This is a genomic window from Phormidesmis priestleyi ULC007, assembly GCF_003003695.1.
GTDB lineage: Bacteria > Cyanobacteriota > Cyanobacteriia > Leptolyngbyales > Leptolyngbyaceae > Phormidesmis_A > Phormidesmis_A priestleyi_A.
Genome location: NZ_PVWG01000021.1, coordinates 1 through 57,671, shown reverse-complemented (window position 1 = coordinate 57,671; position 57,671 = coordinate 1). Strand labels below are relative to the sequence as shown.

52 protein-coding genes are annotated in these 57,671 nt (G+C 47.7%); 23 read left to right on the top strand and 29 right to left on the bottom strand.

The annotated features are described in order from the left end of the window. The first annotated feature begins 168 nt into the window (after positions 1–168). The 3 genes from C7B65_RS16900 to recG all read left to right on the top strand — a co-directional run bounded on the left by C7B65_RS16900 (position 169) and on the right by recG (position 3,755). Positions 169–597 (top strand): hypothetical protein, encoded by a 429-nt coding sequence (locus C7B65_RS16900; protein WP_073073548.1) that lies wholly within the window; start codon positions 169–171, stop codon positions 595–597. Positions 598–615: 18 nt separating this feature from the next. Then, positions 616–1,068 carry an NUDIX hydrolase gene (locus C7B65_RS16895; RefSeq protein ID WP_073073606.1) on the top strand — a complete coding sequence of 151 codons (453 nt, stop codon included), beginning with the start codon at positions 616–618 and terminating at the stop codon, positions 1,066–1,068. 200 nt (positions 1,069–1,268) lie between these two features. After that, entirely contained in the window at positions 1,269–3,755 is a 2,487-nt protein-coding gene (gene recG, locus C7B65_RS16890) for an ATP-dependent DNA helicase RecG (protein ID WP_244913226.1), read from the top strand. A gap of 151 nt (positions 3,756–3,906) precedes the next feature. Here the strand turns inward: recG and C7B65_RS16885 are convergent, their stop codons facing one another. The 5 genes from C7B65_RS16885 to C7B65_RS16865 all read right to left on the bottom strand — a co-directional run bounded on the left by C7B65_RS16885 (position 3,907) and on the right by C7B65_RS16865 (position 8,386). Beyond that, positions 3,907–5,121: an NAD(P)/FAD-dependent oxidoreductase gene (locus tag C7B65_RS16885; protein ID WP_073073545.1), complete on the bottom strand. Its 1,215-nt coding sequence runs from the start codon at positions 5,119–5,121 to the stop codon at positions 3,907–3,909. 15 nt (positions 5,122–5,136) lie between these two features. Next, entirely contained in the window at positions 5,137–5,352 is a 216-nt protein-coding gene (locus C7B65_RS16880; protein WP_073073543.1) for a DUF6887 family protein, read from the bottom strand. Then, positions 5,349–5,528, bottom strand: coding sequence for a DUF6888 family protein (locus C7B65_RS29645; RefSeq protein WP_073073542.1), 180 nt, complete (start codon positions 5,526–5,528; stop codon positions 5,349–5,351). Before C7B65_RS29645 ends, C7B65_RS16880 begins: the two co-directional genes overlap by 4 nt. A 112-nt stretch (positions 5,529–5,640) precedes the next feature. Further along, a complete protein-coding gene (locus C7B65_RS16870; protein WP_073073604.1) occupies positions 5,641–5,913 on the bottom strand; it encodes a hypothetical protein in 273 nt (90 codons plus the stop codon). Between the two features lie 76 nt (positions 5,914–5,989). After that, complete coding sequence (locus C7B65_RS16865) at positions 5,990–8,386, bottom strand: serine protease (protein WP_106254073.1); 2,397 nt, start codon at positions 8,384–8,386, stop codon at positions 5,990–5,992. Positions 8,387–8,620: 234 nt separating this feature from the next. On the opposite strand from C7B65_RS16865, the gene C7B65_RS16860 reads away from it, so the two are divergent. Together C7B65_RS16860 and C7B65_RS16855 are read left to right on the top strand one after the other, a co-directional pair. Then, positions 8,621–9,172, top strand: coding sequence for a peroxiredoxin (locus C7B65_RS16860; protein WP_073073539.1), 552 nt, complete (start codon positions 8,621–8,623; stop codon positions 9,170–9,172). 76 nt (positions 9,173–9,248) lie between these two features. Next, the gene (locus C7B65_RS16855) at positions 9,249–9,683 is read left to right on the top strand and encodes a hypothetical protein (RefSeq protein ID WP_244913225.1); all 435 of its coding nucleotides are present in this window, start codon (positions 9,249–9,251) and stop codon (positions 9,681–9,683) included. Here C7B65_RS16855 and C7B65_RS16850 read toward each other — a convergent pair. After that, positions 9,680–10,588 (bottom strand): AAA family ATPase, encoded by a 909-nt coding sequence (locus C7B65_RS16850; protein ID WP_073073536.1) that lies wholly within the window; start codon positions 10,586–10,588, stop codon positions 9,680–9,682. The genes C7B65_RS16855 and C7B65_RS16850 overlap by 4 nt on opposite strands. Positions 10,589–10,820: 232 nt before the next feature. Between C7B65_RS16850 and C7B65_RS16845 the strand changes: the two genes are divergently transcribed. Beyond that, complete coding sequence (locus C7B65_RS16845) at positions 10,821–11,528, top strand: hypothetical protein (RefSeq protein ID WP_073073534.1); 708 nt, start codon at positions 10,821–10,823, stop codon at positions 11,526–11,528. Between the two features lie 125 nt (positions 11,529–11,653). Beyond that, positions 11,654–11,872, top strand: coding sequence for a DUF6364 family protein (locus tag C7B65_RS16840; RefSeq protein ID WP_073073601.1), 219 nt, complete (start codon positions 11,654–11,656; stop codon positions 11,870–11,872). Between the two features lie 28 nt (positions 11,873–11,900). On the opposite strand, the gene C7B65_RS16835 is transcribed toward C7B65_RS16840, so the two are convergent. Next, on the bottom strand, positions 11,901–13,361 hold the full coding sequence (locus C7B65_RS16835) for an MFS transporter (protein WP_106254075.1): 1,461 nt from the start codon (positions 13,359–13,361) through the stop codon (positions 11,901–11,903). A 413-nt stretch (positions 13,362–13,774) separates the two neighbouring features. Between C7B65_RS16835 and C7B65_RS16830 the strand changes: the two genes are divergently transcribed. Then, the gene (locus C7B65_RS16830; protein WP_073073532.1) at positions 13,775–15,190 is read left to right on the top strand and encodes an amidase; all 1,416 of its coding nucleotides are present in this window, start codon (positions 13,775–13,777) and stop codon (positions 15,188–15,190) included. Here the strand turns inward: C7B65_RS16830 and C7B65_RS16825 are convergent. Next, positions 15,187–16,038, bottom strand: a complete 852-nt coding sequence (locus C7B65_RS16825) for a DUF2382 domain-containing protein (protein ID WP_181314418.1) — start codon at positions 16,036–16,038, stop codon at positions 15,187–15,189. The genes C7B65_RS16830 and C7B65_RS16825 overlap by 4 nt on opposite strands. A gap of 249 nt (positions 16,039–16,287) precedes the next feature. Further along, positions 16,288–17,238, bottom strand: coding sequence for a DUF2382 domain-containing protein (locus C7B65_RS16820; RefSeq protein ID WP_073073530.1), 951 nt, complete (start codon positions 17,236–17,238; stop codon positions 16,288–16,290). Positions 17,239–17,428: 190 nt separating this feature from the next. Between C7B65_RS16820 and C7B65_RS16815 the strand changes: the two genes are divergently transcribed. Then, the gene (locus tag C7B65_RS16815) at positions 17,429–18,085 is read left to right on the top strand and encodes a bifunctional 4-hydroxy-2-oxoglutarate aldolase/2-dehydro-3-deoxy-phosphogluconate aldolase (RefSeq protein WP_073073529.1); all 657 of its coding nucleotides are present in this window, start codon (positions 17,429–17,431) and stop codon (positions 18,083–18,085) included. Between the two features lie 185 nt (positions 18,086–18,270). After that, a complete protein-coding gene (locus tag C7B65_RS16810; RefSeq protein ID WP_223257420.1) occupies positions 18,271–18,804 on the top strand; it encodes a L,D-transpeptidase in 534 nt (177 codons plus the stop codon). Positions 18,805–18,879: 75 nt separating this feature from the next. Here the strand turns inward: C7B65_RS16810 and C7B65_RS16805 are convergent, their stop codons facing one another. Then, a complete protein-coding gene (locus C7B65_RS16805) occupies positions 18,880–21,186 on the bottom strand; it encodes a tetratricopeptide repeat protein (protein ID WP_073073527.1) in 2,307 nt (768 codons plus the stop codon). A gap of 311 nt (positions 21,187–21,497) precedes the next feature. On the opposite strand from C7B65_RS16805, the gene C7B65_RS16800 reads away from it, so the two are divergent. Genes C7B65_RS16800 through ruvA form a run of 5 tightly spaced genes read left to right on the top strand, consistent with a single transcriptional unit; the run spans position 21,498 to position 24,231 of the window. Further along, the gene (locus C7B65_RS16800) at positions 21,498–21,938 is read left to right on the top strand and encodes a hypothetical protein (RefSeq protein WP_146135833.1); all 441 of its coding nucleotides are present in this window, start codon (positions 21,498–21,500) and stop codon (positions 21,936–21,938) included. A gap of 30 nt (positions 21,939–21,968) precedes the next feature. Next, complete coding sequence (locus C7B65_RS16795) at positions 21,969–22,193, top strand: DUF167 domain-containing protein (RefSeq protein ID WP_073073524.1); 225 nt, start codon at positions 21,969–21,971, stop codon at positions 22,191–22,193. A 3-nt stretch (positions 22,194–22,196) separates the two neighbouring features. Beyond that, positions 22,197–22,802, top strand: coding sequence for a molybdenum cofactor guanylyltransferase (locus C7B65_RS16790; protein ID WP_073073522.1), 606 nt, complete (start codon positions 22,197–22,199; stop codon positions 22,800–22,802). A gap of 30 nt (positions 22,803–22,832) precedes the next feature. Then, positions 22,833–23,573 (top strand): sucrose-phosphate phosphatase, encoded by a 741-nt coding sequence (locus tag C7B65_RS16785; RefSeq protein ID WP_073073521.1) that lies wholly within the window; start codon positions 22,833–22,835, stop codon positions 23,571–23,573. A 34-nt stretch (positions 23,574–23,607) separates the two neighbouring features. Then, a complete protein-coding gene (gene ruvA / locus C7B65_RS16780) occupies positions 23,608–24,231 on the top strand; it encodes a Holliday junction branch migration protein RuvA (RefSeq protein WP_073073519.1) in 624 nt (207 codons plus the stop codon). Here ruvA and C7B65_RS16775 read toward each other — a convergent pair. The 3 genes from C7B65_RS16775 to C7B65_RS16765 form a co-directional block, all read right to left on the bottom strand. Next, positions 24,221–25,066, bottom strand: a complete 846-nt coding sequence (locus C7B65_RS16775; RefSeq protein WP_083583038.1) for a tetratricopeptide repeat protein — start codon at positions 25,064–25,066, stop codon at positions 24,221–24,223. The two genes, ruvA and C7B65_RS16775, sit on opposite strands and share 11 nt — an antisense overlap. 11 nt (positions 25,067–25,077) lie before the next feature. Further along, complete coding sequence (locus tag C7B65_RS16770; protein WP_073073517.1) at positions 25,078–25,914, bottom strand: tetratricopeptide repeat protein; 837 nt, start codon at positions 25,912–25,914, stop codon at positions 25,078–25,080. A gap of 130 nt (positions 25,915–26,044) precedes the next feature. Continuing rightward, positions 26,045–26,788: an LmeA family phospholipid-binding protein gene (locus C7B65_RS16765; protein WP_073073515.1), complete on the bottom strand. Its 744-nt coding sequence runs from the start codon at positions 26,786–26,788 to the stop codon at positions 26,045–26,047. A 283-nt stretch (positions 26,789–27,071) separates the two neighbouring features. On the opposite strand from C7B65_RS16765, the gene C7B65_RS16760 reads away from it, so the two are divergent. The 4 genes from C7B65_RS16760 (at position 27,072) to C7B65_RS16745 (ending at position 32,848) form a co-directional block, all read left to right on the top strand. After that, a complete protein-coding gene (locus tag C7B65_RS16760) occupies positions 27,072–28,466 on the top strand; it encodes a 3' terminal RNA ribose 2'-O-methyltransferase Hen1 (protein ID WP_073073514.1) in 1,395 nt (464 codons plus the stop codon). Continuing rightward, positions 28,463–31,048, top strand: a complete 2,586-nt coding sequence (locus C7B65_RS16755) for a polynucleotide kinase-phosphatase (RefSeq protein ID WP_073073512.1) — start codon at positions 28,463–28,465, stop codon at positions 31,046–31,048. The genes C7B65_RS16760 and C7B65_RS16755 overlap by 4 nt, the downstream gene beginning before the upstream one ends. Before the next feature lie 285 nt (positions 31,049–31,333). After that, positions 31,334–32,380, top strand: coding sequence for a zinc-dependent dehydrogenase (locus C7B65_RS16750; protein WP_073073510.1), 1,047 nt, complete (start codon positions 31,334–31,336; stop codon positions 32,378–32,380). Positions 32,381–32,479: 99 nt separating this feature from the next. Further along, positions 32,480–32,848, top strand: coding sequence for an EamA-like transporter family protein (locus C7B65_RS16745; protein ID WP_073073508.1), 369 nt, complete (start codon positions 32,480–32,482; stop codon positions 32,846–32,848). Positions 32,849–32,874: 26 nt separating this feature from the next. Here the strand turns inward: C7B65_RS16745 and C7B65_RS16740 are convergent, their stop codons facing one another. From C7B65_RS16740 to C7B65_RS16695, 10 genes are all read right to left on the bottom strand, one after another. Further along, the gene (locus C7B65_RS16740; RefSeq protein WP_073073507.1) at positions 32,875–33,948 is read right to left on the bottom strand and encodes a glycosyltransferase family 4 protein; all 1,074 of its coding nucleotides are present in this window, start codon (positions 33,946–33,948) and stop codon (positions 32,875–32,877) included. Positions 33,949–33,960: 12 nt separating this feature from the next. Next, entirely contained in the window at positions 33,961–35,112 is a 1,152-nt protein-coding gene (locus C7B65_RS16735; protein ID WP_073073506.1) for a glycosyltransferase family 4 protein, read from the bottom strand. A gap of 32 nt (positions 35,113–35,144) precedes the next feature. Continuing rightward, positions 35,145–36,116, bottom strand: coding sequence for a GDP-mannose 4,6-dehydratase (locus tag C7B65_RS16730; protein ID WP_073073593.1), 972 nt, complete (start codon positions 36,114–36,116; stop codon positions 35,145–35,147). A gap of 194 nt (positions 36,117–36,310) precedes the next feature. Next, the gene (locus C7B65_RS16725; protein WP_073073502.1) at positions 36,311–37,243 is read right to left on the bottom strand and encodes a glycosyltransferase family 2 protein; all 933 of its coding nucleotides are present in this window, start codon (positions 37,241–37,243) and stop codon (positions 36,311–36,313) included. Next, positions 37,230–38,477, bottom strand: coding sequence for a glycosyltransferase family 2 protein (locus C7B65_RS16720; protein ID WP_073073500.1), 1,248 nt, complete (start codon positions 38,475–38,477; stop codon positions 37,230–37,232). Before C7B65_RS16720 ends, C7B65_RS16725 begins: the two co-directional genes overlap by 14 nt. Positions 38,478–38,527: 50 nt before the next feature. Beyond that, complete coding sequence (locus C7B65_RS16715) at positions 38,528–39,736, bottom strand: glycosyltransferase family 4 protein (protein WP_223257423.1); 1,209 nt, start codon at positions 39,734–39,736, stop codon at positions 38,528–38,530. A 132-nt stretch (positions 39,737–39,868) separates the two neighbouring features. Next, the gene (locus tag C7B65_RS27880) at positions 39,869–42,457 is read right to left on the bottom strand and encodes a methyltransferase domain-containing protein (protein WP_073073495.1); all 2,589 of its coding nucleotides are present in this window, start codon (positions 42,455–42,457) and stop codon (positions 39,869–39,871) included. After that, positions 42,450–43,727 (bottom strand): ABC transporter ATP-binding protein, encoded by a 1,278-nt coding sequence (locus C7B65_RS16705; protein WP_223257419.1) that lies wholly within the window; start codon positions 43,725–43,727, stop codon positions 42,450–42,452. Before C7B65_RS16705 ends, C7B65_RS27880 begins: the two co-directional genes overlap by 8 nt. Before the next feature lie 66 nt (positions 43,728–43,793). Further along, positions 43,794–44,642: an ABC transporter permease gene (locus C7B65_RS16700; RefSeq protein WP_244913223.1), complete on the bottom strand. Its 849-nt coding sequence runs from the start codon at positions 44,640–44,642 to the stop codon at positions 43,794–43,796. A gap of 142 nt (positions 44,643–44,784) precedes the next feature. Further along, a complete protein-coding gene (locus tag C7B65_RS16695; RefSeq protein ID WP_073073491.1) occupies positions 44,785–45,336 on the bottom strand; it encodes a hypothetical protein in 552 nt (183 codons plus the stop codon). Between the two features lie 37 nt (positions 45,337–45,373). On the opposite strand from C7B65_RS16695, the gene ruvB reads away from it, so the two are divergent. Together ruvB and C7B65_RS16685 are read left to right on the top strand one after the other, a co-directional pair. Continuing rightward, positions 45,374–46,510, top strand: a complete 1,137-nt coding sequence (gene ruvB / locus C7B65_RS16690; RefSeq protein ID WP_073073489.1) for a Holliday junction branch migration DNA helicase RuvB — start codon at positions 45,374–45,376, stop codon at positions 46,508–46,510. 15 nt (positions 46,511–46,525) lie between these two features. Next, positions 46,526–47,362, top strand: coding sequence for a tetratricopeptide repeat protein (locus tag C7B65_RS16685; protein ID WP_083583036.1), 837 nt, complete (start codon positions 46,526–46,528; stop codon positions 47,360–47,362). 11 nt (positions 47,363–47,373) lie between these two features. On the opposite strand, the gene C7B65_RS16680 is transcribed toward C7B65_RS16685, so the two are convergent. Further along, complete coding sequence (locus C7B65_RS16680) at positions 47,374–48,186, bottom strand: TIGR01548 family HAD-type hydrolase (RefSeq protein ID WP_223257418.1); 813 nt, start codon at positions 48,184–48,186, stop codon at positions 47,374–47,376. Positions 48,187–48,292: 106 nt separating this feature from the next. Here C7B65_RS16680 and C7B65_RS16675 point away from each other — a divergent pair, with 106 nt between their 5' ends. Continuing rightward, positions 48,293–48,592, top strand: coding sequence for a 30S ribosomal protein PSRP-3 (locus C7B65_RS16675; RefSeq protein WP_073073487.1), 300 nt, complete (start codon positions 48,293–48,295; stop codon positions 48,590–48,592). A gap of 249 nt (positions 48,593–48,841) precedes the next feature. Then, the gene (gene glgB, locus C7B65_RS16670; protein ID WP_073073485.1) at positions 48,842–51,139 is read left to right on the top strand and encodes a 1,4-alpha-glucan branching enzyme; all 2,298 of its coding nucleotides are present in this window, start codon (positions 48,842–48,844) and stop codon (positions 51,137–51,139) included. On the opposite strand, the gene C7B65_RS16665 is transcribed toward glgB, so the two are convergent. From C7B65_RS16665 to C7B65_RS16645, 5 genes are all read right to left on the bottom strand, one after another. After that, entirely contained in the window at positions 51,136–51,663 is a 528-nt protein-coding gene (locus tag C7B65_RS16665) for a prepilin-type N-terminal cleavage/methylation domain-containing protein (RefSeq protein ID WP_073073484.1), read from the bottom strand. The two genes, glgB and C7B65_RS16665, sit on opposite strands and share 4 nt — an antisense overlap. Positions 51,664–51,923: 260 nt before the next feature. Then, a complete protein-coding gene (locus C7B65_RS16660) occupies positions 51,924–52,508 on the bottom strand; it encodes a type II secretion system protein (protein WP_073073482.1) in 585 nt (194 codons plus the stop codon). A gap of 38 nt (positions 52,509–52,546) precedes the next feature. Further along, positions 52,547–53,632 (bottom strand): PulJ/GspJ family protein, encoded by a 1,086-nt coding sequence (locus C7B65_RS16655; protein ID WP_073073479.1) that lies wholly within the window; start codon positions 53,630–53,632, stop codon positions 52,547–52,549. Between the two features lie 58 nt (positions 53,633–53,690). After that, positions 53,691–54,485 (bottom strand): type IV pilus modification PilV family protein, encoded by a 795-nt coding sequence (locus C7B65_RS16650; RefSeq protein WP_073073478.1) that lies wholly within the window; start codon positions 54,483–54,485, stop codon positions 53,691–53,693. 1 nt (position 54,486) lies between these two features. Next, positions 54,487–57,549 (bottom strand): hypothetical protein, encoded by a 3,063-nt coding sequence (locus C7B65_RS16645; protein WP_073073476.1) that lies wholly within the window; start codon positions 57,547–57,549, stop codon positions 54,487–54,489. Between the last annotated feature and the right edge of the window lie 122 nt (positions 57,550–57,671).

Below are 57,671 nucleotides of genomic sequence, written 5' to 3'. Positions count from 1 at the left end.
AGTACGATCGTTGAGCAAAAATAGGGAGATGTGTGTTAGCACATCAACAAACTTGTCCTAGTTTCGCAAATTCAGTCTACCTTGTAATGCCTTTCGGCTAGTCCTTCAACGCGGCTAAATCAAACTCTAATGGTGAAGCAGACGTTCTTTAAAGCAGTTAGGTGAGCCATGCGATCGCACTTCTCAATTCTCACACGCGGGTTTGGGCTGTCTCTTTTGGTTGGGTTATTGGGCTGTAGTCGTCCGATTTTACAGGCTGATGAGACGCAGCTTCGTCCTGAAGCGATGCTTTCGACCCTAGACCTTAGCACCACCAAAATCAGCGATTTGCAAAAGCAGAAAACAAATTTTACAGTTCACTTACAGGGCAAAGTTGGTGCTCAAGCGCCGCTAGCAGGTCTGAGTGCCTATGAGCTTCAAGACGCAACGGGCAAAGTTTGGGTGGTGGCAAAAAGTGCGCCCCTCGCCCCCGGAACTGAGGTAAAAGTCACCGGAAAAGTCCGCTATCAGAGTATTCTATTGAATGGTCAGGATCGAGGGTCAGTTTATATTGAGCAAGAAGGAGCCACCGAACCCGTTTCAGCCAATAAAGTGTAGTGTGCCGGGATGAATCGCATGGATAATGGGAGCGACGATCGGATTCAGGTGGCGATCGCCATTCTCTATCGAGAGAACCGATTTTTGATGCAGCTTAGAGACAACGATCCCCGCATTGTCCATCCAGGTTGTTGGGGCTTTTTTGGGGGACACATTGAGCCAGGAGAAAGCTCAGAAGTCGCCGTTGTGCGAGAATTGATTGAAGAAATTGGCTACACGATGCCGAGTGTGACTAGATTCAAGGACTACGCCGATGAAAAAGTGATTCGTCACGTCTTCCACGCACCGCTGACGGTTGGGCTGGAGAAGCTTGTTTTAATGGAAGGGTGGGATCTGGGATTGCTTTCGCGAGATGATATTGTGCGAGGAGAATGTTTCTCCGATCGAGCTAACCAAGTTCGACCGATGGGCGCAACTCATCAACAAATTTTGCTAGACTTCATCGAAGCAAATGGTTCAATAAATGGTTAAAAATAGTCCATAGACTCTATTTTTAATCCCTCACTAGACCTCCTGCACGAATTCGGAAACGCCCCCTAAATCCCCCATTCTGGGGGACTTTGAAACCGCAAGTCTTCTCAAAGTTCCCCAGAATGGGGGATTTAGGGGGCACAAACCGACCTGAACGGAGCGAAATCTGAGAGAGCTTATATCGAGAATTTTATTCATGCATGAGGTCTGCTCTTTTAATGATGGATCTGGTGAGATTGCAAAAAGCTTTGTCGGTTGAGGCAGAGCATGGATTTAATAACCTGGAGGGAAATCAATACCACTTCGGCGAATTTTTGCATCTCAATTTCAGTCAACCGGATGCGGCATTGCCTAGCCCCGATCGAGAACGCTGTCAAGAAATCGCCTCGCAGTTTGCCAAATATGGTGATCTGACATTTTCTCAGCGTCAGCATTTGGTTGCAGAGACGCGACGGTTCCTCTACCAGGTCAAAAAGGCAGCCGATGACACAGCAAAAAAATCGATAGAACCCTCAGTCCAGCCTGCCGCTAAAAAAGTGGTTGCTGCTCCTCGCACGAGTCCGATCGTCGAATCCAACCGCAGCATCTCGCTCGATCAAGCCCTCACCTATCTCCCCGGAGTTGGCACCAAAAGCGGTGAGAAGCTGGCAAAATTAGGGCTGCTCACTGTGCGAGATATGCTCTATTACTATCCACGCGATCACCTTGACTATGCTCGTCAGGTGACGATTAGAGAGCTACAAGCGGGTGAAACCGTGACCCTGATCGGCACCATCAAAAGCTGTAGTTGCTTTACCAGCCCACGCAATAGTAAGTTGACGATCGTCGAACTCGTGATTCGCGACTCGACCGGACAGATGAAAATCAGCCGCTTTTTTGCCGGAACCCGCTACAGCAATCGCGGTTGGCAAGAACAACAGAAGCGTCAATATCCCGTCGGGGCAACGATCGCAGCATCAGGATTGGTCAAAGAAACCAAGTTTGGGATGACCTTAGACGCGCCTGATTTAGAGATTTTAGGTCAGGCTGATGATGCGATCGATTCGTTTACGGTAGGGCGAATTGTACCCATTTATGCCCTAACAGAGGGTGTTGGCGCAGAATTAGTTCGACGGACGATGATCACGGCGCTGGGAGCGATCGAGCAACTTCAAGAAGCGCTTCCCAAAGGCTTGCGTGACGAATATGGCTTGATTGGCATCGCCGAGGCAATTGCTCAAATTCACTTCCCGCCAGACAGTGACGCGCTAGAATCTGCCCGTCGTCGCCTCGTGTTTGATGAATTTTTCTATCTGCAACTGGGCTTGCTCAACCGTCGCAAAAATCAGCAGCAAATCCAAGCCAGTGCCGTAGTTGCCCCAACCGGAAAGCTGATTGATGATTTCTACAAACAATTGCCTTTTGAACTCACAAACGCTCAAAATCGAGTCGTCAACGACATTCTGAATGATTTGCAAAAACCCGTCCCAATGAATCGCTTAGTTCAGGGCGATGTGGGATCAGGAAAAACCGTGGTTGCCGTGATCGCTCTTCTAGCCGCAATTCAGTCGGGTTATCAAGGCGCATTAATGGCTCCAACTGAAGTTTTATCAGAACAGCACTATCGAAAATTGGTCAGTTGGTTTAACTTGCTGAATCTGCCTGTGGAGTTGCTGACAGGCTCGACCAAAGCAGCAAAACGTCGCGAAATTCACGCCCAGCTTGAAACCGGAGAATTGCCCTTGCTCGTCGGAACTCATGCACTGATTCAAGACACGGTGAACTTCAATCGTTTGGGGTTAGTGGTGATTGATGAACAGCACCGCTTTGGCGTTCAGCAACGCGCGAAACTTCAGCAAAAAGGTGAGCATCCTCATGTGTTGACGATGACTGCAACACCCATTCCTCGAACGCTGGCGTTGACGCTTCACGGCGATTTAGATGTCAGTCAAATTGATGAACTGCCGCCGGGTCGAAAGGCGATTAAAACCACCGTTCTAGTGGGGCGAGAACGGTTAAAAGCCTATGAGCTAATGCGTCGTGAAGTCGCGCAGGGTCGCCAGATTTATGTGGTCTTGCCTTTAGTTGAAGAGTCAGAAAAATTGGATTTGAAATCTGCGATCGACGAACATCAAGAACTTCAAGAAAAGGTCTTTCCCGAATTCAAAGTCGGCTTGCTGCATGGGCGAATGACCTCTGCTGAGAAAGACGAGTCAATCACTCAATTTCGAGAGAACCAAACTCAAATTCTGGTGTCTACAACAGTGGTCGAAGTGGGGGTTGATGTGCCCAACGCGTCAGTCATGCTGATCGAACACGCCGATCGCTTTGGGCTGTCACAACTACACCAGCTTCGCGGTCGAGTCGGTCGAGGGGCAGCTCAGTCATTTTGTCTGCTGATGAGCAGTTCTAAAACCGAAACGGCTCGTCAACGGCTCAAGGTGTTAGAGCAATCTCAAGACGGGTTTTTCATCTCAGAAATGGATATGCGCTTTCGAGGCCCAGGTGCAGTGTTGGGAACTCGACAATCAGGTTTACCAGATTTTGCGCTGGCAAGTTTAGTCGAAGATCAAGAAGTGTTGGAACTTGCGAGAGATGCGGCAGAGAGAACGATCGAGAAAGACCCCACTCTAGAAAAATGGGCAGCGATGAAAGCCGAACTTGAATATCGCTATCAGCGTTTAATGGGCGGTGCGATTTTGACTTAACGTCAGTTCGCTGCGTTCTTCAGCGCTTCAGCCCCCTAAATCCCCCAATTCTGGGGGACTTTGAACCGGAAATTTTGGCTTGAAGTCCCCCAAATTGGGGGATTTAGGGGGCAGCCCGGATAGCGAAAAGCTTCATCGAATTCACGTTGACTTAAACCTTCTTAAAAGGCTTAAAAAACGAGCGAATTTTCCTCAACAAATAGGGCCAAAACCCTTTAGAAACTTTCTCAAATTTGTAATAGAACAGAACATCTACAATGTCTTCTAGCGTCATCGGCTCTAGATAAGATACGACTTTATCAATTAAAGTATCAGTGTCTTCTAGATATTTTTTCATACCCAATTTTTCTGAGACTTTCCACTTCGCCAAGAATGTTTTGTGCATCTCTTCTTGATAGCCGTTGAAGTCTTTTCTTTGACCTTCTAAATACTCTGCAATATATCGACTAGCAATCTCAGAACTGAGCATCGCGTGTCTGATCCCTTCGCCACCCAAAAAATTGATGGTTGAAACGGTGTCTCCGATCGCGATTAAATTGTCTCGACTATAGACATCATTCAATCCCATACTATATTTAACAGTTGCACCGTGAATATCAGTAATTTTGTAGAATTCTGGCTTAATATAGTCATGAATAATCAGTTCGATATAGTGTTTTAGAGGTTCAGTTTCTTTGACTACTTTATGTTCACCTTGAACGATTCCTGCCCCCACTTTTAATTTGTTTGCTTCCATTGGAAAGATCCAAGAATAGCCTTTAGGAATCCATTTATGACCTAAGAAAAACGTTAATGCTTTAGAGCGCTTTTGATAAGATTCATCGTCAACTTCGATCAAATATTCAACTCCAGTTCCAGTTGTGAATTTAGGTTGAGGATCACCTTTTTGAAGGATCAGCGATCGGTTAGGCCCGGTCGCGTCAACTAAAACTTTTGTAGTAACTGAAATCTCTTCGTCTATTAAATTATTTTTAATCGTTACTAAACTCTCGTTGTCGTTAGTTAAATGACTAACATATCGACATCCCATCCAAACTTCGCCGCCGTGATTAGTCACTTCTTCAGCTAAAAATTCTCGTAGTCTCGTGAAATCTAAAACACTTCCTAGAGTCTTCTCAGATTGCCAAACTCCACGTTTATTAGACGTAACAATCACTAATTGATTCCAAAAACTACCCACCACTTTTTCAGGTAGATCAAATTTTTCTAATGTTTCAAGAGGCGTTCCAGCGCTAGAAAAACTATTTTTAGTAAAGTCTTTAAAGCGTTCGATCAACAAAACTTTTCGACCCGATCGAGCCAAAATGCGGGCACATTGTCCACCAGCAGGGCCACCACCCACGATTACCACATCAAATTTTTCCATTAAGATTTCTTCGGGTCAATTAGGTTTCTGCGATCGCTTCTCAATCTCTGCTCGAAACACTTCTTCTTGCTGCTTCCATTCTTCTAGTGTTTTAGGTGGAGAAAACCAAACCGCCTCAGAATCAGGACTGCGACGAGCAAAGAAAGCTTCTAGCGCACTCATATCTTCTCGATGCTCAAGGCAGTAGGCTCTCAGTTCTGCATTGCTCATCACGTCATAATTTGGCTTCATAATATGAATCTCCACTTTCCATCACGAGAAATTACGACTTGCAGTTCTTCACCAGCAAAGATGTATATTTCACCAGTTCGATCGTTAAATCGAAACAGTTCAACGCTTCGATAAAAGTTAGAGAGCATCTGGCAGACGTAAACACTGGTGAAGTTTTGTTCGGTAGTCGGTAAGATAGCTCATCCCTCAATTCTGCCATAGTTATTTTCGCATCTCCTACTTCTGCACGTTCGGAAGAATACAAAATGATGACCATGCGTGCCTGAAGCCCAACCACTGTCCCGCTGATCACTCTGCTGTCTTAACTAATGTGCCACCGATCGCATAGACGGCATCATAGCCGATTCGCTCTACCCAGGTGACGGCATCGGGTTGGTTGGCTTTTAAGCGATGACAAGCCACAAGCAGGTCTTTATCAATCTCGTAATTGCCTGTGGTGAGGTTGATCGCAATGATTTTGCCGATATTCTCCGTTGTTTCGACTTGAGCACGAATATGCTTCTGGTATAGTTCTTCACCACGTTGAGCGATTTCCTCGCTGCTGAGGTTGGGATGAGGCATGAGAGCAGTTTCCTCCTCCAGATTTTTGCTTTCTGAGTCCATCGTAAGACAAAGACAATAGCTGTAGACAGTTCGGCTAGTACAGTTGAATTTTTTCGATGGCTTCAAGGTGCATGGCTTGAATATAATCTTCAAGCGCGCCTTGATTGTCACCCAACTCTGAACGCACTTTCCCTCGGTTGTTGTAAGCAGAAGCGTCTTTAGGGTCAAGGCGGATGGCTTGAGTGTAATCTTCGATCGCACCCTGTTTGTCACCCAACTCTGAGCGCACTTTCCCTCGGTGGTAGTAAGCCGTAGCAGATTTAGGGTCAAGGCGGATGGCTTGAGTGTAAGCTTCAATCGCACCCTGTCTGTTGCCCTGATTGAAGAGCACTCTACCTAGGTTGTAGTAAACCGTAGCAAGTTTGGGGTCAAGGCGGGCTGCTTGGGCGAAATCTTCGATCGCACCCTGTTTGTCACCCAAGTCGAAGCGCACTTTCCCTCGGTGATAATAGGTAACAGCGTCTTTAGGGTCAAGGCGGATGGCTTGGGTGTAATCTTCAATCGCACCCTGTTTGTCACCCAAGTCGAAACGCACTTTCCCTCGGTTGTAATAGGTGGCAGCGTATTTAGGCTTAAGGAGGATTGCTTGAGTGTAATCTTCGATCGCACCCTGTCTGTCACCCAGGTTGACACGGGATACCCCTCGGTTGTGGTAAGCAGAAGCAGATTTGGGGTCAAGGCGGATTGCTTGAGTAAAATCTTCAATCGCACCGTGTTCGTCATCCAACTCTGAGCGCACGTTCCCTCGGTTGTAGTAAGCAGAAGCAGATTTGGGGTCAAGGCGGATGGCTTGAGTAAAATCTTCAATCGCACCCTGTCTGTCACCCAGGTTGACACGGGATATCCCTCGATTGATGTAGGCAGAAGCGTCTTTAGGGTCAAGGCGGATGGCTTGAGTGTAATCTTCGATCGCACCCTGTTTATCATCCAAGTCAGAGCGCACTACCCCTCGGTTGTTGTAAGCAGCAGCGTATTTAGGGTCAAGGCGGATGGCTTGGGTGTAATCTTCAATCGCACCCTGTTTGTCATCCAACTCTGAGCGCGTTCTACCTCGGTTGTAATAGGCAAGAGCGTTTTTAGGGTCAAGGCGGATGGCTTGGGTGTAATCTTCGATCGCATCCTGTTTGTCACCCAATTCGGCGCGGACTACCCCTCGATTGGTGTAGGCAGAAGCGTCTTTGGGGTCAAGGCGGATGGCTTGAGTGTAATCTTCGATCGCACCCTGTTTGTCATCCAAGTCGGAGTGTACTACCCCTCGGTTGTAATAGGCAGAAGCTTCTTTGGGGTTAAGGCGGATGGCTTGGGTGTAATCTTCAATCGCACCCTGTCTGTCACCCAATGCAGCACGGGCTGCCCCTCGGTTGCTGTAGGCATATATCTTGAGATCACCTGAAGGGCGAGCAATGATTTCCTCAAAGTCAGCAATAGCTTTTGACCAGTCTTCCACTTCCGCAAAAGCTACGCCCCTACTAAAATAAGCATCAATAAAATTCGAGTCTAACTCAATCGCTTTGCTGTAATCATTAATCGCGGAGCGAACATCTCCCTTTTGACGAGAAATGCTGGCGCGAAGATAGAAATCTCCAGCATTCTTAGGATTAGCTATGCGTTCACTATTATTCGGCGGTGGGGTTTTGTCTATCTTCAGGTTTGAAACATTAATTCCCGCCTTGGTTAGCTGGGCGATCGCTGTATTGATGGGAATTGAGAAATACTCACCAGTGTAAATTCTAAGTTCAACTTTGCCCTCGTAGATAGGAATCTGACCTTTCTCATCGATTTCAGGCGGTATGTCTTTAGAGATACTGCTTGTACCAACCAAGCCATTGATTGCAATCAACCGACCTTTCGCATCAAACGTAGGACCGCCACTCATACCGCGTGGAGTATCGGCACGGTGTTTAATAAGATATCCTTGACCATTTTGTGCATTGAGATCTAGAACGATGCCTTCAGAATCACGATACCTTTGCTCAAAAGTATTAGCCTTGCGATCGTAAATTCCAGGATAGCCAAAGGAAAAAACTGTATCGCCCACACTACTTAGACCAGAGTTTCCCAAAGTGGCAACTGGATAGTTTTTGGCACTATCGAACTGTAAAACAGCCAAGTCAACATCCTGAAAGCGCTTAACTACTCTGGCTGCCTCATGAACATCGCTATCAGAAGTTTGAATGCGGTAAGCGGTATCCTTATCAGCTACGTGACGGTTGGTTAAAACTGTGTAAGTGTTTCCCTGTTTGGCAACAATGACTCCAGATCCGCCACCAGTTTGATCGCTAATCATCACCGTAACGGGAACTGCGATTTTGCGAACCTCAGCGAAGGTCAAGGCTGAGGCAGCCTGTTGATAACTGACCACGATCGCAACTGTTGCGGTTCCTGCAAGCACTCCTGGCAACCAATCCAATCCACGCCAACTCTGACTCATAAATCACTCCTCAGCTTCTACACCGTTGGTAGCTCAATTTATGGTCAATTTATATCAGATCAGACAGAGTAAATTAGCGATCGTTACTTTTTCTGAAACCGTATTCAACCCATCACTGGTATAAATTTGACGATCGCCCCGCAACATATTTGAGTTGTATCAAGTGTTCAAGCAGAATTTGGTAAGCGTTAACTACTAAGGTAAACTTTTATTAAGAGTCTTTAAATTTATCTCATGCTTCGCCGAACCCTGCTTAAAGCTTTATTAGTTTGCTGCTTGACTCTGCTTACTGCCTTTACCGTTACACCCAATGCGCTGGCTTTAGGCGGTAAGTTACCTCTCGTCGATATACCCGCTCCAGAATTTGTGCTGCCAACCAACACGGGCGACGGCAACGTCTCGCTGGCAGACTATCGCGGAAAATGGCTCGTCGTCTACTTCTACCCCAAAGATTTTACGTCGGGTTGCACGATCGAAGCCCGCAAGTTTCAGCAAGATATGCCGCAGTATCTCGATCGCAATACCCAAATCGCTGGCATCAGCGCTGATGATGTTGAGTCTCACGCAGAATTTTGTGACTCTGAAGGGCTAAAATTTCCGCTTCTCGCCGACACCACTGGCGCAATCAGCAAAGCCTACGGTTCTTGGATGGGCATTGTTTCATCTCGGCACACGTTCATCATCGATCCGCAAGGAATCCTTAAAGCCACTTTTACCGGGGTGAATCCGATCGTTCACAGTCGAGAAGTTCTCGCCAAACTTGACGAACTGCAAAAACAAGGGTGAATCTCAACCAAAGTCTCTGACTCCTTTAGAATTGATAAAAGTTGATTCGGTGAGCGATATGGATTTTGATCCTAAAATGTCCGATAGAGTTGAGTTTGCTGAACCCCTAGCGCGCAAACCTTTAGAGCTTTTGCGGGATACTGAGCGATCGCTGCGCGTCAAAACCGTGAGCGCGATCGCCCCTCTGCTGCCGTCAGAGATGGCGATGAATTTGGGTGAAGCCTCGCAAGTTGCAGACGAGTCTCTCGATCGACTGGCAGAAATTGACATTGACGACATCACCGACGACGACCTCAGACCCGCTCGGATTTTGATGGGGCTGACCTTCACCGGGTTTGGCGGTCTGACGATGATCTTTCTGCTATTTTATCTCTGCACATTGCACCCTGAATTGACCCCAACCGCTCAGATCCAACATTATTGGTATCAGTATGTCTGGTTTGTCAGTATGGGGGTAGCGGGTTTGGCTGTGTTAGCACGAGAAGCCATGCGCCCAACCGACGAAGATTAGGGAATCGCAACAGATCGCAGGAGACGATCGACAATTCCCCTCGCTCTCCTGCCTCCGGTCGGAATCATTCGGTGTGCCAGCACACAAGGCGCAAGTTCTTTCACATCATCAGGAATTGCGTAGTCTCTGCCATCTAAAAACGCTAGCGCCTGTGCCCCTTTTTGCAGCGCTACTGTGCCTCTAGGACTGACCCCTAGCGTAATTTCTTCATCTTCTCGCGTCGCTCTCACCAAGTTAAGAATATATTGCTGAATCGAGGTTTCAACCTTCACCAGACCAGAGAGACGCTGAAGCTCTTGCACCTCTGCCAGCGAGATACAGGACTGGAGTTCTTGAAACGTGTGCCCGTCTTGAAGTCGATGCAACATCTGCAACTCTTCGCGTTCAGTTGGATATCCGAGCGATAAAGACAGAGCAAAGCGATCCATCTGAGCTTCTGGAAGCGGGAAGGTGCCTTGATATTCGATCGGGTTTTGAGTCGCAATCACAAAAAATGGTTGGGGCACCGATCGAGACACGCCATCGACTGTCACTTGTTTCTCTTCCATCACTTCTAGCAGCGCAGATTGGGTGCGAGGGGTGGCGCGATTGATCTCATCCATCAGCAGAATGTTGGCAAAGACAGGGCCCGCCATAAACTCAAACTCACCCGATCGAGGATTCCAAATATTGGTGCCTGTGACATCACTAGGCAGCAGATCGGGCGTACACTGCACGCGCTGAAACCGACCGTCGATCGATTTCGCCAAAGACTTGGCCAGCAGGGTTTTGCCGACCCCAGGGACATCTTCTAGAAGGGCGTGACCTCCCGATAGCAAGGCAACCAACACTAGGCGAATTGCCTCAGATTTACCGACGATCGTTTGGCTGAGATTCTGCGTCAGTTGCTCAATGCGATCTCTCATATCTAAAGTTTTGCCCCTGAACGCTTTCCTCATCATACTCAGGATGCTAAAAGTTGGAGCGGTTTTGGAGCGCGATCGTCAGAGCTTTCAAGGAAACTTTGCTTGTAAAGTCACCTGAATAGATCAGGGTTTTTTCGGTGAGGAAAGTCGCACTCGGAGAATCATGGAATACTCAGCACTGCGCCTGTAGCTATAGGTCATTAATATCGTCATTTGAGTTTAGTTCAGCACAATGGATGAGCCTAACCAAAATTCGTCCTCATTTTTATCGTTACAACAGCTACTCGAAGAACTGGAAAACTTTATCGTCCTTGAATCTCAAAGGAACGGCAGTCCCTGGATTAGGGTGATTAGGCTCACCGAGTTATTTTATGAAAAGTATGAAGTGTCACCTGAAGAAGTGGCAAAAGTTCAAGGCTGTAGTGACGGTTTGAGAGGTTTTCTCAGAAGTAGCAGACGTTTTTCAATCTACGATACTCAAGTACCCCAAGAGTTTTATGTGGCTCTTCTTCAAGCAATAGTCCCTGATCTTCAACAGTCTCAGGCAATCTTAATCCAGTACAGAATTAAGCGACCTTGGAAAGTTGACGGGCGTTTATTGACAATGTTGAAAGCTGAAGGCGCTGAAGAGAACGTTCCTTGCCACGCTCAAAAGATTTCAGAACATCAACTAAACTTGGTTCCTGAGATCGAATCAGCAAATGATTTAGAGATAGCTTTGGCAGAGATCATCAGAAGTTTGACAGCAAATAATCCGAAGAAATTTGTGACGATTGCGGTATTGAGCAAAAAGTTTTGCGATTATTACAAGCAACCGATACGGGTTTCAATGCGAAGTATATGTCCTGGTATCAAATTGATTGAGCTACTTCAGAGTGTTCCTAGCCTTCACGTCCAAAAAGTGGATAATGATTGGCAGGTGAGCGTGAAAAGAGTGTGACTCTGATTTTTTCAGCACGTAATGATCTAGCCGATCGCTTTAAGTGAGATTCTTGGTAGGTCAGAAGCCTCTCACTTCCCAGCGCATCTAACTTAATGACGACATTTACATCAGAGTTTTCTTTTATGAAAGATGAGTATGATTTCTCTCAATCTGTGAAGAATCCGTACATCAAAAAGCTTAAGAAGCAAGTGACAATTCGGCTTGAAGAGGAAGTGGTCGAGTACTTTAAGGCTTTAGCTGAGGAAACAGGTGTTTCTTATCAAAGTTTGATTAATTTATATTTGCAGGACTGTGTAAAATCACAGCGAAAACCGTCGTTGGAGTGGATGCGTGAAACCTAATGCAGTAAGTTGAACAAGGTATCTAACTTCAAGGCTCCTCAGAGAGTTGTAGGTCGATCGGCTCTGTTTTTGATGGCAGCAGTGCTTTGATGACTTGCCCGATCGATTGCCCTCCCTCCTCATGCACAGACACCAACGGCAACAGCGCAATTAACCGCACCACACTAGAGAGCGCAAATAGCCCCGGTATGCCACCATAATCAGCAAATTGGGCAAGATATCCGCCCGCAGTGGTTCCTAACGCACCACTGACACCCGCGATCGCTGCCGCCACTGCAAAGTAAGCCGCTTGATGTTTAACCGGAGCAATACCCAGTTGAATGTTGTTGTTGCATAGGTCGATCGCAGCCCAGGTTCCGCCCCCTAGAATATGTAGCAACGGCAGCCACAGCCAGATCGAGATCGCGTTTGCCCCAGTTGCCAGCCAAAAGAGCGGCGTGACAGCAACCAGAATTCCGACTAGCAGCAGCAAAGCTCGGTTGCCAAAGCGATCGGCGAGTTTGCCCCAAAAAAGCAGCATCACCAGGTTTGCCCCCGCCGTCAGACTGTTATAAGCCGTCACCCAAGCGACATCGATCGACAGATTATCCAACATATATAAGTTGAAAAATGGCGCACTCAGATTGACGGCAAACATCCACACGCCAAAGTAGACCAAAAAGCGCAAAAAGTTTCCGTCTTGTAGAATTGGTGAGGCGAACACAGATTTAATCCCCGAAGGCTGATCGGGCGCGATCGTCCCTTCTTGCGCAGTGACATCTTGAACAGTGACCCCGGCCAATCGTTTTTGAGTTTGCGGATTGACATCCACCATCAAACACTGATAGCCCAAACTTACCAGCCCCATAATGATGCCCAACAGCAAGACAAAGCCATAACCTTCAATGGTGCCACGCGGATAAGTAGAGACAATCACTCCGGCGATCGGCACTGAGATCAGACAGGTTAAACTGGCAGCGCTGTTACGAATCCCAAAATATCGCCCTCGCAGTCGTCGAGGCACTAACGCCGCCAGCCAACTCAACCAGGCAGCGCTGCCCAAGGCTCCTAACGCGTAAGTGACACAGACGATCAGCAGCGTCCACTGCACGAGCAGATGTGAATCTAACTGCCCCCAACTCGCGATCGCGATGCCGATCACCAGCAGCAGCCAGATCAGACGAGCCGGGGTATAAATCCAAAAGCAATACATGTGGCGGCTGCGAGTACGATCACCCCAATAAGCGCCCAAAGGCTGAACCAAGTTTGCCAACATGGGAATCGATGCCGACAGCCCAATTTCGACCGGACTGGCGTGTAACTCGACTAAAAAGTTACTGAGCAGCACACCCCCGACAATGTTGGAGAAAACTGTTGCAAACACGCCATCGATCGTCGAAGCTTTTAAGCTAGTCCGAAGCGCATCTTTAGGAATTTTAGGATCTGGCTCAGTCACCAGGGGAAATAAAGATTCGGTTCCAGTAATCGGTTCTGGAGACCCTTGAGACATTGGAGTGAGCGTTTCGATGATCCCTAAATCCACTGCATACCTCTGAGTGCTAAGACAGAAAGCGTGCGACTTCGTGTTTCTAACAAAGTTTAGCGCGATCGCTGAGTTAAGCTTAAGCAATTCTCAAGATTCGCTGACTCTCCTTTTGAATGATTTCTCAAGAGAGAATAGAACGAATTTTGTGTTGATGAACCCTACCAGTGTGAGAACGTTTTGGTGTTGCAGAATGAGGGGATAAAATGGCTGTAGGGGTAGCGCCCCGTGCCTATCCCTGACGGAGGGCACCACGGGGGGATTGTCCCTACCCAAATCATCCCGATGTGCAGCAATGCTAACGTTTCCTTTTGCAGTCTTTTAAACTGAAGGTACGATCGGCGGCAGTTCTTTTGGCCCTTTTCTCTGAGATCATCGGCATGGATTTAGTTGACTTAGCCTTTACTTCAGCCCTAGACCAAGCGCGGCTGATTCGCGATCGAGACGTGTCTCCTCTCGAACTCACCCAACTTTATTTAGAACGCATTCAGCAGCTAGACTCGCAGTTAGGCAGCTTTTTTACCGTAATAGCCGATCGCGCGATCGCAGATGCTAAAGCCAAAACCGAGCAGCTAACGGGTGATATCTCAGAGTTACCGCCTTTTTTTGGCGTTCCGATCGGCATTAAAGATCTCAATCCTGTTGCCGATGTTCCACTTTCATTTGGGGTGAAGATTGCCCTGCAAAAAAACGTTGCTAAACACGATGATTCAGTCGTTACAAAAATCAAGCAGGCGGGCTTCATCATTTTAGGCAAGACGGCAACCTCTCAGCTTGGCTCATTTCCTTACACAGAACCACCTGGCTTTCCGCCGACCCGCAACCCTTGGAATTTAGACTATACGCCGGGTGGGTCAAGTGGGGGATCGGCCGCCGCCGTTGCCGCAGGCTTTTGTGCGATCGCGCAAGGCTCTGATGGAGGCGGTTCGGTTCGCGGCCCGGCGGCTTGTTGCGGTCTTGTGGGGCTAAAGCCTTCGCGCGGCAGAATCTCTAATGCGCCAGTGGGCGACTATTTAGGCGGCTGTGCGGTCAATGGGGCGCTTACACACACCGTTGCAGATGCTGCTGCATTTTTAGATGTGACGGCAGGCTATGTGACTGGAGATCCTTATTGGCTTGCTAACCCTGACCCGTCTTTTTTAGCTGCGACTCAGAAGGCTCCTGGCAAACTAAAAATTGGTTGCATCACATCAATTTTGCCGATCGGAGATGCTGATCCAATCTGTCAAAATGCCACCCTAAAAGTGGCGCGTCTGCTCGAAGGGCTAGGTCATGAAGTCGAGTCAATAATCCCCGATTTTGGCGATTTGATAGAACCCTTTGTGACAACTTGGCGCACCCAAACGGATGTTGGCATTCCCCCGTTTTTTTTAGAGCGCGTGAATCGCTGGCTGTGGCTGAGAGCACGGTTTACGAGGGCGAGTCAGTATGTGCGATCGGTTCATCAACTTCAGCGCTTTGCTCGGCAAGTCGTCCAGATGATCGAACCGTTTGATGTGCTGTTAACGCCCACTTATTTTCACCCCGCCATTCGAGTCGGAGCGTGGGCAAAGCTCAGTTCGGCAGCGACGATCGAGCGGATCAGTCAATGGATCGCCCCTTGCCCCGCGTTTAACGTCAGCGGACAGCCCGCCATCTCGCTACCTGCGGGGTTTGATAACAATGGGGTGCCCGTCGGCATTCAGCTAGTGGGTCGCCCTGCCGATGAGGTGACGATTCTCTCATTGGCGGCACAGATCGAAGCGGTGCAGCCGTGGGCTGAGAATCGTCCCAATTTTGGGAACAAATCCGATTAATCGGGCTGTTCTTCACGAATTGAGCAGCGATCGAACCAGCCTTGATATAAATCAAAATGAGTAGGGTCTTCTACCTCAATTTCGATGCGAATCTTTTTGCAGCTATGGTGCGCTTGATGTGCGATCGAGTCAAGCAACCAGGCACCCGTTTTAGGCGAATTAAACTCACCGCTAACGGTTAAGTGATTGCCCTTAGTTTGTGAACCATTCGATTGATAATTTCTCAGTTCTACACCCTCGATCTCGCCTTGCCCTAGATCGATTTCTGCTAACTGTCTATAGTCGGGACTAATCTGCTCAACAATCAGTTTTTCACGCCGAACTGGAACTTCAATGATGCGAATTTCAACCTCTTTACGAATGATTACTTCGCCAATTTTATGTCTGTTATAGTCAACCGCTAATCGTTCTTCTAAAAGTCGAATGGTCTCTTCTTGCACCACTTCTCGCGAAACTGCTTTGGGTAGGTTTGTAGGATCAATTAATCCCTGTGCCCTAGCAACAGTAGGCTGATTTTCTAACCCTTCTAAAGAAGTTAGATCAAGTTCTTGGCTTTGTTGGTTGGTTGCGATCGCGTCAGAATCCGACTCATTTGAAGATTGCATAGACGATTGATATTCCGGGAAGTGTTGGATGTCGGCTTGAGTGAGTGTGACAGAAAGCGTGTTGGAGCGCGATCGCACCCGACTCACCACTCGACTCGGAATCCAGAAAGAACGCTGTCCATAATTGACATCTGGCTGAGAAACGACCAGGTGCAAGTGCTGTTCGTCGTTGAGCATTAAATCACTGACCTCACCAATCAATCGCCCCTCAGAGTCGATCACCGCAAAGCCCTGTAGCTTCATTTTTAATTGGTCCAACCTAGGGGCTAACCGACGAGTTGCATCATCAACTGGCTGTGCTTTTGCAGAAATTTCACGATTCATAGATCTAATAGGGGCAGATTTTTATAGAGGTGCGGACAGAGCCGTTAGCCAGCCCTGCCCGCTTGGATGTTGTGCCAACTTCAGAAAAAATTACGACTGATCGAACGATTGTAGAGGGCACGACAGGTCGTGCCCCTACCCGAATCTGTCGCATCAATCAAATTGGGATTAGATTCGCGACTTAGCATCGCCTTCAACAACCGGACGACCTTGAGTGTCGATGTCGAGTTCTTCGCGGCGAACTTGCTCTTCAGCATCCACGGTGTCTTGATCAACGACTTTCGTCACCCGCACTTCTTCTCGCACAAACGCTTCTTTGTGAATATCAGGCGTTTCTTCGTAGACTTCCATGCGTGCCACTTCGCCTTCTTGGAAGGTTGCGCTACCAGGAGTTACAGCAGTACCACCCGTTGGAGTGCTGCGCTCAATCACGACCCGCTCTTTTTCGATGGGCACAGAAACTCTGGCGGTGTCTGTTTCGACGTGCTTGCCGATCGCGACTTCACCCGTTTTCTGGCGGCTCTTATTGGCTACGAGGCGCTCTTGATAGAGTTTGAGACTGGGGTTTGTGCTCTCGTCAATGTCGTAGAGATCGGCATCCATACCATAGTCATAGGTGTCGCGATCGTAGTCTAGACGATCAGAGGTGGTGTCAACCGCACCCATCGAAGAGCCTGCATAGGCCATGCCTTCAACGGGAGTTGGGGACTCTAATCCAACCGGGGTGTCTAGGGGAGTGGAACCCAGAGCATTGGCAGCACCTGTGGCAGAAGGGCGATAGACGTTACGCACTTGCTCTTCGTGGGTGCGGTCGATTTTGAGATCATCCGTCAATTCTGGTAGGGCTTCGGCTTGCTGCTTGGTCAAACCGTCTGCATAAACACGACGAGCGTTGTAGTCGATGCGGGCACGTCCGATCGGAAGCATGACTTTTTTGCCAAAGATCCATGCGCCTGTGCTGATGATCAGGTAGCGAAAGCGTCCTTCTTCGTCAACTAAAACGTCGTTGACTGATCCGATTCTTTCATCACCCGAGTAGAGATCCAAATCTTTGACATCTTGACCATCAAAATGATCACGATAGTTTGGATCGAAGTCTTTAATCTTATAGAGTGCCATGTTAATTTCCTCAAGCTATCTTTCGCTTTGTTTATGATGTTAGATACTTATTTCTTAAATCTCCTCTTTCTAGCGACTTAATCAGCTTCTTTCTAATGGCTGAGTTTCTGCAATTTTTAGGACAAAACAGCTTATTGTTGAATCCATTAGTTAAGCCGTAATTAACTTTTGTCTCGGACATATTTAAGAAATGAAGATTCAATCCTGGTTAACTGTCGTGCGTCAGCAACGGGCGATCGCCGTAATTCGTGCCTCTGACTTTGAACTCGGCAGACAAATGGCAAAAGCTGTCGCAGCCGGGGGAATGAAGCTAATCGAAATTACGTGGGATAGCGATCGCCCTGCCAAGCTGATTCACCAACTTCAGTCAGAGTTGCCAGACTGCACGATCGGCACCGGAACTGTATTAACGTTAGAACAATTGCAAGGCGCGATCGCCGCAAAAGTGGCGTTTGTTTTTACGCCTCATATTAATGTCGATCTGATTCGCATGGCGGTCGATCGCGACATTCCGATCATTCCGGGTGCGTTGACTCCGACTGAGATTGTGACAGCGTGGCAAGCCGGGGCCAGCAGCGTCAAGGTGTTTCCGGTTCAGGCGCTAGGCGGCGCTAACTATATTCGCAGTCTGCAAGCTCCGATCGGGCAGATTCCTTTAATTCCTACGGGGGGCGTGACTTTTGAGAATGCTCCAGCGTTGATCGAGGCGGGAGCGGTGGCGATCGGTCTAGCCGGGAGTTTGTTTCCTCAACAGGCGATGCAATCTCAGAACTGGGAGGCAGTGACGCAGCAAGCCAAAACTCTGATGAAGTTGTTAAACATCTCGCCAATGCGGAATGTGATTTAAGAGCAGTGTAGCTAATCTCATACCAATTTGATTGACGAACGGTAGGGACATGGCACTGCCGCGTCTCGGTCGTGTCCCGGTGCCATGCCCCGATAGTAGTGCCCCGCCTGAGATCTAAGCGTTGGTGCAAGGTTGCATTTACTAATATTCAAACATTATTAAATTATTAAGGATGGGAGGGACTGATGATCAAGTGCCTCATCAATCGTCGTTGGTTACACAACGCTGGAACTGTGGCAAGTGCCACACTGATGATGATTTCTTTTAGTGTTTTTGCAGCACCTGCTTCAACGCAAATACCACCCACTGCGATCGCACAGGCAACCAATCCGATTAAGAGTGCGATGACGAAGTTAAAGAAGTCAAATCAACGCTGGATTGAAATCGATTTAACTCGACAGCGATTGATTGCTTGGCAAGGAAAAACCCCGTTTAGTGCCGTGATTGTCTCAACTGGCAAAGCAGCTACGCCAACGCTAACCGGAGTCTTTCAGATTCAGTCAAAGCTGCAAATTGCAAGGATGCAAGGAGACGATTACGACATTTCAGATGTGCCATTTACGATGTATTATTCGGGCGGTTATGCCATTCATGGCGCTTATTGGCATCACAGTTTTGGCACTCCGGTGAGTCATGGATGTGTGAATGTGGCAGTCGATCACGCCGAGCGGCTATTTGATTGGGCCTCGGTAGGGACTCCGATCGTGGTGCATAACTAACGATCGTGCATTGAATAATATTGGTTGTTTGCCAGGACAATGGGCACGGCAGTGCCATGCTCCTACAGCGTCTTGTCACATGTAGCCGCGCACTCGCTCGACCCGCTTGGGGGCTTCCATCTCGGTAAATAATCGCATGGCTCGATAGAAATGGATGCGACTTTCTTCAGCTTGGCTCATCGTTTGATAGGTGATGCCAAGCTGCAAATAAGCTTCAGCGAGGTCACATTTAGCCCCAATTTTGCCCAAGAGTTTAATCGCTTGCTGGTGATGCGAAATCGCAGGTTCAAAGGCTTGTTGATCCCGATAGAGTTGAGCGATGCCGTGAAGGGCGTTGGCTTTGATTTGGGTGAAGTGGTTTTCTTCAGAATACAACATGGTTTTTTGGTAGAGCGCTAGCGATCGCGCCGTCTCTCCCACATTTCGATATGTAGCTGCTAAATAGAGAAGGCTATAGCCCGCCCCCCAAGTCGAAAGCTGACTCAGTAAGGTTTCAGAATTAACTTGATTAGCAAACTCTAAAGCGGGTTGCTCAAACCCAGTACTGGAATATAAATAAGCCAGACAGCACTGAGAATAAACGAGATAGCCTGAGTGAACCGTATCTTGCTGACTCAGCGAATAAACCTGGTTAAAATATCCGATCGCTGACTCAACTTCCCATAAGTCTTTTTTGCAAAGTCCTAAATTCAGCAGGGTTGAAACTTTGAATTGATCTTGGTTAAACGCTTCTGCAATGTCTCCTGCTTTTTGGTGACACTCGATCGCTTGTTGAAAATTTCCAGCAAGGCGATAGATATAGCCCAGTAAGTTATAGAGCATTCCCGATCGGTGATCTGAGGTGACGTTATCGATAATTCGATTAATGGCAGAAACCATTTGTTCCATTAAGCCCAATCGATAAAACAGCCACCCTAACGGAATTTCTTCACCCCACTGGCTGTTTCTAAACTCAACAATGACATTACAGGCAAGCTCAAAGTTACTAATTTCTAGATAGTGATGATAGGCTTCTAGCGCTCTTAAAGCATCTTCTACCGTGTTCACAATTTGGACACTCTGCATCCAAAACTCGGCAGCATTTTGATGAGTGGTTGTCCATTCATCACTTGCTTTAAGTCTCGCGATCGCCATTGCCCTGATTACTGGATGCAGCCAATATTTTTGTTCGCGTCGCCCTTCGAGCAGCGATCGTTCTTGCAGTGATTTAATCACTCGTCTGCGTCGTTCTAAAGGCACATCCCACAACAGACACAATACGCCTTCTGTTGAGATATAAGAAATATCTTGATAGCGATAACACCCTAATCGACACAGCAATTGATAAGCATCTAGATCAACCGTTTGCAATCGCGTAAATTGACTGGCAACTAAATGATTTAGCTCTTGCTCAATTAACAAATCATCTTTGTTTTCTTGCCAATATGTCTCGATATCGCCATCGGAGTCGGTCAAGATAGCGCCACTGAGAATCTTCATCGCTTTAGCGTTGCCGCCATAAGAGCGCCACATCTCAGACAAAGCCCCAGACTCGGTGCGAATTTGACGGCTGCTAAAAAACTGTTTCCAATCCTCTTCGCTTAAGCTGTCGGGGCGATAAGGTTGGACACTCACGCTGGGTTCATATAAGCGCTCTCGGCTCGTGATCAGCGTCACCGATCGCACTGAAGAATCTGCCAACACTCGCAGCAAATCGACATAGGGGCGACGAGTATCGATAAATCTGCCTTCCCCATTCAAAGCAGGTTCTAGATTGTCAATCAGCACCCCAATGCGACGATCGGGTTCTCGTAGTTTGCGCCGCAGCCGCTCTAGGTTAATGCCAAAATCTCGTTCGGTTTCCTCGTTAAAATTTTTGCGTAGCCATTCTTCGACCATGTTTTCAGCCGGGGTAATGCTCTCTTGCTCGGTGGGCATCCACAGTTCTAATTGCAGGTCAAACCCTTGAGTGTCAAGATATTTTCGGGCGAGAGTTGTCTTTCCTAACCCGCCCTCTCCTTGAATGACAATGATTTTTGCGCCCTGACTGACAAACTGATTGAGGTCGGCGATCGCCCGTTCGCGACCCACAAAATTTGCATTGACCGCGATCGTCAAAGGCTCAGAAGCGGGTGCTTGATTGGCGCGATGTCGCCGGATGAGCGCTGCCTTAAAGTTTGATTTGCTGACATTTTCGCCGAGCGCCTTCGAGAGTTGCCTAAACAGGCACGAACCCAGATAACGCATATAGCTTTCGTCGTAGCACAAAGCTTGGGCTATCTGCTCATAGGTTTGCCCATTCCAGACTCCTTTAAAAATGTCTCGTGTTAAGTCGTCAAAATGCTCCCCGATCGCTGCAAAAACCCATTCATCTGCAAACTCCAATGCTTCGTCATCACCCATTTGCCAGCCAGTTATTATTTTTTCTCTCTATTGTAATGATTTAGTGAAGCTAAATCAGGAAGCTGAAGGGGGTGATTTTCGATCAATCATCGCTTTAGCGCTCTATGACTAAATAGGCAGATAGAGAACATCCAACTTTTTCCAACAAATCGATCGATTCCGACACAGACAGATAAACCTGCATCACACATAATCAAACGGCGTAAATATTAGGCTTGCGAGATGATAGCGGTGGAGGTGCCTCAAACGCCTCAATTAAGCCAAGGTGAGGAGATTTTTTGTCTCGCTTCAAACATTTAGGAGTTGCACCTATGCGTCATCTAAGCCCCCAAACAATGCCCTCATCCCCTTTTCAGGCTGGTATTCCTTCTCCTCAGGTTATTTCTTCAGAAGTGGCACCCGCGATCGCAATCCTGACGACGCAGATCAACCTACTTCAAGCCCAACTGCACACCATGCAGTATCGACTGGATGAACTAGAGACGATGGCTAACCCAATCAATCGTCGATATCGTGCCCCTGAGCCTGAGAACACAAACTATAGCCCGATCGTTAAACTTTCCTTTAAAGCGATGAAGCTATTGTTTCTGTTTCTGGTAGGTTTTGCGTTAGTTTACATTATCGCTGGAAGCCTTGGCGCTTCGCCCGTCACGGAGGTTTTGCGGATTCTGATATCAGTTTGGCTAATGCCACTCGCTGCAATGACGTTTTGCATAGTTGCCCTTGCCTCGATCGTTGAGTCACTAAAGTAGAGTTATAGAACGGTTTTGGGATTTGGATGAGTGGAAATTTTAAGGGTCAAGGTGAAGCCAAATTCTAAACAGCAACAGATCGAACAGCAGCCAGATGGAAGCTTGACTGTGCATTTGAAATCGCCACCTGTTGACGGTAAAGCCAACAAAGAGCTAATCAAGCTGCTGTCCGATCGCTTTCATATCCCTAAATCTCACATCACTATCAAGTCCGGTTTATTGTCTAAAAATAAGTGGGTCGAACTCGATCGCTAGAGTATGGATTCAACGCCTACAATTTCCCAAGTTTCTTTGAGCGCGATCGTTCTGGCTGGGGGACAAAGTACTCGTATGGGCCGCGATAAAGCGCTGATTAAAATTTCGGGCGTTCCTCTGCTGAGACGAGTTTGCGAAGCGGCACTACACTGCACTAATCAAATTTATGTGGTGACGGCTTGGAGCGATCGCTATCGTGCAGTTGTGCCTCCTCATTGTCATCTGATCGTAGATATTCAACAAGGGCCGTTAGTGGGCTTTGCTCAAGGATTAACGTACATTCAAACCGACTGGGTATTGCTGTTGGCGTGTGATCTACCTCGATTGCGGGGCGAAACTTTGCAATCATGGACAGCCGAGTTAGAGACAATTTCACCCGATACGATCGCGCTGTTGCCCCACAGTCAAAAAGGCTGGGAACCGCTCTGCGGATTTTATCGCCGTCAATGCTTATCTGAATTGCAGCAGTTTATTGATCAAGGCGGACGATCGTTTCAATCTTGGTTAGCCAATCAGCAGGTTCAAGAATTACGTTTAGAAAACCGAGAAATTTTATTCAACTGCAACACTCCCCAAGATTTAGAAGATTTTAGTCGTGACAATCGCTAAACTCAGAAGCGGCGAGTTTGTGAGATAGCTGTGACCCAATTTCTATTAGTGACGGATTTAGATAACACTTTAGTCGGCGACGATCGTGCCCTCGACAAACTCAATCAACGCTTAACGCAATGTCGTCAAGTCAACGGCGTAAAGCTGGTTTATTCAACCGGACGATCGATCACGTCTTATCAGAAACTATCAACCGAAGTGAACTTACTAGAGCCAGATGTGTTGATTACCGCCGTCGGGACTGAGATTTATTACCCCGGCAAGGTTTTAGACCAGAAATGGACAACCCAGTCTTCAGCCGGGTGGAATCGAGACGCGATCGTTGCGATTACTCAACAATTTCCTCAGCTTGTGCCGCAACCAGAGTCTGAGCAGCGTTCTCTTAAAGTCAGCTTTTTGCTTGACGCAGAAGACGCGCACATTTTGCCAGACCTCGAAGCCAAAATTAAGCATCAAGGCGTTGACGCTCAACTGATTTACAGCAGCAATCAAGATCTCGATATTCTGTCTAGCCGAGCTAATAAAGGAAACGCGCTCGCTTATATTCAGCAAGTGCTAGGGTTTGAGTTCGATCGCACGATCGCGTGTGGCGATTCGGGCAACGATATTGCACTCTTTGAGCAAAAAACTTTGGGCGTAATTATGGGCAACGCTCAACCAGAATTATTGCAATGGCATCACAAAAATTTGAGTGACGATCGCTATCTCGCCCAAGGGTTTTGTGCCGCCGGAATCTTAGAAGGCTTACAATACTTCGGCTTCCTACAATAGAAGTAAGACCGTCTGCACTCTAAACTTCATCTTCATGATTGGCTATCTCAAAGGAACGATCGCAGGCATTCAAAAAAGCAGCAAGCACGTCACCCTCACCCTTGAGGTAAATCAAATTGGCTATGACCTGCAAGTCGTGCCGCGATTGCTGCAACAACTTCCTGAAGTTGGGGAAGACGCTCAAATCTTTACGCATCTCAATGTGCGAGAAGATCAGGTGACGCTGTTTGGGTTTAGCTCATCTGCCGAACGCGATCTGTTTCGGCAACTCGTGAGCGTCAGCGGCATCGGCCCGCAACTGGCGTTAGCCTTGCTCGACACGCTGGGACTGCAAGATCTCGTTCAGGCGATCGTGACGGGCAATACACGCCTACTTTCTCGCACTCCCGGCGTTGGCAGCAAAACCGCCGAGCGCATCGCTTTAGAGTTAAAAACTAAACTTGCCGAATGGCGACAACAAGCAGGCATTGCCATCGCCCCCGGAGCCGGGCCTGCTACTAATATTCTTGAAGATGTCGAGATGACCTTACTCGCATTGGGTTACACCGATCGAGAAATCACTCAAGCCTTGCAAGCCGTCGGACAAAGCACCACGCTCTCAAAATCAGATGACGCTGAAGCCTGGATTCGTCAAGCGATCGCGTGGCTCAGTCAATAACCAATGCCCGTAGGACACTGATCTCTTCTCTAATTAGTGCCTGAAATCTTGCGTCTCCTCGAAGGGTTTGAAAACTCAATTCGGTGGTCGCCATGCCTTGAATGATACAGCGTGACAACTGAATAGCTCGATCCAAATTCTCTAAGGCTTGGTCAAGCTCTCCCTGGAGCGTGTAGGTGCAGGCTTTGCCATACCAAGCGCTGGCATTGCGATCGTTGATTTTTAAGCAGTTGTCAAAACTGACCAACGCCTCAGCATAGCGGCGCAGTTTATTGAGAATTACGCCTCGATAGTTCCAAACATAGTCGCAGTTCGGTTTGATTTTTAGCGCCATATCCACATTGAGCAGAGCCGCTTGCTGGCGATTTAGACACGAAAGTGCAATGCCCCGGTTATACCAGGCTTTGTGGCTATCTGGGTTGAGCGCCAACACTCGATCGAAGCTAGCGATCGCTGTTTGGTAGCGAGAAAGATTGAGCAAAATTTTGCCGTGATTCTGCCAGGTGCGATAGTCATTTGGCTCAAACTTGAGCGCTTGACGAAAGCTGGTCAAGGCTTCTTCAGGGTGACCGAGTTTACCCAGCGCGAGACCTCGCCCCTGCCACGCCAGCGCCCACTGAGGACGCAGGACGATCGCCCGTTCAAAATTGACGATCGCGTCTTCATAGCGTCCTAGCTTTTCCAGCGCATATCCTCGGCAAACTAGTGCATCAACGTTGTCAGGCTCAACCGTCAAAATCTGCTCATATTTAGCAGCCTGCTGTCCATAAGCCATGAGCAACCCTAACGATCGCCCCCAGCGATATCTAGCCTCCCGCGATTCCTCAAGTTGCATATCGCGCTGTCTTACGCCTCGCCTGGATATCGAGCCGCTAACAGAGATAGAAAGCGTTCATCTTGCCGGAGTGGGTCAAAGTCGGCGTTGGCTTGAGCAATCTCACGATATTCACGAGGGTTGAATTCGAGCGCACGTTCTAGGTGCTCAAACGCCAGATCTAGTTCGCCCTGAATGGCGTAGCAACAGGCTTTGTTATACCAGAGGGTGGCGGTGTTTGGCTTGAGTTCTAAGGCTTTGTCATAGCTGGCGATCGCCGCTTCAATGTGCCCCAAGTGATAGAGGGCGTTGCCTCGGTTTGTCCAAGACTCTTCAAAATCGGGCTTAAACTCTATCGCTTTGTCGTAGCTGGCAATCACTTTTTCAAGCTGACCCAGTTTGCGAAGAGCCAACCCGCGACCATACCACGCCCAATGATAATCAGGCTTAAACTCAATGGCCCGATCGTAGCTATCTACCGCTTCTTGATAGCGCCCCAGGTTTCTCAATGAGATGCCCCGGTTATACCAGGCCCAGTAGTAGTTTTGCCTGAATTTGGTCGCCTGGTCATAGCTGTGGATGGCTTCTTCATAACGAAAGAGTTCATCCAAGGCGTTGCCTCGGTTGTTCCAGGCTTCTGGGAAACCGGGTTGATAGTCAAGGGCTTGGTCGTAGCTGGCGATCGCCTCCTCGTATTTTTTGAGGTGATATAGAGCGTTGCCCCGGTTATACCAGGCATCAGAGTAGTCGGGTTTTAGATCGAGAGCAGCTTCGTAACTGTGGATTGCAGTTTCGTAAGCTTTTGTCTTGTTTAGATACAGACCCTTCTGAAAGAAGAAGGTCATCTCAACGTCTTGGGTTTGGCTCATCGCCTAAGTTTATCTTACCTAAAGTGTCTTCGTTAAGATTCCCAGGACACGGTGCCGATTCCCACCAATGCAAAGAAAATTTATAAAATCGGGTGAAGAAAAAGCGAGGAAAGCTTAATTTTTCTCAAATCTAAAGATTAGGAATTTGGTTGACGTGAATTTGAGCTTCTACCGTTAAACTTCCCGGTTCGACTTGCATGGTTTTGATTTGCAGTGAAACCCCTTCTAGTTGAAAATACGGTTGACGAACGAGTTCTTGAACTTTGCTCAGTAAGACGATCATGAAGGGAATTGAAACTCCCTGTCCGGGGGCGCAGCAGAAGGTTTCTAGCAAAATTGGCTGGGTGTCAGTGCGAGGGCACGCAACGGCAGCGAACGTAACTGAGCGGGTTTCGCCCACTTCGCTTATGCTGATTGCTCCACTAAAATGAATTTTTCCAACACTTTGCAAACGCATCTCCAGGGGGAAGTCTAGGGCGATCGTCACTCGTTTTCCTTCAACATCAAGTTCTACAGGAGGCAGATTACTTTTCACATAATCTGAGTTTAAAGCTTGATTAATATCTGCTTCGGTGAGAACAATTCGTGCGGTTGTATCGACGGGTTGATCGAGTTTTATATTTCCTAAAAGCGCACTCAAAGGGTTAATTGAAATCTGGTTTGTGTGCAGTTCTACTGACTCTAAACGAATGTTTTCTTGAATAGTTAATCCTTGCCCTTCTACCACAACAAAATCTACTTTCCCTTGAACCACTTTTAGGAGATCAGTTTCGATACGCACCCCTATATTTTCAGCTTCGTCTAGTTGGCTAGACAGTCCGAGTTTGAGTGCTTCTGAAAGGGCTTGCTCTTCTAATTTAGGTTGATCTGACATGGGTGGCTGCCTACATTCGTTGTATTGATTACTAGTCTATTAATGTATAACCAGCTTAGTATCTGCACTGTGGGGGAACAGCGTTTTTTTGTTAGGAATGAAATGTGAGATTAATCGAGTGACGATCGCCACGAAAAACACTTTTTGATCAGCGTTCTAAATAATTAAAAAGTATCTATAGGAATAGACCGAGATAGAAGTTATAAAGATTAAGTATTCCTAAAGTTAGAGATTCTAGAGTAAAGTCGAAAAAGCGAGACTGAAAACGGACACTAAACCTCTCATGCTTCTGACGATTAGCACCACCCATTCTCCAGCAACCGACTTAGGATATTTGCTGCACAAACACCCCGATCGTTGTCAAACTTTTGATTTGTCTTTTGGGCAGGCACAAGTTTTTTATTCAGAAGCAACGGTCGATCGCTGCACAGCCGTTTTGCTGTTAGAAATCGATCCGGTACGATTGGTGCGAGGTAAATCGGGTTTTTCGCTGGATCAGTATGTCAACGATCGCCCTTATGTCGCGTCATCTTTTTTGAGTGTGGCGATCGCTCAAATATTTGGCTCGGCGCTGTCGGGTCGAAGTCACGATCGCCCCGATTTGGTGACTCGTGCAATTCCGCTAAAGGCAACGCTATCGATGGTGCCCTGTCGTCAAGGACAGAATTTTTTGCATCAGCTATTTGAACCTTTGGGATACACTGTTAAGACGACACAGCATTCGCTAGACGAACAGTTTTCTGAATGGGGCGAGAGTCGCTATTTTAGCGTTGAGTTAGATGCAAAAATACAGTTAAAACAACTATTGAGTCATCTTTATGTACTGATTCCGGTGTTGGATGAGGATAAGCACTATTGGGTAGGAGAAGAAGAAATTGAGAAGCTGTTGCAACATGGAGACGGATGGTTAGCAACACATCCTGAGAAAGTGCAGATTACGCGACAATATCTCAAACGAGAACGGACTCTTACACAAGCTGCATTAGCTCAGTTAATCGTTGAGGAAACACCTAATTTAGACGTTGCTGAAGACACTCACAATCAGGAAGAAGCTGATATTGAGAAATCGGTTAGTCTAAATCAGCAACGACTTGAGATGGTTACGTCAACGCTAAAACAGTGTGCTGTGAAACGAGTCATTGATTTAGGATGTGGAGAAGGAAACCTTCTGCGAGTTTTAGCAAAAGACAATTTCTTTGAGCAGATCACTGGAATCGATGTCTCGTATCGATCGCTCGAAACCGCCCAAAAACGCCTTGACCAATTATTGCTAGGCTCCAAACAGCGAGAGCGAATTCAACTCATGCAAGGGGCGCTGACTTACCGCGATCGCCGATGGGATGGCTATGAAGGCGCAACCCTGATCGAAGTGATTGAACATTTAGACTTGCCTCGACTAGCAGCCCTTGAGCGCGTAGTTTTTGAGTTTTCTCGCCCTAAAGTCGCGATCGTCACCACGCCAAATGTGGAATATAACGTTAAATTTATTGCCCTCGCTAATGGCACCCTACGTCACAAAGATCACCGTTTTGAATGGACTCGGCAGGAGCTTCAAACTTGGGCAAATCGCGTTGGTCAAGAGTTCGGATATACCGTTAGGTTTGAAGGAATTGGCAGCAACGATCCGATCGTCGGTTCACCGACCCAAATGGCAGTTTTTGAGCAATCAGTCCTATGAAATTAACCGTTCCTGAACTTTCTTTAGTCGTGCTGATTGGCGCATCGGGTTCTGGTAAATCGACGTTTGCCCGCAGCCACTTTTTGCCGACCGAAATTATCTCCTCGGATACGTGTCGCGGACTGGTCTCAGACGACGAAACGAACCAAGATGCCACCCGCGATGCGTTTGATGTGCTGCACTACATTACGGCAAAGCGACTAGCCGCTGGAAAGCTGACTGTGATCGATGCCACCAACACTCAGGCAGACGATCGTAAAACGCTCATTAAACTCGCTCGTGAATATCACTGCATTCCCGTCGCGATCGTGCTGAATTTATCTGAGAAACTCTGCCACGATCGCAATCAGCAACGCCCCGATCGTGCTTTTGGTGCTCATGTAGTGCGTCGTCATGTACAAAATATTCAGCGATCGTTGAAAGGATTACAACGGGAAGGATTTCGTCACGTCCACATTCTGTCAACGCTAGAAGACATTCAATCAGCAAGGATCGAGCGTCAACCTCTGTGGACTAATCGCAAACACGAACACGGGCCCTTTGACATCATCGGTGACGTGCATGGATGTTGCGATGAATTAGAAGCGCTGTTGCAAACGCTGGGATACGATCCGATACCCACCGCAGAAAGTCGCCAATTTGCGGACTTTGCCAGCTATCGGCATCCGCAGGGACGAAAAGCTGTTTTCTTAGGAGATTTGGTCGATCGCGGCACCCGAATTCTCGATACTTTAAAACTCGTTGCCAACATGGTTGCTACGGGCGATGCGCTCTGCGTTCCTGGCAATCACGACTCCAAGCTGCTGCGAAAGCTCAAAGGTCAAAACGTTCGAGTTAATCACGGGTTAGAGCAAAGCCTCGCCGAAATTGAGGCGTTATCAGAGGAAACTCGATCGCCCTTTGTGCAAGACCTTCAAAAATTTCTCGATTCGCTCGTGAGTCATTACGTGCTAGACGAAGGCCGTCTGGTCGTCGCCCACGCTGGCATGAAGCAAGCCTATCAAGGACGCGGTTCGGGGCAAGTTCGAGAATTTGCGCTGTATGGAGAAACCACCGGAGAAATCGACGAATTTGGGCTGCCCGTTCGCTATAACTGGGCATCTGAATATCGGGGCACCGCAATGGTAGTCTATGGACACACGCCGATTCCCGAACCTGTTTGGCTAAACAACACCCTCAACATTGATACGGGCTGCGTTTTTGGCGGAAGACTAACGGCGTTGCGCTATCCCGAAAAACAATTGGTGTCGGTTCCTGCCGATCGCGTCTACTGCGAACCGATCCGACCGCTCATCGTTCCTCAAGCCGCGGGTGAATTAACGCCTCAACAAGAAGTCGATGGCGTGTTAGACATTACCGATGTGTTGGGCAAACGGATCATTTCCACCCGATTGCAGCGCAACATCACGATTCGAGAAGAGAACGCGATCGCCGCTTTAGAAGTGATCAGTCGATTCGCCGCCAATCCAAAATGGCTGATTTATTTGCCGCCTACCATGTCGCCCGTCGAGACTTCCACTCAACCTGAGTTTTTAGAGCATCCTGCCCAAGCGTTTGCCTATTATCGCAAGCAAGGCATCGCCCAAGTGGTCTGCGAAGAGAAACACATGGGGTCACGAGCAGTCACGATCGTCTGTCAAAACATCGAAGCTGCCAGCAAACGCTTTGGAGTCACCGATGGCAGTGTAGGCATCTGCTACACCCGCACCGGACGGCAATTTTTTGACAACTCCGCCCTAGAAGCCGAATTTTTGACCCGCGTACAAACCGCCCTCTCAAATAGTGGCTTTTGGGAAGAATTTCAAACCGATTGGGTGTGTCTCGACTGCGAACTGATGCCCTGGTCAGCAAAAGCCCAAGGACTTCTGCGAGAGCAATACGCTCCGGTTGGACGGGCAGCACGAGTTGCGCTCACTGATGCCGTGGCGCTGCTCAAACAAGCCCAACAGCGAGGCGTAGAGGTCGAGTCTCATCTGCAACACTATCAGCAGCGATCGCACCTCGCCGATCGCTATGTAGCGGCTTATCGTCGCTATTGCTGGTCAGTTAACACGATCGCCGATCTCAAGTTGGCTCCCTTCCACATTCTCGCCACCGAGGGAGCCGTGCATCTAGACAAAACTCACCTTTGGCATTTGCACCACATTGCTAAGATTGCTCAAGCCGATCCACAGCTATTAATAGCAACCGCCTATCAGGTTGTGGATCTGAACGACCCGACGAGCCAAGAGGCAGGAGAAAATTGGTGGCAAACCCTCACCCAGCAAGGTGGAGAAGGAATGGTGATCAAACCACTGGATTTTGTGGTTCAGCGCGATCGGGGCTTAATTCAGCCTGCGGTGAAGTGTCGAGGTCAAGAATATTTGCGAATTATCTATGGCGCAGAGTATTCGATGCCTGCAAACTTAGAGCGATTGCGGCAGCGTGGCTTGTCGGCGAAGCGATCGCTGGCGCTGAGAGAATTTGCCCTCGGTGTTGAGGCACTAGAACGATTTGTTGCCAAAGAGCCGCTCCGTCGCGTTCACGAATGCGTGTTTGGCATTCTGGCACTAGAAAGCGAACCCGTTGATCCTCGTCTTTGAGCCAAGCCGAGATAGTTCAATCCGACGTAGGGCAGTTTCATTGTCGCGAGAGACTTTACCCCTCCCCCAGCCCCTCTCCCACAAGGGCGAGAGGGGGACCAGAGCCTAATTTTCTCCCTTCTCGCTTCTCCTTGGGGAGAAGCGATTATCTTGAATGTCCGGGAAACTATGCCAATGCAGGAACAGGGTTGGGGATGAGGGTCTTCTCTTTATTACCTCATATTCATGCGGCTCTCTCGCTAATGGTAAAGTCACTATCGGAGAGTTATTCAAGGGATTTGACTGATGAAAGCGCAGGTATTTCGGGGAGTTGACCAACTAAGTTATGAAGAGGTGCCACTGCCAGAGATCGGAGCAGATGAGGTTTTAGTGCAGGTTCAGGTCGTAGGCTTGTGTCAGTCGGATATTAAGAAGATCAAATATCCGCTTTATGAGCCGCCGCGAATTTTTGGACACGAGACTGCTGGCACGATCGCTGCCATCGGGTCTGAGGTGCAAAAATGGCAGATGGGCGATCGTGTCGTCGTCCTACATCACATTCCCTGTATGCACTGCGCTTACTGCCTTAACGAAAATTTCTCAATGTGTGAGGTCTACAAAAACATCACGACCACAGCCGGATTTGCGCCCAGCGGTGGCGGCTTTGCCGAGTATGTGAAAGTCCCCGGTCACATTGTTCGCAACGGGGGACTGATGATCATTCCCGACGATGTGACCTTTGAGCAAGCCAGTTTTGTAGAACCGACCAATTGCTGTTTAAAGGCCGTCAAAAAAGCGCAAATTGCTCCAGGTCAAACCGTTTTGGTGACGGGTGCAGGCCCGATCGGACTCATGTTCATCATGTTGGTGAAATATTTTGGAGCGCGGGCAATCTCCACCGATCTGATGCCCTCTCGGATGGAAAAAGCCCTCAATGTCGGAGCCGATGCCGCATTCGATGCTCGTGACCCAAATCTAGTGAATAAAATTCACTCACTGACTCAGGGCATGGGCGTAGATGTCAGTTTGCTGGCGGTTCCCAGTGACAAAGCTTTTTTTCAAGCATTGGATTGCACTCGTAAAGGCGGCAAAATTCTCTTTTTTGCAGAGTTTCCTGATGAGTTGGAGATTCCGATTAATCCCAATATTTTATATCGCCGAGAAATTGATTTGATGGGCAGCTATAGTTCGTCTTATCGAGTGCAATCACTGGCGGCAGAGATTGTGTTTAACCGTCGAATTGATGTCGATGCGCTGATCAGCGATCGCTACCCGCTCAAAGATTTGGCAATGGCGGTCGATCGGGCAATCACTCCAACGCCAGAAACCTACAAAATTCTGATTTTTCCCTAACTGTTTGAGTTATAGTTCTCGGAGATTTTAAGATATTTTCCTAGGTCTTGAAATCTCTGACTCGAACCCATTCAATAAAGTCTCACCGAAGGATTTCTCGTGACCTTTCAAGAGTTTGCTTTCTTTTTGATGTCGATCGCCGCAGGCACAGCCGGACAGTTTTTTTTAAAGACAGGAGCGCAAAAGCTAGGACGAGTAAACACTGGAAACTTTCTGGGTCACGTCCTTAGCATTGCCACAACGCCTGAACTTTTGATCGGTCTGGTTTTCTATGGGGTTGGCGCAGTTCTCTATATCTTGCTGCTGACTCGTGTGAAACTAAGCGTTTTGGGCCCGGCGGTGGCTCTGCAATATATCTTTGCCGTTCTGATGGGCAAATTTATTTTTGACGAGCCAATTCCGCTGACTCGCGTTGCAGGTATGGGGTTGATTATTTGTGGCGTTATTCTTTTAATCTCACGAGATTAGAGCGGCGGTTCAGTTCTAAAACCTATTTACAGAAATTGCTTGAGAATGGTAGCCGTTGCGTCTGCGGTCTTTGCCCAACTAAATTGACTGGCTCTGTCGAGGCTGAGTTGACGTAAGTGGGTTCTCAAGTTGGAGTCGCTACTGACTTGGCGTAGAGCATCGGCGATCGCTCCCACATTATAGGGATCAACCAACAGCGCGGCTTCTCCCGTGACTTCTGGCATTGATGACAGATTTGAGGTGATCACCGGGGTTCCACAGGCCATAGCTTCTAAAATCGGCAAACCAAATCCCTCCCACAAACTTGGAAACACGAGCGCGATCGCTTGATTTAACACGATCGGCAACTCGTCATAAGGGACATAACTCAAAAACTTAACTTGCTCGGTCAAACCCAAGCTAGCGATCTGATTCACTAAAATTGGAGTGTGGCGCTGATCAGAGGGCCCTGCGATCCAAAGCTCGTAACTAGAGTGATTGGGCAGTTTTGAAAAGGCTTTGATCACTCGTTGCAGGTTTTTATAAGCATCATGGCGACCCAAATATAAGAAATAATTGCGCGTTGGTAAATCTAAACAGCGAAAATGATCAGCATCATAAGCTAAGGGAATCACCGTGGTTTTTTTAACGGAAATGTCAAAGAAATTTATGGCATCTGTTGCAGTCGCTTCAGAATCACAAATAATCTGTTCGGCTTGAGATAACACCTGAGGAACATAATATTTGAAATAAGGCGTTAGAGGAGATGAAGCCCTTGGAAACCGAAGCGGAATCAAGTCATGCAATGTGACCACATAACGAAGATTGGTGAAAAGTGGAGCTTCAGGAATGGGAGAAAATAACAGACTCGCTTTCAGCTTTTTGTAAAGGTTTGGTAGCTTAAGTTGAGTCCACAAAAGCCGTGAAAGATGCCCTTTACTTCCTTGATCGGGGGTCAAATTATCAGGAATTGAGTAACAACGATGATCAGGAAAACTTTGCGAAGTTAGCAATATCGGGTTTAAACTTCTCAAGCCAGGAAGTAAATTTTTGGCATAGACGGTGTGGCCTGTGGGTTTATCTGCTAAAAAAGACAGGTTGATGAGTAGCTGATCAAACACGACCTGAACAATTTACGACATTAGCAGTTTATAAGCTTTTAGCGTTTCTCTGGCAGTATTTTCCCAAGAATAGCACCTCGCTCGATCGCGCCCCTTCTGGATCAACTCATTCCGCAGGTGAGAATCGCTGACCACCCGTAAAATTGCCTCTGCTAAACCAGTCACATCATTTGGCTCAACAAAAAGCGCCGCATCGCCTGCAACTTCAGGCAGTGAAGAAGTGTTTGCAGTGACCACGGGTGCGCCTAGAGTCATGGCTTCTAAAACAGGCATTCCAAACCCTTCATAGTAAGAAGGGTAGACAAAAACATCCGCTTTAGAATAGAACAAAGCAACTAGCTGATCAGAGAGATAGCTCAAATGATGAATTGATTTTTGGTAGGGCGATCGCGCCATTCGCTCAAAGATTGGCTCATATAACCATCCTTTCTGACCAATTAATATCAGGTCATGATCAAGGCGGTATTTTTGCTTTAAATAATCGAAAGCTTCTATCAGATTAATAATATTTTTGCGAGGCTCGATCGTGCTCACAAATAAAATATAAGGCTTTGAAAAATCGTAATGGATAGACTCTTTTGGCGAACAATTAAAGCTAGGATCAACGCTATATCGACTTGCTAAAGGAGTTACACAAATTTTGTCAGGATTCACTCCTAGATAATCGACAATATCGTTTTTAGAACTTTGCGAGATCGTGAAGATTAAATCTGTCCACTGGAGACATTTTTTAACTCGCTCCGCATAAGCGCCAACCGTCGAATTTGTGTAGTGAGGATAGCGAATAAACGTCAAATCATAGATAGTCATCACTCGCTGACTGTGCCGAAACGGAAAAACAGTGTAGTTTGTTCCATGCACAATATCTGGAGCGCCAAAACAGCGTTCAAAATAAGGAATGAATAAGCCAGGAAATTGAACAAAAGAATTGGTTAGTCTGACCGGAAACGGAAATAATCGGAGGTTTGAATAACTTCTAAGATGTTCTGGAAACGAAAGATTACCCTTCAACCAGTTTTTTAGCCCTGGTTGATAAACTACATCTAGCTCAAAAGCTTCCTCAGATTTCAAGCTCTCTAATGCCTGAACTAACCCCGCAACATATAACCCGATGCCACTGGGTTTTGGCAACAACGGAGTGGCATCGATCGTAATCTTCAACATCGTTCAAAAAACTTTCTGATCAAGTCACCATTCTAGGCTTTGCGGTCTGTCAGTTCTTTGAGATCGTGGTCAACCATCAACTCCACCAACTGCTCAAACGGATATTGAGGCTGCCAGCTTAATTGCTTACAGATTTTGTCGATCGAACCGACCAATTGCACGGCTTCGTCGGGTCTATAAAAAGACGGGTCAACCGAAACATAGTCTTGCCAGCGCAGCCCAACACATCCAAACGCACACTCTACAAGCTCTTTAACCGAGTGCGTTTCACCACTGGCAATAATGTAATCGTCGGGCTGATCTTGTTGAAGCATGAGCCACATCGCATGAACGGCATCTTTGGCATAACACCAATCGCGCCGCGCTTCTAAGTTGCCCAGTTTTAACTCACTTGCCAGCCCTAGTTTGATCCGAGCGGCTCCCTGCGTAATTTTGCGAAACACAAATTCTGTGCCTCGGCGAGGCGACTCGTGAGTATAGGTGATTCCACAGCAAGTATACAAACCATACTGCTGGCGGTAGTTGATGGTCATCCAGTGAGCGTAGGCTTTAGCGACTCCATAGGGGTTGCGAGGACGGAACGCTGTTCGCTCAGTTTGAGGAGACTCGTCGGGCTGGCCAAACACCTCACTGCTCGAAGCCTGATAAAACCGTGAGCTAGGGTGGCAGCGACGAATCGACTCTAACAATCGAGAAACTCCCAAAGCCGTATATTCTGCCGTGAGTGCGGGTTGAGTCCAAGAGATGGGCACATAACTTTGAGAAGCCAGATTGTAAATTTCGTGGGGCTGAGACTGTTCGATCGCATCCATCAGCGAACATTGATCGAGCAAATCGCCAGAGAGAATCGTGACTTCGCCAGAGAGATGACGAATGCGATCGACCTTCCCAGAGCTAGAGCGACGAACCAGACCAAAAACTTGATAGCCTTTGCTCAAAAGAAGTTCAGCTAGATATGAACCGTCTTGACCTGTGAGTCCTGTGATGAGAGCTTTTTTTTGCACTTTTTTCAAGTTTGCTGAACTCTACTTAGCTGTTTACACATAAACGTACAACATTCAGACCTCTTTACCAAAACTTCAAACTTGGGCGCGATCGACCTTCCTGTAACAAATCCGCATGAGGGCAATGCCGTGCCATGCCTGTACAAAAAGCGTAGGGGCATGGCAGGCCGTGCCCCGTCGGATTGAACGATCGACTAAAAAGCCAGAAGTTTGTGCGCTTTGCGATCGCTAAAAATTTGGTGAACTTCCTGTATATGAAACATCCATTCATCAATGGGCTTGTGCTTAAGAACATTGATTCTGTGAGCAATCAGAACGTGCCAAAAGTTTTCGTAAAACTCAAAAATTTCTGGAAAGTGCCCTGGATTCACTCTATAGAAATGCTCCTTATTATAGTTAATCATTTCAGTTTCTTCTAGTTGTCTTCCTAGATAAAGCTGATGCAATTTGGCAATTTCAGGAAGCCCTGTTGAATGCCATAAGTGAGCTGATTTTTGGGAGGGATACTCTCTGAACAATCCCACCACTTCTTGAATAGCTAGAAATTTCGCCCCGTTCTTGAGAAAGCGTAGAAATAGTTCATAGTCCATTGCAAACTTAAATTCAGTATCTACGTAAGCACCCGCCTTCTCGAAGATGCTTCTTCTCCAAAATGTACATTCTTGGGGAATAAAGTCGCTCAAATAAAAATTTTGCTCTGAGAAAGGTCGATAAGGATCGCAGTGAAGGAAACAGCCGTCTTCGTCAATCGAATGCCTTTGCCCGTAGAGAACGTCAACGTCGGGGTGCTGATTGAAGTAGTTTACAACGGTGGCAATAGTGTCTGAGTTGGCGTAGCAATCATCAGAATTGAGATAGGCAATAATATCACCACTGCAATACTTAAACCCTTTATTTAAAGCATCTGTTTGACCTTCATCTGCCTCAATAATTGTGGTGTCGATTAATTCTTGATATCGCTCAAGAATCGATATCGTTTCGTCTGTTGAGAGACCATCTACCACAACATACTCAATGTTCAAATAACTCTGGGCTACAACGCTGGCGATCGTTTTCTCAATGAACTTTCCCTGGTTATAAGAAGGCGTAACGATACTAACTTTTGGAAGACGATCATTCTCTGTCATTGTTCTTTGTCATACTCAAATCTTGAATGCTCTCACGAAGCTTTGCTAACTCATCGAGAACAGTGACATTCAACTTTTCGTTTGATTGTTGATGCTTTACATCAATGACGATCATATAAATGTGAATTAATTCGTCTGCTAGCTTTTGAGCAAGTTGACTTTGCAGTTCTAAATGGGTTTTCTGAGCCTCCAAATTATTTTGACGAATCCGTTTTAGCTCTTGATGAACTTCATTATGAACTTCATTTACTACTTCGCTTTTGATTCTTTTATATAGAGGATTTGTCAAAGTTTCGTAAACGGGTTGAGCAACTCTTTTCAGCACACTTCGCCCCTTCCGAATTGGAGTTTTGAGGACGATCGCATTAGCAGCAACCCACCAAAGAAAAATTTTGGTGATTGCTTTGGGAGAAATCAAACTTTTCCAGTGCCAGTATGACCAGAAGCTAATTTTGACTAATTCGTTGATGAACTGCCGTTCCTGTTCTGGTTGGGTTCGATCCAGTTTCAACGTTTGATCTAACTTCACATGAGAGTAGCAGAAAATCCAGTGGCTCGGAACAATGCCAATCTCACGACGCAGCATATCGTTGATTTCGGTACAAACGGCGAGTCTTTGTCCTAGAGTTTTGTTGGTCTTATACAGTCTTGAAGCGGCTAGTTTTTTAGGCAAATAGTAGAATTTGATGTGCTTTCCATAACGCAACCACAACTCATAATCCATGCAGTAGTCTAAGGCAACATCTAAGTTTCCATACTTCTCGACTAAACTCCGTCGGAAAAACACAGCAGGCTGACAGAGATAACAGACTCTAGTGAGTCGTTTATAGTTCCAAGCTTCTGTTGGATAAGGCTCAATCAGGCGATCGTATTCATCAATATAATCGGCGTTTCCGTAGATAATTTCTACCTCTGGATGCGCTTCAAAAACTGCTTGAACTTGCCTAAAAGCACCTGAATAGTAAACGTCATCGGAGTTGATCCAGGCGATGATCTCGCCCTTAGTCATAGCAAGGCCTTTATTAACGGCATCTGACTGCCCGCGATCGGGTTCCGACACCCAGCGCAGTCGATCTTCATACCGCTTCAAAATCTCCACCGTTTCATCTTTACTGCCACCGTCACAGATGACATACTCAATATCAGCATCTTGTTTTAAGACGCTCTGAATGGTGCGTTCAATGAAACGACCTTGGGAGTATGAAGGGGTAATAACGCTGAATTTTAAGCTCACAGGTGATGAAGGGTGTTGACGAATCGAAAAAGTACCTGAATGAGTATATACTATGTCAGTCTATTCCTGTGCGTCTGCTTGCGGACAACTTCCGAAAATACTTCGAGATATTCCTGCACCATTTTTTCTGATTCAAACAGTTTTAGCCGTTCGTAGCCTTTGTCAATCAAATTGATCGCAGTAGCTTCGTTACGATCAATTTGAGATAAGCAATCTGCCAATTCTTCAGGGTTTTTTGGATCAAAATAAATCACGGCATCGCCTCCGACTTCTGGCAGGCTTCCCGCAGTACTCGACAGCACTGGTTTACCAAAAACCATTCCTTCCAAAATAGGAATTCCGAAGCCTTCGTACAGCGACGGAAAGACCAAAAATTGACATCCTCTCCAAACTGATTCTAGTTGAGCTTCACCCAAGTATCCGAGAAAATGAACGCGATCGCTCAGTCCAGCTTCTGCAACCATCTCTCGAAGCTTTTGTTCTTCCTGCTTGAGTGCCCCGGTGAAAACTAGATTCAGCGTGTTGTCTGGAAAATTCTTCTGATAAATTTCGTAGGCAGCCAACAGCATTCGATGATTTTTGTGGGGCCAATAGTTAGCCGGATAGAAGGCATAATTGCGATCGTCCAACCCCAATTCCTGAAGATTTTCCATGACAGTTGCTGGGTCTAAACCTGCCCAACGATCGTGAACCGAGATATGAATAACGGATAATTTCTCAGCGGGCGCATTCAGCTTGGTCAAAAAAGATTGACGGCTAAACTCTGAAATGCAGATCAACTTTTGAGCGACTTTCAGTAGATTACCGAGAAAGAGATCTCGCTGCTGCCGTTCTTCATCGGTGAAAAAACTGGGGTAGTCTAAATGCTGCAAATCATAGACAATCGCAACGGTTGGAATACCCTTCTCTGCGGAATTTGTGGCTGAAAAAGGACAAAAAAGTAAGTCAATTTCGTACTCTTTTAGCAGAGATTTCTTTGGATAAAATCGTTTCAGCTTGCCTCGAATTTTACGCTTTACCTTGTTTAGAAACCGAATAGCCCTAAGATCGCTAGGCGGAGAATCAGCAGGCGGAGCTGAAGAGCCAATCGGAATACATTGGGTGTTGGCAGTCTCATACTCCAGCAGTTCTGCATGATTCCAAGGAGCCGTGAGTAAAAAGAACCTATATTGGGGAGCCAAGGTTTGCAGTTGCTTAAAGAGAGTCAAGACTAAGACTTTAGAACCTCCATTTTCGCCATTTGAAAGCACAGAAAGCATATCCACAGCAATTCTCAAAGATGATTTGGTGCCCATACCCTCACACACCGATAGTTGATGTTAATAACTAATGGTCGCTACATCTGCAATCAAGATCCTTTACCTGTTCCCTGCTCAGATATTTTCACCCAATTACGGTTTGTAGCCGATCACTCCGTAATCTCCTGACCCATAGAAATGCTGACCCAAAATCTCTGCCAACTCTACCCCGATCGCCTGATATTTCTCAACAATGTGGGCACTTTCGGGGTGAGGGCGAAGCTCCATGATCTGCACATTTGTCAATCCCTGTTGCTCGGCGATGAACTTCATTAAAGAAGCAGGCAGAGGCTTGAGATGGGTCGGGTCAAGATAAAAATTGTGGGTGCTGACGAAAAAGTTATGGGGATTTGGCGTTTCAAAAATCGCCAATCCTCCAGGTTTGAGCACTCTGACCGTTTCCCGAAACAGCTTCATGAGAACTGGAAAAGGGAGATGTTCAATAATATGAAATCCGGTGACTGCACCCAAACTACCATCGGGCAAGCTCTCCAAATATTCAATCAGATCTCCTTCTGCAACTTCCAATCCTCTCGATCGGCACTGACCAACCATGATCTGATTAATATCTAAGCCTCGCGCTTTCCGTCCAGCTTCTTGAAGCAGCTCTAGCCACTCGCCGCGCCCACAGCCGACATCCAGAATTGCAGAATCATCGCTGCCGATATTTGCGGCTTCAACTAACGGGAGATACACCTCCAGCCGTCTCGAAATTTCTTCGCGGCTGCCTCGATAGTTGTCTTCAAAAACGGCATAGAACGTATCAAGAGAGCGTTCTTCATCTGCGGTTTCCTTGAGACTAGCGTTGAGAGAAGAAAGTTGAGAATCAAGAACGGCTAAATTCTGAGACGTTTCTCTTGATTCCATTTCTAGAGCAGTCAATTGTTTGCTGAACTGCTGATTCATTCTCAAAGATTCTCTAAGCGCTTCAACTAGAGAAAAGTTGATAGCTCGTTGTTCTTTGAATAGAAATGAGTAGAGTTTTAAGGCAAATTTCTGAAGCGGTTGGCTGATGTTGAATGGAAAATGATTGAACCGAGTCGGAAGCGCTGTGCGAATTTGAGATTTGGACTCGGCGTTGTCGAGCACTGCTTCTAGATGGCTGACCGTGGCAGTGCTGAGGTGGTCCCCCAAGTGGAGTGCTTGGGTAGACTGACTGTCTGTCATTTCGCCTACGCTAACTAAAGCACTTGAGGAGTCACTCTCAATCGGGGTGGCTGCTGGCAATGTCGTGTTCATGGCTGGAGATCCTGTTGGAGTCACAGAGCGACCTTGTAAGCAAGCCCTCACCTGCTCTGGGGAAATGGGTTGATGGGAAGCGATCGCAAACAAACTGGGAGCTGATCGCATCTGAGCGATCGAAAACTTGCTCAACAGACTGCCGCCCGGATCAGCCGGATTGCCAAACCAGAGCAGAACATACTGAAACTGCTGCTGCAACTGTCGCTTGAGACTTTGGGGAGACTGCTCATTAATATGCATCAGCATTTCGTAGCGAGTCCGGGGTTCGATCGACAAATAAGCCCCGACTGAAGCCGCAATTTTTCTTTTACGCGGGTAGTCGTATTTGTAGTACCAGAGGTTGGGATAGGTGTGCAGAATAAACAGTCCGTCTGGGGTGAGATGCTCTGAAACTCGTTGATAGAGTTGATCGACCTCCGCGACAGAAAGATGCTCGATCACATCGGAGGCGATCGCCACATCGTAGTGACCTTTGAGCGGGGCAGTGCAGACATCATCACACTGAAACTCGACGTTTTTTCTCAGTTCTGGTTCTCCAACGAAGCAGTTTTCTGCCAGGTCGATCGCAGCTTGTGAATAATCAATTGCGGTGACAGTGAAACCTTTTTGAGCGAAGTGGTAGGCAAGTTCACCTCGTCCGCAGCCCAAATCTAGAAATCTGCCCTGGGTCTTGATGCCTGCGATCGCAGCCACTGCCTGAAGTCTCGGATCTGCGAGTTTTTTGCCCTGGTATTGTTTGTAGGAGTCATAGCCGCCACAGTCCAAGGTGTAATAGTCGCTGGTGTAGGTTTGGCGAATGGTTGTACTTTCTCTCACCGAGTCGTGAATGCCCTGACTGACCTCTGCCAAATACTGGTCAGAAACTTTGATCAACAGTTCACCTGCATAGCCAGGAATCACCCCATAAAACTCTAGAACGCCTGCATAGCGGTAGAGAAAATCACTGACAGCGGTATAGTTTTGAGGAGTCCAAAAATAGCCATCCACTAAAACATAATGGGCTTGCTTGATAGCCAGTCGCAAATCGTGGAACGACCCAGCCCCGTCTTGCTGACCATCGACATGGATCAAGTCGTAGATGCCGCCCGGAAACCGATCCATCTGCTGACTGTCGGCAATTACAAACTCTGCCCTAAAGGACTGCGTAATTTTTTCTGCCCATTGGACTGCGCCTTTTGTGCCGCCAAAAGTATCGGTATCTAGATCAATGCCGACAAAGGTTGCTTCAGGACTGCCCTGCAAAAATGCCGCAGCAGAATAGCCAAACCGCACGCCGACTTCTAAAATTGAAGTGGGCTTCAGAACGTGGGCGATCGCCCATTTCAACCGATAATACTCTAACCACTCATCAAATAAATGAATTAGCGGATCTTGAGGATTCGCCGTGTCTCGAAAGTCGTACGTTGCCTGTTGAAATTGCTCAATAATCGCTTCAAACATGGGCCTGCCTGTAAATCTTCACAGTTGGGTTAAGGTTTACAATTCCTCCCCAACGACTTGCCTCTTTGTCACAAAGTATTTTCAAAACCGCAGTGTTGTGGACATAAGCTAAAGCACGCTCAAATTGCCCTTCACCATATCCGCTATCTGCAATTCCAATTGTGACCGTATATTCGCCTTCACTCAATGGCACTTGAAACTGAAACCGCACGTTGATAGAAGTGTTTTTGCTGACCTGTCCAATATGCTGATCCATGTTGAAAGTGTGATCAACAAAGATAGTTGCTCCTGTTTTATCTCTAATTTTGAAGCCAACGATCGGGTCGTCAAAAGCTTGAAGAAACAAAATGTTGATGGAGACTTGAACGAATTGCCCACTGACGATCGACTCAGTAGGGCGATCGTCAGCATCTAACAGTTTAACTGACTGAATTTTGACTTCAGGAGTGACCACCGCAACCTCTTCCTCAGAAGAGTCATTGATCAATTCCAGCGAGGCGCTAAGAGGAGAAGTTTGAATCTCTAACGCATCAGGACGGGTATCACTTCTCTTGAGCAAATTTGCTTCATATAAATCCAATACTTGTCTAGGTGTGGACTTCAAAATTACGTTTCCTGACTCAAACAAGATTGCTGAGTCGCAGAGCTTATAAACAGAAGTAGGATCGTGAGAAACGAAAAGTAGTGTCGTCCCCGAATTTTGCAGTTTTCTGATTCTTTCAAAACATTTCTGTTGAAAGTAGATGTCTCCAACAGCTAATGCTTCATCGACAATCAAAATATCAGGATCAGAACTCACCGCTACTGCAAACGCCAGGCGAATAAACATCCCGGTTGAGTATGTTTTGACAGGGTGGTTAATAAAGTCTCCAATATCTGCAAATTTAGCGATATCGTCGAATCTATCTTCGATTTCTGCGCGACTCAAACCCAAAAGTCGCCCGTTAAAAAATACGTTCTGCCGCCCCGTAAATTCTGGGTTGAAACCACTTCCTAGTTCGAGCAGTGCAGAGATTCGACCTTTGACTTCTACGGTGCCAGTGGTGGGCGTTAACGTTCCAGCAATGATTTGCAGCAGTGTACTTTTGCCGGCCCCGTTTTGCCCAACAATTCCTAAAGTTTCTCCTTGACCAATTTCTAAACTAATATTTTGCAGTGCCCAAAATTCGGTTGCTCTACTTCTTCCGGGCAGCAAAAGTTCTTTCAAGCGATCGACCGGACGATCATACCGCTTAAAACATTTCGAGACATTTTTGAGAGAAATAGCCATCTCACCCATATCTTGCCGTTCATCCTCACGATCACACCGCGGTATTTAGCCGCTTATCCTTTCAGATTAGATTACATCCGCAAAGGCAGGACGCAACCGCTTAAACACAAATAAGCCCACACCAAAAATGGCCAAGGAAAACACTGAAGTCGCTGCCCATTGTGCCCAGTGGTGAACTTCTCCAACTAATACTAAGTCGCGGTAAACTTCGACGATCACCGCCAAAGGATTTAACCAAAAGACCCAAAACCGCACAGACTCTGGAATCAGCGAAACCGGGTAAATAATGGGGGTGACGTAAAACCAAAGATTGAGAATAACGCCGATCGTCTGCGGAATGTCTCTCAGAAATACTGTCAGTCCAGCCGTAAGATACCCCAACCCTGCGGTCAGCAGCAATTGTGGCACCCAAACCAATGGAAGTAACCAAAGTGTACTGTGAATCGTCTTAGCCGTAAATGCCACAAAGGTGATCAACGCCATCAAGCCGAGCGAACTCTCGACAAAAGCGGATAAAACGGGCACCAGAGGCAGCAAAACCAGAGGGAAAACCACTTTTTTGACCAGGTTAGGCTGTGTAATGACAGAGGTAGATGACTGCATAAGCCCGATCAAAAAGGCAGTCCAGGGAACTAGCCCCGCGAATAGCCAGAGTCCGTAGGTAAAGTTGTTGGCAGGTAGCCCCTTAATGCTGAGTTTTACCTGAAGCACGATCGAGAACAGATAGGTGTAAACCAGTAGTTGCACCAGTTGGTTAATCAGTGACCACAAGTTGCCCAAAATCGAACCCTTGTAGCGAGCCTCTAGATCTCGTTGTACAAGCGTTTTGAGTAGGTCAAGCTTCGTCCACCACGGATGACGGACGGGAAGCAACCGGATAGCGTTGCGGGCAAATGCTTTGACTGGTTTCAACAAGTAATCGTTCCCCTTGGCTGAAGCAACTCTGCTAAATTGTGAGTGGAGATGCTGATCAAATCGTGAATTTATCTGAACTACAAATAACTAGATTTGCTCAAAATAACTAGATTTGCTCATCTCCTTAATGGTAGACAGGATATCAGGTGATGGCACGCTTAACGATACTTTGTAGGGCTTGAGCGATCGCCTGTCTCTGGGCAGCATCATATCCCCAGCGTTCCAAAAAGCTTTGATACTGCCCCGCCCCAGATGCAATGCTCTCTAACAGACTGTGAGTTTTGGTTTGAACCTGTGCAAGCTGAATTTGTTGAATCAGGTGAGTGGTTCGCCGCTGTACTCGTTCTGACCCTTGCGCCATGTCTAGATTTTGATTGCGTGTATGGGCAAGAATCATCGCGGTAGACATCGCCAGATTTTTCACCAGCAATTCAGATACGATTTCTGGCGACGATCGCAACCCCTCCACCACCACAGAAGAAGGATGATCTGCCAACGATCGCGGGTCAGTTAAATAAGTGACGAAGAACCCTCGTGCGCCATTTTCACTGGCAGCCAATGCCGCGATCGTCCGTTCAATTTCAGGATCAGACAGGCTCCCCTGCTCCATCTCAGCCAAAAGAGATTGAGTCAGCTCAATGGCATCTTCAAAAGAAATCGCGTCAGGAACTGGAAAAGTCACGTCGATCGTCATCTTTTTTCAAGGTCTACGGGTATGATTGTACTCAATTATGGCGATTATCTCTTCTAAGAAACAGCCATCAGAGCCAGACCGCTCCAATGCCCAGTTGGAGGATCTCTCTTTGCCCTTGCAGATCTCTGAATCGGGTCAGCGCCGCAGACAATCTGGGGTTGAGTTGGTGCGCCCAGAGTCAGAGCCAGAAGAACACGGCAAACCCGAAGAAGGGCTTCGACCTCAGAAGTTGAGTGATTATGTGGGGCAAAAAGACTTAAAAGATGTCTTAGATATTGCGATTCAAGCGGCCAAAGTTCGCAAAGAGCCATTAGACCACCTGCTGCTCTATGGGCCTCCAGGTTTAGGCAAAACCACCATGTCGCTGATTTTGGCCTCTGAGATGGGGGTGAATTGCAAAATTACCAGTGCCCCCTCTTTAGAGCGTCCTCGTGACATTATGGGCTTGCTCGTGACGCTGCAACCGGGCGACGTTTTGTTTATTGACGAAATTCACCGTCTGCCCAGAATTACTGAAGAGTTGCTCTATCCGGCAATGGAAGATTTTCGGGTCGATATCATTGGGGGCAAAGGGCGGAGTGCCCGAACCCAGTCGATTAAGCTTGCCCCTTTTACCTTAGTGGGGGCAACGACCCGCGTTGGAGCCTTGACTTCACCCTTGCGCGATCGCTTTGGTCTGATTCAAAAACTCCGCTTTTATGAACTCAACGAACTGGCGTACATCGTTCTCAGGACAGCATCTCTGCTGAATACGCCGATCACGACCGAGGGTGCCTGTGAGATTGCCCGTCGCTCTCGTGGCACACCCCGAATCGCCAATCGCCTGTTAAAACGAGTCAGAGACTACGTTCAAGTCAAGGCATCTGGAGAAGTGACTCAAGAAATTGCGGCAGAAGCGCTGGAATTGTTTGATGTCGATCCATGTGGGCTGGATTGGACTGATCGCCGCCTTCTGAGCTTTATGATCGAGCGGCACAATGGCGGCCCTGTCGGACTTGAAACTCTCGCTGCCTCAACTGGGGAAGACTCGCAGACGATCGAAGAAGTCTATGAACCCTATCTGATGCAAATTGGCTATCTCAGCCGCACCCCGCGTGGGCGCATTGCGACGGCGGCGGCGTGGAAACACCTGGGCTATCAGCCCCCCGACAGTCAACTTTCTCTCATGTCGTGAATCTGGAGTGATCGAATGCGTGGCTTGCTGCTGAAATCTTTTTTGGCTTTTTTGGCTTTTTTGCTGGTCGGGCTGATCGGGTTAGGTATCTCTCCCGTTTGGGCGGCTGAAGAAGTCGCTCCGTCTCAGCCCTCGGCGATCGATCTGTTTGAGCAATTGGGGGTTCTCAGAGAGCAAGCGTTTGAAGCAACAAATAAAGGCGATTTTGCCACGGCTGAGGGCTATTGGACTCAAATCATTGATCGCTTCCCTGACAATCCCGCTGCTTGGAGCAATCGAGGCAATGCCAGAGTTAGCCAAAACAAGCTAGATGACGCGATCGCAGATTTTAACAAAGCGATGGAGCTTGCCCCCAGTGCCCCCGATCCGTATCTAAACCGAGGTGCGGCTTTAGAAGGCTTGGGCAAGTGGGAAGCCGCGATCGCTGACTACAACCATGTTTTAGAGCTTGAGCCGAACGATCCGGCAGCCTACAATAATCGCGGCAATGCTGAAGCGGGTTTGGGCAACTGGGAACGGGCGATCGCTGACTTCCAAAAAGCCTCCAACCTTGCACCCCAATATGCCTTTGCCCGTGCGAACTATGCTCTCGCTCAGTATCAAATTGGGCAAACTGATGAGGCAGTCCGCACGATGAAAAACTTAGTTCGCAAATATCCCAAGTTTGCCGATATGCGGGCAGCCTTGACTGCGGCACTCTGGGTGCAGGGCAAGCAGGGCGAAGCCGAAAGTCAGTGGGTGTCTGCGGTCGGACTCGATCGCCGCTACAAAGACATCAACTGGGTGAAAACAACTCGTCGCTGGCCGCCCAAAATTGCCACCGCGCTTGACAAATTCTTAAACCTTCAGTAGCAGTTAAAGGCTTAAAGCCTCGTCAACTCAAAAACTTTTTCAGGCGTGAGTTCCTGCACGTTGTTTAAAACGACATCGGCTCCTGCTTGAAAGAGGGTGTTGACATAATGAGTTTGCTCGGCGTTTTGTTGAACGTGGGGTGGTAGAACTCCGACTGCGATCCAGATCCGATCGGGTTGCAGGGTTCGCGATCGCTCGATCGTAACCATATCCGCGACCGTATCTCCAACATAAATCACTGGAGTCATCTGTTCAGGCTCATTCTCAAGCCGTTGCACACTATCCAGTAGTCCGGCAGGGTTAGGCTTGCCCGGAGCATCCTCCATCGCGATTAAAACAGGAGATTGCAATCCCAATCGCTTTTCTAGCACGTAATTTGCAGAGGCCCTCGTCGCTCCGCTAAAAAAGCCCCAGCGAATTCCTGATTGAGTCAGCGAATCTAGATAGGCAGGTTCTAAAAGCAGAGGCTCAGCGCAGATATAGCCCGTCCAGTGTTCAGAATCAGTGCCGCGATATTTAGACTGAAAGAATGTTACTAATTCTTGATAGTTGAGATCGATCGAACTGCGTAGAGTTCCCTGTGCCTCAAAATATCGATACACTAGCTCCTGAGATGCCTCCCAGTCGTTATTCCATGCCCCTTCTGACTTGAGGAGATCGATTTCTTGAGAGGTCGGACGATAGGCATTTTGAGTAAAACGTTCCACAGTGTCAGCTAGAGCACGACGATAAGAACCACTGACATCCCGCACAACGCCATCAATATCAAACACCACGATCGCCGCTAATCTCTTCAATTCGGCATCCAGTTCTTGATTCAACACGCCTCTCTCCCAATGATCCAAAATTTAGTAATCTCTCCCATCTATAGAACAGTACGATAGAATAACTGATTGTAATCAAGCTTGGGATCGCGCTGGAGGTTTTGGATTGTCGAAGTTTATCTTAAAGGTTCTTTGGTTAGATGAGAACGTCGCATTAGCAGTCGATCAGGTGGTTGGTAAAGGCACGAGTCCTCTAACTTCTTACTTTTTCTGGCCTCGTAATGATGCCTGGGAGCAACTCAAAACTGAGTTAGAGAAGAAACACTGGATTGCTGAGGTTGACCGTGTTGAGTTGCTCAACAAAGCAACTGAAGTGATCAACTACTGGCAAGAAGAGGGCAAACGCCGTCCGATGGCAGAAGCTCAGTCGAAGTTTCCAGAAGTGACGTTCACCGGAAGCGCTTGAGTTTTGCCTCGTGGCAGAGCTTGAGTTTTAGATTAGTCGTCTAAATTAAATTAGCTTAAACAGCCCCGATCGTGAATGCCACAGGTTGGGGCTTGTTCTATGATTGGGATTAAATGGTTTTTGGCTCCCAAATCAGGCAAAATGTAAATAAAATGAGACTTTTATAATGATTTAATAATCTAATTACAGATCTTCAAGCCTCATTCTGAGAATTCTTTAACGATCGCCATTTATTAGGTAGGTAGCTTCATGTCTATGACCATTGCCCCCGATCAGGTAGAACGGATTGTTTGGAACCAACATCAAGATCCTTTTGAGGTGTTGGGGCCGCATCCAGTAGAGCGGGATGGCAAAACGGTCTGGGTCGTGCGAGTTTATCAACCTACTGCTGATGCTGCCTGGGTGATCTTGCCCGAACAGCGAGAAGAATATCCAATGCAGTCGGTTTATCATCCCCACTTTTTTGAATGCACGATCGACACGCCCGAACTCAGCAATTATCAGTTGAGAATCAAAGAAGGGGATCACGATCGCGTCATTTACGACCCCTACGCATTTCGCTCTCCCTTTCTAACTGACTTTGATGTTCATCTATTCTCTGAAGGCAACCATCACCGCATTTACGAGAAACTGGGTGCCCATGCGGTTCAGGTTGATAACGTTAAAGGAGTCTACTTTGCAGTCTGGGCACCTAACGCCCGCAGCGTCTCAGCGATTGGCGATTTTAACCACTGGGATGGACGCAAACACCAGATGCGGCGCGGTAAGACTGGGGTATGGGAACTTTTCATTCCAGAGCTAGGAATTGGCACTCACTACAAATACGAAGTTAAAAATCAGGACGGGCATATCTATGAGAAGTCTGATCCCTATGGGTTTCAGCAAGAGCCGCGACCCAAAACTGCGTCGATCGTCACCGATCTAGATTCCTATACGTGGCAAGACCAAGACTGGATGGAGCGTCGCCGCAACACTGAGCCTTTGATGCATCCCATCTCGGTCTATGAGGTGCATATCGGCTCTTGGCTCCATGCGTCTTCTGCCGAGCCTGCCAAACTCCCCAACGGAGAAACTGAACCCGTCGTCGTGGTTTCAGAACTCCAGCCCGGAGCGCGGTTTCTCACCTATCGAGAACTGGCAGAAAAGCTGATTCCCTATGTTAGAGATCTGGGGTTCACTCATATCGAGTTGATGCCGATCGCCGAGCATCCTTTTGATGGTTCTTGGGGCTATCAAGTCGTCGGTCACTACGCCTGCACGTCTCGCTATGGCACCCCCCAAGACTTCATGTACTTTGTGGATCAGTGTCACGCCAACGACATTGGAGTGATTGTCGATTGGGTTCCGGGTCACTTTCCTAAAGACGGTCATGGTCTGGCCTTCTTTGACGGCAGTCACCTTTATGAACACTCTGATCCTCGCAAAGGCGAACACAAAGAGTGGGGCACGCTCGTTTTTAACTACGCTCGTCACGAAGTTCGCAACTACCTGGTTTCTAACGCGCTCTTCTGGTTCGACAAATATCACATTGACGGAATTCGCGTGGATGCCGTTGCGTCGATGCTTTACCTTGACTATTGCCGCGAACCCGGCGAGTGGGTGACGAATCAATATGGCGGTCGAGAAAACATTGAAGCCGCAGACTTTTTGCGTCAGATGAACCATACAATTTTCAGCTACTTTCCGGGGGTGCTGTCGATCGCTGAAGAATCCACGTCTTGGCCGATGGTTTCGTGGCCCACCTACGTTGGTGGCTTAGGCTTTAACCTGAAGTGGAACATGGGCTGGATGCACGACATGCTCGATTACTTCAGCATGGATCCATGGTTCCGGCAATTTCATCAAAACAACGTCACGTTTAGCATGTGGTATAACCACAGCGAGAATTTTATGCTGGCGCTTTCCCATGACGAAGTAGTGCATGGTAAGAGCAACATCATCGGTAAAATTCCCGGCGACGAGTGGCAAAAGTTGGCAAATATGCGCTGCCTTTATGCCTTTATGTTTACTCATCCCGGCAAGAAAACGCTGTTTATGAGTATGGAGTTTGGGCAGTGGAGTGAGTGGAATGTCTGGGGCGACTTGGATTGGCAGCTTTTGCAATCTGAGCCACACCAAAAGCTCAAGCATTTTATGGAAGCTCTCAACACCACTTATCGCAGTGAACCCGCTCTCTACACGCAAGATTTTGCAGAGCCAGGGTTTGAATGGATTGACTGTAGCGACAATCGGCATAGTGTGGTTGCGTTCATTCGTCGGGCTAAAGACTCTGATGAATTTGTGATTACAGTTTGCAATTTTACCCCGCAGCCTCATAGTCACTATCGAGTCGGTGTCCCAGAAGCCGGGTTCTACACAGAACTCTTAAACAGTGATGCTCGTGAGTATGGCGGCAGCAATATGGGTAACTTGGGAGGAAAATGGACTGAGGAATGGAGCTATCATGAGCGACCTTACTCGATCGACCTCTGTTTGCCCCCGATGTCTACGCTAGTTTTGAAGCTCGATCGGGCAAAAACTCAAGCGGCACTCAAAGCGCAAGGCTAATCACAAGGGTTGCCTGCCCGCCCCGGACGGTTTTCTCCAGTTCGCATGGCTCCAAGTAATGTTGAGACGATAACGCACCGCTTGACTTGACTGTTTGGGGCAGAGAGCGTAACCCTTCCTAGACTCCCCTTTACTTCACCATAATGGCTAAATCGAACTCTGTAAATTTCGTTCGATTTGAGTAAGGTGGTCTCCTCATTGAGTTGAACGCCTTCGCCCAAGCTGTTCCACGGCAGACTGTCAGAAGCCGTGAGAGTAGCTGGGTGAATTGCCCACTCGACTCTGCCGCCTTTAGATTGGAGGCTGACTTGTTGGTCAACGCCCTTTAATTTCGCGGTAGTTTGCGCTTGACGTAGAATGTCAAAAACTTGGCTTTGAGCGGTGTTTAAGCGCTGATGGTTGAGAAACGATATCCAAGAAGGTGCCGCGATCGCAAAGAGAATTCCAACAATAATCAGAACAACCAGAAGTTCTATCAGTGTGAAGCCTTTAGCTCTACTAAAACGATGGATATGGGAATTCATAGAAAAACTCTAAGCGCTGTGATCGTCTGGCTTAGAGTTCCCAAAAATTATCTTTAGTTTTGATTAATTGTGGATGCGATCGCTAATTACACGTGAGTTCGACGAGTTTTTTCGCTTCGTTCTCAGCGGCTTCTGCCCCCTAAATCCCCCAATTTGGGGGACTTCCAGCCAAAATTTTCGGTTCAAAGTCCCCCAATTTTGGGGGATTTAGGGGGCTTCCCGAATTCATCATCGGGGTGAACCACTTCTATCGATTCACGCTAATTACAGTCACCATCTTCTGCTGAAGTCATTGCCCCTAACAGCGTTGTAACTTTGACACAACGCTTAGGGCTTTTAAGTGTTGCGGCTTGAATCGTGATCGTATATGGCGTAGCACCTATGTTTGGATTGACATTGCCGTAGGTGTCAAAGATGATCGCGCCCTTATCGGTTTCAGTGCCTTTGTCTGGTTTTCCAGCGATCTTAATGGCTCCTGCCTTGATGTCACCATTCCCCAAAACTTGCCATCTTCCATCTGAAGTGTTGACACCAGTAATGACACCACTTGGGGTTGAAGTGTTGTCAAGCACAGGAACGACGATTACTCTCGGCTGCTGATTTGTGGTGGTTGTGTTGTCAAAGACGATCGCTCGACTGACTTTGGTTCGTTTTGCATCAGCTTGAGCCGATCGCAATATTTCAAACACTTGCCCTCGTGCGGTTGAGAGGCGTTGGCGGTTTAGAAAGCCCACCCAACTTGGGGCAGCGATCGCAAACAAAATGCCAGCCATGATAATGACAACTAGCGCTTCGATTAAGGTGAAGCCTGCGATCGATCGTTTTGAACGGTTCCTCTTTTTCATGTTCCTTCTCTCAGTTGAGGCACGAAAGCAGCAGATGACTAAATTCTCTTGTCTAAAGAGCCGCGTGTCATCACACGGGTTTGCATTGAAATAGGAACATTACTCGTAGTGAGCGGAAGTCCCGGTCTTCCAGCCGCGTTGCCTTGCAGGAAAATAGAAACCTCCTGGTTTAAGTTGCCGTTGCTTTCTGCACCTTTGACACAGACATAAAAGCCTCTATTGTCAGTCGAGCTTGGCGTGAGTACGTATCCAGGCGTGACTGGGTTTGTGACTGGAACCGATGGACAAACAGCATTGGTAGTAAGAGTTCCGTTGGGTAAGCCTTGTTGATCGACAGATAAGCCTTTTTGATCCACAAAATCGACGAGTACCTGAGTATTGCTGCTGTTAGAAATTGGGGTTCCTCTGGTTGGAGCTTCTTTGCCTTTGGCATCAAGGGGCCAACTCATGAAAGAGACATCACCGCCTGCTGGAAAACTCCAGCCAGATGTCACTTTGTCCTTGGTGTCTGCGCTATAGATATATTGAGGAAGTTGATAGCGCTTAATTCTGGCTCTACCGCTCCAGGGTTTGTCATTTTCCTTCGAGTCTAAGGAATAAACAACTAGCGTATACATTCGACGAGAAACACAGGGAATCCCACTAATCGGAATGAGCGCCGCATCCTGCTTTGCCTTGTCTTGCTCGGAGAATGCTGTGGCGTTCTTTTGACAAAGCTTGTCAATGTCTGGAGGTAGAGGATCAACACGCCAAAATGCCAGGACTGGAAGATTGTCAGCCCCGGCAGTAGGCAGATATTTAAGTAAGCCTGAACACGTGCTACCCGATGGATAGCTATAAGCGCTATTAGTTAGACAGTTGCCATCGTAGACATAGACAGCTTCACGCAGATCGCGCCCAATATAGTCGAGTGCCATCTGCATTTCGCGCTGGGTGTCACTGCGGGCAGATTCTCGCTGGCTAGTCTGCAATAGCTGCACCACCAAAAAGAGCAAAATGCTGGTAATAACGCCGCCAATAAACATTGCGACTAAAAGTTCTATCAGTGTAAACCCTGCTGATTTACGCCTCTTAGAAGATAGACGGAGGCGCTGACTTCCTTGTTTAAACCATTTTCTAGCCATTGTTTTTCAACCTGATTCAAGCCTTCTGATTATGTGTAAACAAGTGATGTAAGAACCTCTAGCACTGTCCTGCACCAGCAGTTGGGCAAAGCTTCCTGTAAAGATCTAAGTTTTTGCTGGCGTTGCTGCGAACGATCGTGGAGTATTGCACCGCCAGAGGGCGAGTTAGTTGGTTTCCAAGCCCATTAGTGCCCTTTAAGCTAGCTTGCGTTGTCTCAGCTTTGCTGCCGATTAAGTTAGGTTCAGCCACGATCGAGTAGACTCTAACCCCCATCACAAATCCTTCAGGAATAGCGCTGCCTGTCACTGGGTTTCCATCACCATCAAGCCCAGTGCTGCGGAAGGTTTGCATCAGAAAGTTAGGTTTGCAGTCATTAGGATTCTCAGGATTGGGATCGGTGTTGATCTGGATGTATTCACCCAGTGCGGGTGACTCGCCATTATCTGGATTTGTTTTACAGCTCGGATTCACAGTTACAAGACCACTTTTGGCACTGGTGGGGGCAGGAACACTATTGGCAACGCGAATGTTGTCTGCACCGACAGGAGGTAATAGCTTGATAGTGGCTTGTCCCTGATCGACAAGCGTGCGGACGCGATCGATTTCACCTTGAGCGAGTTGTAAGGCTTGTTCGGCTCGGCGATTTTGAACACGGGTGCCTGTTGCCCAAAAGATCGGAGGGGTGATGCTGACGAGCGTGATAGAGACTACCACGATCGCCACCAACCCTTCGATCAGGGTTAGACCCTGATCCGATCGTTGCCTAGAGGCTGCTATTTTTTGGGTCAGACTCAAGCTGAAGCTGAGGGCAAAACCGGGAGCAAGCCATTTTTTTGTAGGTGTTACTGACATGTCATGCTCCTGATTGTTTGGGACAGTTGACTTCAGCAGGTTTAGGAGGACCAAAATTTGGATCTGCGACGGTTTTAGCAGCGTTGCAAAGCATGTTGATGTAAGGGTCGTTGACAGCAGGTTCGTTATAGAACTCGTTGCGGCTCTTGCTAGAGGTAACGAAACGAGTGGCAGCAGGGCCTGCCGGACTTAATTGCAGACCCACGTCATAACCCCAAATCCGAGCGGGGGCGATGTAGTACTTGATGTTCTCCTTACTGAGATCAGTATCAGTAATCTCCCAACCTTCAAGGTCATAGGGGGCGGTTCCATAGTTGCTAAAACTAAGCTGTAAGAAAGAGCCACTGAAGTTCAACGGGACACTGTTGTTCCATGTCTCAAGGAAACGCGGAAAGTTGTGTAACCCGCCATAAGATTGATCTTTGCGAGATGGAACAATGCCACTCACCACAGTAGCGTTAACTCTAGTTTGCTTGGCTGACATCAACTTTTCGCCATTGTCACTGAGCGGATAGTAACTATTAACACCAAACCTAGTTCCATAAAGGACAGGACGAGGTAAGGCAGGCTTTTTGCCCGCTCCAATGGTGGATTGAGGAGCCTCGATTAAAGGTTGACCTGCGCGAGAGATTTTGATGGGTGAGGTGAAGTCAGCCCAGTAGTTAGCGGCGGCAGTGAAATTTCGCTGAGGCAAGGTTGCATTAGAGGAGTTTTCGCGTACCCAATCCCAACTCACACTTTTACCCAGTACCGTTGGAACAGGTAACTCTTTCTGAGAAATGTTGCGGTTGTGGAATGAAGTGTAACCTTTGCCCGTGCAGCCAGGACCGAATAGCCCAGACTTAGCAGCGTCGCCATACTGATCGCGGAAATAATTTTGTCGTTGAGCATTATCAGGAAGAAGGCTGAAGTCAGCGATCGGACTTGCAGTTTTCTTGCTCAAGTCGGGCCCGACGAAGGTGTCAGCAATGCTGCCATCGCAGAAGTCATTCGAGAGGATACCAATGCTGTCTGCCAAAATTTCAGAAGGTCGCCAACGGTCTTTGGCTGAAGCCGAGAAGTTAGCGTAGTTAGTTGTTTTGCGTCCGTAAAATTTGCCCTCGTCATAGGGAGCGTTATCGGGCAACTGTTCAACAAACTCTTCTAACCGATCGCCTTTTGCATCTTCTGAGCCAGTTGTTTGATGAAGATTAAAGTCTCCTTGGATATAGACAGGTTGATCGGTGAAGAAGGACAACCCACGAATGTTTTTAGCGGATTCTAAGAGCGAGTCTTTGCGCTTGACCTCGGAGCCGTTGCGTAGGCGGAAGCCATGCACTCGCCGTTCAGGGTCAGGTCTAAAGTCTACTGCCTTGGTAGAAATGCCACTGGTGAAATCGGGATCTGTGGGCTTGGCTGGGTTTCTCAAGTCTGTGTCTGTGCCAACCGGACGGACGATCGCGTCTTCACGAATTGCATCTTCGCGGAAAGCATAGATGATGCCGCTTTCGGGCAACCAAACATCTGAGCCAATGCCACTGTTGCGGAGCATTCCTAAATCGATGTCAAGTGATCGCATCAGCATGACTTGGCGACCGTCAAAGAAGGCCCGATCGAGGAATGGAACCGCAACCTTATCGCCATTGGTTGACAAGATAATGTTTGGCGAAACATTAGGCCCACCGCTTACAGGTGGTTCAGATTTATTCAGTGGCGCTGTGTGAGGCAGGTTCCAACTAGCTAATGGCTGAGGAGTGAGGGCGATCGCTGACCCCAGCGCATAGTCAGCTACTGGGAATGGAGTCGTGTCTGTGTATGGGTAGCTGCTGAGTACAGGTGTCGCACTAGCAGCCGCGGCAGTAGGCGTAGGCGGCGAGACATTTAGCGTGTAATCGGGAGTTCTAAGGAGCGTTGAAGTGCCAACTACCTTAAACGTCACATCCCCATTAACACTCGCATCTTTGACATAGGCATCTTTGACATAGGGTTCTTCATCAGTTGTGGCTCTACTGTCGCTTTTTGCCAGAATATCCGCAGGTGTCGCAGCAGCTAAAACTTCGGCCTTTAAAACAGATCCGGGTTGCCTGTGATCGTAGATCGGAGTTCCTGGCTCTAATGCACCCGCTAACTTGTGATCTGTTTCTGGAAAGATGTAGTAGAGGGCAGGAAACTTAGGAAGCACCCATGCTCTCTTAGTGGGATCATCAGGGTTGTAGTTAGTGGTATCTAGAGCACCACATAGGCGAGAGAGGGCTAATCGATATCTACCTTCGTCTCCTACCGTTTGGCCCGCAGCATTAGGTTGAGTTAAACTGGCAAACTTAAAATCGTCTGGGTTACAAGCAGATGGCAATACGTACTTCTTGCTATTTGCTTGACCCACATAGGAGCCAAAGGCAGGAGAAGAACGGAAGCCAAACGCTCGATCGCGGCGAATCTGATACTTGAGCATGATTAGCTCTGCCATTCTCACCCTTGGATCAGTCATCACCTTGGCTAACGCTTCTTGAGTAGTAGGTAATGCGGTGAAGGCTGGGTCTTTCAACAAAATTCGTTGCTTTAGGGCACCAATCCAAGCCTCTGGAGGAACGTCTCTATAATCTATGTCCTTGGGTAGTCCGGTGAGTCCCGTTCGAGGACTGTTAGGGTCGTAGTCTCTACTGGCCATTTGACCCTTCGGCAAAACTTCTCCATCACTCTCGTCACCATTCATCAGCCCCTGAAGCTCCTCGGCTAACTGCGTTAGAACGAATGTGTTGTTGCCAAAGTAGTCATAATCATTATTTACGTTGGTCGGGTCAAACTTTTGAATTTGGTCGATGTTGTATGCCAAGACCCCGATCGTGCAGGAAGCCGTTTGCAGATAGGTTTTATCAGCAATGCTGAGGTCTGCGTAAGCCGTGCCTGATGTGAGTTTGGCTAACACTTGTCGCAGCTTAGAATAATTTCCCCACATGCTCAAGGCTGGGTAAGGATGAACGACTGCGGCCTTAGTCGGCTTAAGTGGAAACACCCCATCTGGATCTCCGGCAAAGTTAGCGAGGTTTTGCAGTGCAGTCCGCAATGGGCTAGTAGAAGTATTCATCGCAGTTTCAAACGCAGCCGCAGTGCCACTAGGAGCCGAAAACTCCAGGGCAAACGCATCTTATTCGGTCAGAATCTTGAGTAAGTAATTCTCATCCCAGCCTGCTCGCAGTCGCTTGTTCT

Excerpts from the sequence above, each read along its gene's own strand:
- C7B65_RS16900 (WP_073073548.1), top strand. The coding sequence starts at position 169 with ATGCGATCGCACTTCTCAATTCTCACACGCGGGTTTGGGCTGTCTCTT.
- C7B65_RS16895 (WP_073073606.1), top strand. The coding sequence starts at position 616 with ATGGATAATGGGAGCGACGATCGGATTCAGGTGGCGATCGCCATTCTC.
- recG (WP_244913226.1), top strand. The coding sequence starts at position 1,269 with ATGAGGTCTGCTCTTTTAATGATGGATCTGGTGAGATTGCAAAAAGCT.
- C7B65_RS16885 (WP_073073545.1), bottom strand. The coding sequence starts at position 5,121 with ATGGAAAAATTTGATGTGGTAATCGTGGGTGGTGGCCCTGCTGGTGGA.
- C7B65_RS16880 (WP_073073543.1), bottom strand. The coding sequence starts at position 5,352 with ATGAAGCCAAATTATGACGTGATGAGCAATGCAGAACTGAGAGCCTAC.
- C7B65_RS16870 (WP_073073604.1), bottom strand. The coding sequence starts at position 5,913 with ATGCCTCATCCCAACCTCAGCAGCGAGGAAATCGCTCAACGTGGTGAA.
- C7B65_RS16865 (WP_106254073.1), bottom strand. The coding sequence starts at position 8,386 with ATGAGTCAGAGTTGGCGTGGATTGGATTGGTTGCCAGGAGTGCTTGCA.
- C7B65_RS16860 (WP_073073539.1), top strand. The coding sequence starts at position 8,621 with ATGCTTCGCCGAACCCTGCTTAAAGCTTTATTAGTTTGCTGCTTGACT.
- C7B65_RS16855 (WP_244913225.1), top strand. The coding sequence starts at position 9,249 with ATGTCCGATAGAGTTGAGTTTGCTGAACCCCTAGCGCGCAAACCTTTA.
- C7B65_RS16850 (WP_073073536.1), bottom strand. The coding sequence starts at position 10,588 with ATGAGAGATCGCATTGAGCAACTGACGCAGAATCTCAGCCAAACGATC.
- C7B65_RS16845 (WP_073073534.1), top strand. The coding sequence starts at position 10,821 with ATGGATGAGCCTAACCAAAATTCGTCCTCATTTTTATCGTTACAACAG.
- C7B65_RS16840 (WP_073073601.1), top strand. The coding sequence starts at position 11,654 with ATGAAAGATGAGTATGATTTCTCTCAATCTGTGAAGAATCCGTACATC.
- C7B65_RS16835 (WP_106254075.1), bottom strand. The coding sequence starts at position 13,361 with ATGTCTCAAGGGTCTCCAGAACCGATTACTGGAACCGAATCTTTATTT.
- C7B65_RS16830 (WP_073073532.1), top strand. The coding sequence starts at position 13,775 with ATGGATTTAGTTGACTTAGCCTTTACTTCAGCCCTAGACCAAGCGCGG.
- C7B65_RS16825 (WP_181314418.1), bottom strand. The coding sequence starts at position 16,038 with ATGAAGCTACAGGGCTTTGCGGTGATCGACTCTGAGGGGCGATTGATT.
- C7B65_RS16820 (WP_073073530.1), bottom strand. The coding sequence starts at position 17,238 with ATGGCACTCTATAAGATTAAAGACTTCGATCCAAACTATCGTGATCAT.
- C7B65_RS16815 (WP_073073529.1), top strand. The coding sequence starts at position 17,429 with ATGAAGATTCAATCCTGGTTAACTGTCGTGCGTCAGCAACGGGCGATC.
- C7B65_RS16810 (WP_223257420.1), top strand. The coding sequence starts at position 18,271 with ATGATCAAGTGCCTCATCAATCGTCGTTGGTTACACAACGCTGGAACT.
- C7B65_RS16805 (WP_073073527.1), bottom strand. The coding sequence starts at position 21,186 with ATGGGTGATGACGAAGCATTGGAGTTTGCAGATGAATGGGTTTTTGCA.
- C7B65_RS16800 (WP_146135833.1), top strand. The coding sequence starts at position 21,498 with ATGCGTCATCTAAGCCCCCAAACAATGCCCTCATCCCCTTTTCAGGCT.
- C7B65_RS16790 (WP_073073522.1), top strand. The coding sequence starts at position 22,197 with ATGGATTCAACGCCTACAATTTCCCAAGTTTCTTTGAGCGCGATCGTT.
- ruvA (WP_073073519.1), top strand. The coding sequence starts at position 23,608 with ATGATTGGCTATCTCAAAGGAACGATCGCAGGCATTCAAAAAAGCAGC.
- C7B65_RS16775 (WP_083583038.1), bottom strand. The coding sequence starts at position 25,066 with ATGCAACTTGAGGAATCGCGGGAGGCTAGATATCGCTGGGGGCGATCG.
- C7B65_RS16770 (WP_073073517.1), bottom strand. The coding sequence starts at position 25,914 with ATGAGCCAAACCCAAGACGTTGAGATGACCTTCTTCTTTCAGAAGGGT.
- C7B65_RS16765 (WP_073073515.1), bottom strand. The coding sequence starts at position 26,788 with ATGTCAGATCAACCTAAATTAGAAGAGCAAGCCCTTTCAGAAGCACTC.
- C7B65_RS16760 (WP_073073514.1), top strand. The coding sequence starts at position 27,072 with ATGCTTCTGACGATTAGCACCACCCATTCTCCAGCAACCGACTTAGGA.
- C7B65_RS16755 (WP_073073512.1), top strand. The coding sequence starts at position 28,463 with ATGAAATTAACCGTTCCTGAACTTTCTTTAGTCGTGCTGATTGGCGCA.
- C7B65_RS16750 (WP_073073510.1), top strand. The coding sequence starts at position 31,334 with ATGAAAGCGCAGGTATTTCGGGGAGTTGACCAACTAAGTTATGAAGAG.
- C7B65_RS16735 (WP_073073506.1), bottom strand. The coding sequence starts at position 35,112 with ATGTTGAAGATTACGATCGATGCCACTCCGTTGTTGCCAAAACCCAGT.
- C7B65_RS16725 (WP_073073502.1), bottom strand. The coding sequence starts at position 37,243 with ATGACAGAGAATGATCGTCTTCCAAAAGTTAGTATCGTTACGCCTTCT.
- C7B65_RS16715 (WP_223257423.1), bottom strand. The coding sequence starts at position 39,736 with ATGCTTTCTGTGCTTTCAAATGGCGAAAATGGAGGTTCTAAAGTCTTA.
- C7B65_RS27880 (WP_073073495.1), bottom strand. The coding sequence starts at position 42,457 with ATGTTTGAAGCGATTATTGAGCAATTTCAACAGGCAACGTACGACTTT.
- C7B65_RS16705 (WP_223257419.1), bottom strand. The coding sequence starts at position 43,727 with ATGGCTATTTCTCTCAAAAATGTCTCGAAATGTTTTAAGCGGTATGAT.
- C7B65_RS16695 (WP_073073491.1), bottom strand. The coding sequence starts at position 45,336 with ATGACGATCGACGTGACTTTTCCAGTTCCTGACGCGATTTCTTTTGAA.
- ruvB (WP_073073489.1), top strand. The coding sequence starts at position 45,374 with ATGGCGATTATCTCTTCTAAGAAACAGCCATCAGAGCCAGACCGCTCC.
- C7B65_RS16685 (WP_083583036.1), top strand. The coding sequence starts at position 46,526 with ATGCGTGGCTTGCTGCTGAAATCTTTTTTGGCTTTTTTGGCTTTTTTG.
- glgB (WP_073073485.1), top strand. The coding sequence starts at position 48,842 with ATGTCTATGACCATTGCCCCCGATCAGGTAGAACGGATTGTTTGGAAC.
- C7B65_RS16665 (WP_073073484.1), bottom strand. The coding sequence starts at position 51,663 with ATGAATTCCCATATCCATCGTTTTAGTAGAGCTAAAGGCTTCACACTG.
- C7B65_RS16660 (WP_073073482.1), bottom strand. The coding sequence starts at position 52,508 with ATGAAAAAGAGGAACCGTTCAAAACGATCGATCGCAGGCTTCACCTTA.
- C7B65_RS16655 (WP_073073479.1), bottom strand. The coding sequence starts at position 53,632 with ATGGCTAGAAAATGGTTTAAACAAGGAAGTCAGCGCCTCCGTCTATCT.
- C7B65_RS16650 (WP_073073478.1), bottom strand. The coding sequence starts at position 54,485 with ATGTCAGTAACACCTACAAAAAAATGGCTTGCTCCCGGTTTTGCCCTC.
- C7B65_RS16645 (WP_073073476.1), bottom strand. The coding sequence starts at position 57,549 with ATGAATACTTCTACTAGCCCATTGCGGACTGCACTGCAAAACCTCGCT.